The organism is Leucobacter sp. PH1c (assembly GCF_000633415.1).
Lineage (GTDB): Bacteria > Actinomycetota > Actinomycetes > Actinomycetales > Microbacteriaceae > Leucobacter.
The window spans coordinates 1-57,671 of the sequence record NZ_AYMV01000028.1 but is presented as its reverse complement, the minus strand read 5'-3'; the positions used below and the strand labels follow the sequence as shown (position 1 = coordinate 57,671).

The following is a 57,671-nucleotide window of genomic DNA, read 5'->3' as shown; positions in this document are numbered from 1 at the left end:
CGGAGCACATCGCAGAGGAGCACGAGCAGGCCGATCACGGCGGCCGCGATGCCCACGGTGCGGAGCACATCCACGGGCGAGCCCGAGTGCGGCGTGGCGATGAGCTGCGCCCAGAGCTCCGGCGCGAGCGGTGCCCCGAGCGTCGACGAGGTGACGTACTCCGCGAACTCGTCGGGGGCGACCCCCGCGAACGCCGCCAGGCCGGGCGGCAGCGTTCCCGCCGCGGTACTCGCAGCCGCGCTCGCCGCAGCGACCGCGGCGTTCGACACGAGTTGCCCGGCGACCGCAGCCACCGCCCCGGCCCCCGCGAGCAGTCCGGCGGCGCGGCCGAGCGCGCCCCGCCGTGCGGCCGCGGTGAGCAGGCGCCCGATGAGCACGCCGACGAGCAGGTAGGCGACCCAGGTGATGGCCGGGTACTCGCCCGTGAGGAGCAGCGCACCGAGCGTGCCGCCCGAGTCCTGGCCGAAGCCCTCGAACGTGATCTGGTCGCCCGGCGGCCACGGTTCCATGTCCACGCGGAGCGCCGCGTTCACGGGGCCGCCCGCGACGCCGAGCACGAGGGCGAGCGCGCCGAGCAGCCCGGAGCGCACCGCGACGAGCGGTGCGACGATCAGCATCGCCGCACCGTAGTAGGCGAGCACGATCGCGACCGGGGTCTCGATGAGCCCGAGCACCAGCCCGATCACGATGAGGAGTGCGCCCCGCACCGCGACCGCCCCGATCGCCGCGCCCGCGCGCCCCGAGCGGAGCAGCCGCCGCGTCGCGAACACGGTGCTCACCCCGCCCAGCACCGCGAAGAGCGGGGCAGCGATCCCCGCGGTCAGCGCGTCGGTGATCCTGCCGGCGCTCTCGGCGGTGCTGCCGGGCTCGGCGAGCATCCCCGCGACCGGCACGAGGTGCGCCGCGATCATCCCGACGATCGCGAGGAAGCGGGCGACGTCGACGCCGATCATGCGGGCGGCGGGCGCGGGGGCGGAGGAGCGGGGCATGGGGTCAGTATTCCGTGCGCGGCTGGGGAGTGTCCGGGGCGCGGCAGTCAGACGGCCCGGCGCGGCGGCCCGGTGGCGCGGCGGCCTGGTGGCGCGGCGGCCCGGTGGCGCGGCGACCCAGCGGCGCGGCCGCTGGTTGCTCGGCGGCCCGGTCGCCTACTCGGCCGCCGCGGCGCGGCGCACGTGGTCGCGCGCGTGCGCGAGCGCGGGATCGAGCTCGGCGAAGAGGTGCGCCGGGTGGCGCAGCGCGCCGATCACTCCGAGCCGCTCCAGGAGGCGGCGGTGCTCGGGGCGCACTCCCTTGATCAGTACGGTCGCGCCCCGCCGCTCGAGCCCCGTCACGAGCTCGGCGAGCGCGTTCGCGCCCGTCGCGTCGATGAGCTGCACATCGGACAGGCGCAGGATCACCACCTCGACGCCCGGGGTCTCCGCGATCCGGTCGATGAGGCGATCCGCCGCGCCGAAGAACAGCGAGCCGTGCAGCGTGAAGAGCGCGATCCGCTCGTCGCCGGGGGAGGCCGGGCCGGGCAGCGCCTCGCGCTCGGCGTCGCTCGCGCGGCTCAGCGTGCGGAGCGCGAAGAACGCGGCGACCGCGAGCCCGATCCCGACCGCGATCACGAGATCGAAGGCGACCGTGACGAACAGCGTGATCGCGAACACCGCGGCGCTCGAACGCCCCGCGCGGAGCACGCGCCCGATCGTCGCGGGGGAGACCATGCGCAGCGCCGTCATCATGAGCACCCCGGCGAGGGCCGCGAGGGGAATCGCGCCCACGATCTCCGCGGCGACAAGCACGACGAGGAGCAGCGCGAGCGCGTGCACCACCGCCGAGAGGCGCGTGCGCGCCCCGCTCCGCACATTGACCGCCGTGCGCGCGATCGCGCCCGTCGCCGGCATCCCGCCGAAGAAGCCCGAGGCGATCGAGGCGAGCCCCTGGCCGAAGAGCTCGCGGTCCGCGTTCACCTGGCCGGTGTCGGCGATCGTCGCCGCGACCCGCGCCGACAGCAGCGACTCGATCGCCGCGAGCGCCGCCACCGCGACTGCCGGCCCGGCCAGGGCCGAGAGCGTCGCCGGGTCGAACGCCGGAACGGTGGGCGCGGGCAGCGTGTGCGGCAGTGCGCCGATCGTCGGCAGCGGCGATCCAGCGAGCGCCGCGCAGACCGAGACCACGAGGATCGCGACGAACGAGGCGGGCACGGCGGGCGCGATCCGGCCGAGCAGCGTCATGATGAGCGCCACGCCCGCGACGGCGGCGAGCGGCAGGAGCGCGTCGGGCCAGGCCGCGTCGCGGATCACCTCGCCCGCGGCGAGCACCGCGTTCGACGAGCGGCCGGCGCCGTCGACGCCGAGCGCGGCGGGCACCTGCTGGAGGAAGATGATGATCCCGATGCCGGCGGTGAAGCCCTCGATCACGGGCCACGGGATGTAGCTGACGGCCCGGCCGAGCCGGAGCAGGCCGGCCGCGAGCACGATGAGCCCCGCGAAGATGCTCACGATCGCGACGGCCCCGACCCCGTGGACGGCGACGATCGGGGCGAGCACCACGACCATCGCGCCCGTCGGGCCCGATACCTGCACGTTCGAACCGCCGAACACGGCCGCGACGAGGCCCGCGACGATCGCGGTGATGAGCCCGGCCTCGGCCCCGACGCCCGAACTCACGCCGAAGGCGAGCGCGAGCGGCAGGGCGACGATCCCGACCGTGAGGCCCGCGACGAGGTCGGCCCGCCAGCTCGTGCGGAGCCCCCGGTAGTCCTCACGGGTGGGCAGCAGGGCACGCAGCCCCGCCACGATCGCGGCCATGGACGCCTCCTTCGCTCTCTCCGACCATCATGCCCCATCGCCCGCGGCACCTGGGCGGCGCCCGCGCGGCACCGCGCGGTGCCCGCGCGGCACCGCGCGGTGCCCGCGCGGTGCCCGCAGCTGCTGCGGGGCGCCGGGGCTCGTCGCCGCGAAAAATGTGCTGGGCTTGGACCGCGTCCAGCGCTACTCTGATCCCCAAGAGTGAACAAGGGGGAAGCTATGGACATCGTGTTGTTTGTCACGCAGCTGCTCGTCGTCCTCGGGTGCATCGTCATGGGCACACGATCGAGCGGCGTCGGCCTCGGCCTGTGGGGCGGCACGGGCGTCGCGATCCTCGTCTTCGTGTTCCGCCTCGCCCCCGGCTCACCGCCCGTCGACGCACTCCTCATCGTGCTCGCGGTCGTGCTCGCCTCCTCGATGATGCAGGCGGCCGGCGGCATCGACTGGATGGTCTCCGTCGCGGCGAAGCTCATCGCGCGCAGCCCGAAGCAGATCACGCTCGTCGCCCCGCTCGTCTCGTTCCTCTTCGCGGTCGGCGCGGGCACGTCGAACATCCTCTACCCCCTGCTCCCCGTGATCCAAGATCTCTCGTACCGCAACGGCGTGCGCCCCTCGCGCCCGCTCTCGCTCTCCGTGGTCGCGACGGGCGTCGCGCTCGCCTGCAGCCCGGTCTCCGCCGCCATGGCCGCGATGGTCACACTCACCGACACGGCGCCCTGGAACTTCGAACTCGTCGACATCCTGAAGGTCACGATCCCGGCCGCCGTGGTCGGCATCATCATCTCCGGGATCATCGTGAACCGCCTCGGCAAGGACATCGCCGACGATCCCGAGATCCAGGAGCGGATCGCCTCCGGCAAGATCCCTGCCCCGTCCGCGAACGCCGCCGAGGTGCGCGCCGAGGTCACCGTCACGGCGGCCGGCCGCAACGCGGCGACCATCTTCCTGCTCGGCGTCGCCGCGATCGTCGCTTTCGGCCTGTTCAAGGGGATCCGCCCGCTCGACGCCGCGGGGGATCCCGTCGCGATGACCCCGATCATCGAGATCGTGATGTTCGTCGTGGGTACCCTGATCCTGCTCGTCTCGCGCCCCAAGGTCGCCGAGATTCCCACCATGACCGTGTTCAAGGCCGGCATGGTCTCCGCGATCGCCCTCTTCGGTCTCGCCTGGCTCACCGACACGTTCCTGGGCGCGCACACGACCATGATCGCCGACGGCGTCGGTGGCCTCGTCACGGCGGCCCCGTGGATCTTCGCGCTCGGCGTCTTCCTCGTCTGCGTGCTCACGACGAGCCAGTCGACCGCCACCCGGACGATCGTGCCGATCGGCCTCGCCGCGGGCATCCCGCTCGGGCTGCTGTCGGGCATGTGGGCTGGCGCCTTCGCCGGCATCTACCTGCTGCCGACCAACGGTTCGCAGATCGCGGCGGCGAACTTCGACCACTCGGGGTCCACGAAGCTCGGCACGAAGCTCGTCGACCACTCGTTCTTCCTGCCCACGATCATCCTCGCGGTCACGACGATCGCCGCGGGCGCCCTGTTCGGGGTGCTCTGGGGCGGCTGACCTAGGGGGTGCACGCCAGTTGTCGGCTGGCGCTGCGTGCTGAGTCCGCGCGCCGCTTTCCCGAACCTCGCACCGCTTTCCTCACCCGCGCGCCGCTTTCCTCGGAGAAATCTCGATTCGCGGAGATTTTGCGCAGTCCTCGCTCCGAGATTCCAGATTTCTCCGAGAAATTGGAGGGAACCGCGGGCGCAGGGAAAGTAGAAACCCCGGGAGCAGGGAACGAGCGCACGAGGGAACCGCAGAAGCGCGGGGAGCGCCCCCCCGTCCGCGCTACGCGGGGGGCGCGGGGCGGAGGTAGCTCTGCACGGTCGGCGAACCGGGGATCTCGATGCGCCGCGCCGGGAGGTAGCCGAGCCGCTCGTAGCGCGCGTCGTTGCCCGGGTTTGACGACTCGAGGTACGTCTGCAGGCCGGCCGCGTCGTACCGCTCCAGCGCCGCGGCCACGAGCCGCATCCCGATCCCGAGCCCGCGCGCCTCGGGAGCGACGGCGAGCATCGAGAGGTACGCGTGCGGCTCGTCTGGGCGGGCCTCCGCGAAGAGCTCGCCCTCCGCGAGGAGCGCCTCAGCCGCCGCGTCGCCGATCGTGCCGCGCAGCAGCGCAGCGTAGGCGGGGAGGTCGGCCTCGTTGACCTCGTCCTCGCCCGGCGGGAACCAGGTCGAGACGGCGGCGATCCGGCCGTCCGGCAGCTCGGCGACGAGGGGCTCGCCGAAGCGCACCGCCTGCTCGGCCATGAAGCGCCAGTGCGCGAGTGCGTGCGCGAGCCGGTCGGGGTGCTCCGGGAACGCCGGCCCCCACACGGGGTCGTCCCAGAAGCCCGCGGCGAGGATGCGCGCGGTCTCGTCGATGTCGCTCGCGACGAGGGCGCGCACGGTGAACTCGGGGCGCGAATCCCGCGCGGTTTCGCCGCTCATCGCTGGTCCCGGAACTCGTCCCACGCGCGCTTGCAGGCGTGCGCGACGGCGTCGATGTGCTCGGGGTCCTCGCTGATCCAGTCAGTTCCGGGCTCGTGGAGTTCTGCCGCGGCCGCGGGGCCGAGCAGGTACTCCCGGAGGAACTCCGCCTGCACGGCGCCGAGGCTGAGGCCCGCGGCGGCGGCCTCCGCGCCGAGCGCACGGAACTTCGCGCCGCCCGCGCGGATCTCCTCACTGCCCAGGTAGGGCTGGTTGAGCAGCACCGCGTCGGGGTCGCTCACCTCGAAGCCGCTCCGGTGGGCCTCGGCGAGGGCGCGCAGCGCGGCCGGGTCCATCGTGGGCGGATCGGCGGGATCGCGCTCCTCGCCCGAGTGGTCGCCGCGATTCGAGAGCGCGACGACGGCGGGGAGCCGGTCAGCCTCGGCGCGGGCGACGTTCACGGTGCCGTCGCGCGTGGTCGTGGTGTTCATCGTGTCGTGGAAGGAGAGGCGCGTGAAGACGCCGCCCCGCTCGAGGCCCTGCGCGATGAACGCGTCGGTGAGCGCCTCGCGCGTGCGCTCGTAGACGCCGAGCCCGGCCTCCGCGGTCTCCGCGAACGCGTCGACGAGGCGCTGCAGCCCGGCCTCGGTGTCGGGGATCTCGAGGATCGGGAAGAACGAGAAGGTGACGGGCCGGATCGCGTCGACGCCGGTGAGGTCGACGCGCTGCCAGGCGCCCGCGGCGCGCACGCGCTCGATCGCGGCGGCGAGGTCGGCGCGCACGTCGTCGGGCTTGCGGCGGTTCGGGTCGCGGATGAGGCGCGGGTGCGGGTTGATCACCGCGACGATGCGGGGATCGATCTCGGCCCAGCGGCGCACGATCGCGGCGGTGGCCACGTCGCTGTAGTCGTACTGCAGGCGCCGGGTCAGCGCGGGGGAGAGGAACTCGGCGAGCTCCTCGGGGATCGCGGCGCCCGAGTGCGGGGTCGTGACGAGCAGGTCCGCGTCCGCGATCGCCTCCTCGAGGCTGCGGGTGTCGGGGTCGGCGTAGTGCGTGATCTCCTCGGGCGTGAAGACGGTGCCGCGAGGGATCAGATCCAGTGTGCTGGCGCTCATGGCATCAGACTAGCGAGCGCTCAGGCACCTGACCAGAGGCGAATACGGGTGTCCGGCCCGCTGCGCGCGGCAGCGGTTGCGGCGCTACGCGCGGCCGCGGTTGCGCCGCCGCACGGGGCGCGGCGGCTTGCCGCCGAGGAACGACGCGTCCGAGTCGACGATGTACCCCTGCCGGAGCGCCTCTCGCCCGATCAGGACGCGGAACAGCATCTCGTCGCGGTCGGTGAGCGTGAACTCGGCCGAGATGGTGCGGTCCACGAGCGCGACGTCGATGAGCACCACGGGGCGCTCCTGCGCGTGCCCGGATGAGCTGCGGACGGTGCGCCGATCGTGCACGGGCAATTCCACCTCGACGGCGTCCTCGTCGCTCAGCTGCCAGGGGTGCGCGGTGAAGCGGACCCACGGCGCGCCGTCGCGCTTGAACTCCTCGATTCCCGTCGCGTGGAGGGCCGAGGTCTGCGCGCCCGTGTCGATCTTGGCCTTGATCCACGGCACGCGGATTTCGGGCAGCGATACCCACTCGCGCCACCCCGTGAGAGTGCTTGAATGGTCTTGTCCGATCACGCTTCTATCTTGGCAGGAACTACGGTGAAACTCGGGATTCTCTCGCGCGCCCCGCAGGCGTACTCGACGCAGCGCCTCATGGCAGCGAGCGAGCAGCGCGGCCATAAGGCGCGCGTGCTCAACACGCTGCGCTTCGGGATCGACCTCGCCGGTGACGAACCCGACCTGCTGTACCGCGGGAAGCAGCTGAGCGACTACGACGCGATCCTGCCTCGGATCGGGAACTCGATCACGTACTTCGGCACGGCCGTGGTGCGTCAGTTCGAGCAGATGGACGTGTACACGCCGAACACGGCGAACGGGATCACGAACTCTCGCGACAAGCTGCGCGCGATCCAGATCCTCTCGCGTCACTCGATCGCGATGCCCGCGACCGCGTTCGTGCGCAACCGCGCCGATGTGCGCGCGGCGATCGAGAGCGTGGGCGGCGCTCCCGTCGTGATCAAGCTGCTCGAGGGGACGCAGGGCATCGGCGTGATCCTCGCCCCGCAGGTGAAGGTGGCCGAGGCGATCATCGAGACGCTCCACTCGACGCGGCAGAACGTGCTGATCCAGCGCTTCATCGCGGAGAGCCGGGGACGCGACGTGCGCGCGCTCGTCGTGGGCGACCGGGTTGTGGCCGCCATGCGCCGCATCGCGAGCGGCGACGAGTTCCGCTCGAACGTGCACCGCGGCGGCACGGTCGAGGCGGTGCAGCTCGATCCGGCCTACGAGCAGGCGGCTGTGCGCGCGGCCCAGATCATGGGGCTGCGGGTTGCGGGCGTCGACATGCTGGAGGGCGACGACGGCCCGCTCGTGATGGAGGTGAACTCCTCGCCCGGGCTGCAGGGGATCGAGGCCGCAACGGGGCTCGACGTGGCCGGCGCGATCATCGACTACATCGCGAATCAGGTGAACTTCCCGGAGATCGACGTGCGGCAGCGCCTCAGCGTCTCGACGGGCTACGGCGTCGCCGAGATCTCGATGCACGCGGGATCCGAGCACATCGGCAAGCCGCTCGGCGAGCTGGGACTGTGGGATCGGGACATCACGGTGCTGACCCTGCACCGCGGGGTGCAGGTGATCCCGAACCCGCGCAAGCACGTGGTGCTCGAGCCCGAGGATCGGCTGCTCTGCTTCGGCAAGCTCGAGGAGATGCGGTCGATGATCCCCGAGCGCCGGCGTCGGCGCGCCCGCGTGCGGAAGCTGCCGCCCGAGGCGCAGGAGCTCGCGGAGGGCTGAACGCCGTCGGCCGCGGCGCGCACGGGGTGCGGGCCGCGGCCGACGGGCCGGGGTGGGCGGCTAGAAGTGGGTGCCGCCGTCGATCCGCACCTCGGTGCCGGTGATGAACTTCCCGTCGTCGCTCGCGAGCATCGCGACGACGCCCGCGACGGTCTCCGGGCCGGCGAAGCCCGCGCCGAGGGCCGGCTGGAGCTTCATGAAGAGCATCATGTCGGCGTCCTCGGGGAGGCCGGGGCCCTGGCTCTGCTTGCTCTCGCCCGAGCCGTCGGTCATGCCCGAGGAGATCGAGCCGGGCTGCACCGCGGTGAAGCGGATGCCCTGCTTCGCGTACTCGGCGGCGAGGGCGTGGGTCATCGACTGCACGCCGCCCTTGGATGCCGCGTACGCCGCCATGTAGGGGTGAGCGAACATGGCCGAGGTCGAACTGAAGTTCACGACGGCGGAGCCGGTGCCCTCGAGGAGCGCGGGGATGGCCTCGCGGATCATGAGGAAGGTGCCGACGAGGTTGACGCGCAGCACGAGCTCGAAGGACTCGAGGCTCGTCTCGTGGGTGTGCGAGGAGCGCAGGATCCCGGCGGCGTTGACGAGCACGTCGAGCCCGCCGAGCCAGGCGACCGCGTCGGCGACGCCGGCGCGCACCGAGGCCTCCTCGGAGATGTTGACGGTGACGGTGTGGAGCCGATCCGCGGCGTCGCCGGCCTTCGCGACGGTGTCGGCGAGGCCGCTCGCGGAGACGTCGGCCGCGACCACGCGGCCGCCCTCGGCGAGCATGCGGAGCACGGTGGCCTGGCCGATGCCGGACCCTCCGCCGGTGACGAGTGCGCGGCGGCCTTCGTAGCGGTTCATAGTTCTCAACCCTTCGTGCTCGCGGGGAGCGGTTGTCCGAGCGCTCGCGGCGCTTCGATGCGGCAAGTGCGTACATTGCCATTGTGGCACGTTGTGCCAAAGTGTCAACATGTGCACTGTGGGCGCGGGTCGAGTACGCTCTCCCACGTGGGAACCGAGCCAGAATCTGCCGAGCCGCGGGGCGGTCAGGCCCCGAGCCTGACCGAGCGCCGTCGCGCCGCGACCCAGCTCGAGATCGCGCGCACCGCGGCGACGCTGTTCGCGGAGCGCGGGGCCGACCAGGTCACGGCCGAGTCGATCGCCTCAGCCGCGGGCGTCTCCCTGCGCACGTTCTACCGCTACTTCAGCACCAAGGAGGACGCGGTCGCGCCGCTCCTCGCCGTGGGAGCCGACGAGTGGCAGCAGGCGCTCGCCGCAGCCGCGCACGGCGATCCGCGCCGGGCGGTGCCCGAGGTAATCGACGCGCTGCTCGTGCCCACGACGGACGAGGAGCGTGAGGGGCTCCGCTGGTCGCGCGGCATCCTGCGCGCGATGGAGGACGACGCCGCGCTGCGCACCGTGTGGGCACGCGTCAACGCGGAGTCGGAGCGGCGCCTGCGCCGGATCATCGCGGAGCACGCGGGCCCGTCGCTCGCGGACCTCGGCGTTCGCCTCCTGGCTGCCGCAGCGACCGACGCGATCCGCCTCGGTCTCGAGCACTGGGCGGCGCAGGGCACGGACCCCGATGGTTCGGCCGGCACGCCGGCCCGGTTCGCGCGTGCGGCCTTCGCCCAGCTCTCGCGGGGCATCGAGGATGCGGGGGGCATCGATCAGCAGGGCGGCGCGGCCGCGGCCGCCGGTCCGGTGTCGGATGCGGTGCCGGATCAGGATCCTGCTCGACGCTAGTCGCGCGCCGCGACCAGCTGGAACTCGACCTGGCCGGTCGGCTGCACGGAGACGAAGCCGAGGCTCGGTGCCTCGACCCCGAAGTCCGCGAAGGTGATCGGCACGGTGCCCGCGATCTCGGCCTCCTCGCCGTTGCTCCGCAGCTGAACCTCGGCCGTGACGACGCGGGTCTCCCCGGCAATCGTCAGCTCGCCGACGGCCGCGGTCTGCACCGTGTCGCCCGAGCGGGGCACCTCGTCCAGGGTGACGGGCTCCGTGAGGGTGAACGTCGCCTCGGGGAACGTGTCCGTGCGGAGCGCCTGCTCGCGGAAGTACGAGTCGCGCGGGGCGCTGTCGGTGGTGATCGACGCGACATCGACCGTGAGCGTCGCCGCGGAGAGGGTGCGGCCGTCCTCGCTGATGCGGAAGGTGCCGGTGACCTTGGGGGTGCGCCCCGTCACGGTGACGTCGGTGCCGTTCAGCACCTCGTCGACGCGGTAGCCGGCCTCCGATCCGTCCGTCACCGACCAATCGCCGGCGAGCGCCGCGGGGTCGAGCTGATCGCCGCTCGGCGCACCGAGGATCTGCTCGCTCCCGGAGATCGCGGGCGCGTCGGCAGCGGGCTCCGCGATGAAGTCGCGGTACAGCATGGGGCCGGCGATCGCCGCGACCGAGGCGAGCGCGAGCACGCTCACCCCGACTCCGATCAGTACCTTCTGCGACTTCCGCACGGTGGATCCTTCCCCTCGAGGTGCTGCCCGCGGTGGGCGGCCTGCGATCCACTCTCGCAGCGCTGCCAATGAACAGGCTCCGAGCTCCTCGGGAAAACGCTGGGCGTGCGGCTCAGAGCTCGGCGAGGAGCGCCTTCCAGTGCGCGCGCCAGGCCTCGATCTGCGAGCCGTCGGCGAGGCCCTCGAGGCTCACGGCGACCGAGGAACGCGCGTCGTCCTTCGGGGTGGCCGCGACCTCGACGCGGCCCGTGCCCGGGAGGTCGAAGCGGAGGAAGCTCCGCTTCTCGGTGCGCGAGGCGCGGGCCGGGCCCGCGGGGACCCCGAGGTGCTCGGCCCGGTCGCCGTGCGCGGCCGTCCACGCGGCGATCGCGGCGTCGCGCCCGAGCGGGACCGTGCGGCTCGCGCTCACCCGGAAGGTGCCGCTCGCGGACTGGCCGGGTACGCGGAGACCCGCGTGCTGCTCGTAGGCGATGGCCACGCCCTGGGCCCACCAGTCCGGGTTCTCGAGCGCATCGGGGAGCGCGGCGCGGGCGATGCGCGCGATCTCGGCGTGGCCGAGCCCCGCGGCGCCCCGCGCCTCGAAGAGCGCGACCCACTCGGCCCAGGGGCGGCCCGAGGCCCGCTCGATCGCGGGGACCCGCCCGCCGCGCGTCCGGTTGCCCGATTCCTCCGCCGCATCGCTCACGGTGCGCCCCTCTCTCGTGTGCGCCCCAGTGTAGCCGCGGGGCCGGAACTGCTTGAATAGGGGCATGACCGAGCCCTGGGGTGCAGCGACGACCGGATCCCGCAGTGCGCGGAGGCACATCGAACACGAGTCCTCCCAGCACCGATCCGCCGGAATCCACGATGCCGACGGGCCGATCGAGGAATCTCCCGCGGCGCAGGAGTTCCGCATCGATCTCGAGCGGATCCGCTTCTCCTCGTACTTCGCCCGGCTCTCCGACGTGACGCAGGTCGTGCCGCAGTCCGGCGTGGGCCCCGTGATGCACAACCGGCTCACCCACTCCCTGAAGGTGAGCGCCGTGGCCCGGGTGATCGCGGCCCAGCTCGCCGGCCAGGCGGCCGTCCACGCGGCGTTCGAGCGCGGGGACGCCCGCGTCGACGACGCCGCGGGGGCCGTGATCGCGCGCCTGGGCGGCTGCGACACCGTCGTGGCGCAGGCCGCGGCGCACGCGCACGACCTGGGGCATCCGCCCTTCGGGCACCTGGGCGAGCGGGTGCTCGACCGGGTCGCCCGGGAGCGCTTCGGGCTGCCCGAGGGCTTCGAGGGCAACGCGCAGAGCTTCCGGATCCTCACGCAGCTCGATACGCTGGGCCGCGACTTCCCCGGGCTGAACCTCACCGCCGCCACGCGCGCCGCGACGCTCAAGTATCCGTGGACCCGGGCCGAGTGGGTCGGCGTCTCGACGGCGGAGCGGCCCGTGGCTGAGCGGCCGCGCGGTGTCGGTGCCGACGTCGCCGACGGCGCGGAGAAGTTCTCGGCGTACGCGCTCGACGCGCAGGAGATGGCCGACGCGCGCGCCGCCTACCCGAGCATCGCCGGCGGCGTGCAGACGGTCGAGTGCGCGGTGATGGATCTCGCCGACGACATCGCCTACGCCGTGCACGATCTCGACGACTTCGCTCGGGCGGGGGTGCTGCAGCAGTCGGAGGTCGCCGGTGAGCTGCGCGCCTGGCTCGCCGGCTCGCTCGCGCTCGCCGCAGCGGAGCCCGCGGAGCTGACGGACAGCTGGCGGGCCCCCGGCCACTCGCTGGAACTGCTCTGGCGGCGTCTCGCGCTGAAGGACGCCTGGATCGCGGATCGCGAGGCGTTCACCGCCGCGGTCGCGCTCGTGGCGGAGGAGGTGGGGGAGTCGCTGCTCGCGGCCCCCTACGACGGCGGGATCGAGAGCGAGCGCGCGGTCTCCGGCTTCACCCGGCGCTGGATCGAGCGCCTGCGCACCGCGATCGTCGTCGAGGAGCACCCGCACGTGCGCAGCGGCCACGTCCGGCTGAACACGCGGGCCTGGCACGAGGTGATGGTGCTGAAGTTCGTGCACGCGCACTTCGTGCTGGAGCGGCCCGAGCTCGGGCAGACGCAGCGCGGGCAGGCCAGGGTGATGGCGGATCTCGCGCTCGGCTTCGACGCCTGGCTCACCGACCCCGACGACGCAGGGCGTGCACCGCGACGGCTCCTCGAGTGGGTGGACGAGGCGACCGCGGGATACTTCGCGCTCCGCCGCGAGCGACCCGAGCTGCTCACGGGGGAGACGAGCGACTCGGGGCTGCGGCGGCAGGGGCGGGCACGCGCCGTGCTCGACTACGTGGCGGCGCTCAGCGATCAGCAGGCCCGGATCACGCACGGCGAGCTCACGCGGGGCTAGCGGGGCCCGGCGCGACTCCCGCGCAGCGCGCCCGGCGTGCACGGGGCGCGCGGCGGCATACGGGGTGCGGGATACTGGTGGGCGGCCCATTTCCGGGCCGCGATCTCTGGGAGGGCACACACATGGAGCAGCCGGCGGCACGCGATTCGATCCTGAACCGCTACGGCTCCTTGGACGAGGCCCTCGTCCACCGCAAGGCGAGCATCGCGAACCGCGTCTTCCTGCGCCGCCTCCTCAGCCGGATGCCGGTCGAGCGCTTCATGCGCGCGGCCGACGGCATCACGGTGGAGCGCTCGGACGGAGCGCCCGCCGTGCACGTGCACCGAGGGTACACGGTCGGCTTCCAGACCGAGGAGGAGATCATCGCGGTCGTGGGCGAGTCCGCTCCGCGCTGGCGCAGCGTGCGTCGTCCCGGCATGTGGGCGGTCGACCACCCCGACCACGGGCGCGGCCCCGCCGCTGAGACCGAGGAGCTCGTTGCGCCGGAGCCCGCACGGAAATCCGCGCGCTCCGGAACGCGTCGCGCGGCGGCGAAGCCGAAGGCCGAGGCGAAGGCGAAGCCCGCGGCGGCCCCCGAGCGCGTGCAGCCCGTCTGCCCGAACTGCTTCATGCTCATGGCGCTCTCCGGCGTCTGCGGGAACTGCGCCTAGGCCCTCCCCGCGGCCGCGACCCGCGAAGCGCGCGCCCGATCCCCAGAATTGTCTGGGGATCGGGCGCTTTTGCGTTCCGGGGAGGGCCCGAGGCACCCGTGCCCCGCGGGGTAGGGTTCCGTGCGTTCTGGGGTAGGGTTCCTCGAATTCCCTATCTGAGTCCTATGTTCGATTGTTAGCGTTGCGGCAGGTGGAACCCACCTGAGTGCTGTGCGCTGCTCGACCGCGCACCGCGCTCGCTCAGGAAGTCCAGGTGTCGACCCTCGTGGGGAGGGCGTCGACCCGGCTCGCAACTCCTGGGCCCGCCGAGCGCCAGGAGGATCTGCGCGCGGACGGCGGAGCAGCGCGCCCTGGGGGGCGCGCTGACCGAGCGTGCCCGGAATCAGGGGATTCCGCGGTGCGCGCCGGACGATCCAGGGATTCCGCGGGCTGCCGCGGTGGGGGAAGAATGCAGAAACGATCGAAGCAGGGGCGCGTGCCGCACTGGATGACGCGCCGCGTCACCGCCGCGCTCGCCACCGCGGCGGTGCTCGCGGGCGCCGTCGCGCCGCTCGGCATCGTCGCGCCCGCGCGCGCCGAGGAGCCCGTGCCGCTCGCCGCGCCGAGCTCGGCAACCGCGTGCGTGCCGACGGGCGGCGTCGGATCGGTCGACCCCGCGAACCCGAGCAAGCCCCTCCCCGCTGATCAGAACGCCAGCGTCTACGTCGGCGGGAACTTCACGCGGAGCGCCGGAGCCGAGCTCGAGGGCCAGCTCGTCGTGCGCGGAGACGCGCGCTTCGCCAGCGGCACGAAGTTCAACCTCGGCTGGGTGGGAGCGGGCTCCGGGCTCATCCCCGCCGCCGACGGCTCGGTGCTGCGGGTCGGCGGAAACCTCACGATCGACCGCAACGTCGAGGTGCTCACGGGCACCGTCGACGGCGCGAGCACGGCGCCGCTGCCCGTGCACGCCAGGATCGGCGGGACGCTCGGCGGAGCGGGGACGCTCGCCATGCAGCACGCCGGCAGCACGACGACGACCGAGCTCGGCCGCGATATCGCGCTCGGCAGCCCCGCCTTCAGCCAGTGGGCCGAGGGCAACCATCAGGCGCTCCGCGACACGATCGACCGCAACCGCGCGAACGGCACGGCGGGAACCGTGCAGGTCGAGGCGGGCGGCTTCCTCACGCTCACGGGCGCCCCCGGAGCGACGCGGCACCTCTTCGAGGTCGACGCGTCCCTCCTCGGCCGCCAGGCCTGGTCGCTCAACCTCGGCGAGAACATCGAGCCGAGCCACCCGATCATCATCACGGTCACCGGCGACCGCCCGACGGTGAACATCGCGGGCGTGTGGGCGAAGAAGCAGCAGATCAATATGGGCGACGCCCGCTTCGGACAGCTCGCATCGCAGATCATGTGGGCCTTCCCCGCGGCGACCGCCGTGACGATCGCCGGCGCGCAGGTGCCCGGTTCGGTCGTCGTCGCGAACCCCGGCTCGGCGACGACCGTGACCGCCGTGGGCGCGAACGGCCGCTACTGGGTCGCGGGTAATCTCACGCAGAACGGCGCCGGCGCCGAGTTCCACAACTTCCCGTTCATCGGCGACGAGACGACGGACTGCCGCAACCCCGTCGATCCGGATCCCGAGCCCGAGCCGCTCGGCACCTGCGAGGCGAACACCTTCTACGCGCTCAACCGCGACGACGTGTCCGGCGGCCGAGCCTCCTTCCTCCGGTACGAGGTTGACGGCCGCAACCGCGTGGCCAAGAACGCCGAGGTCATCGCCGCGCAGCACGCCGTGCTGCAGGGCTGGAGCGTCAACGCGCTCGGCATGACCCGTTCGGGCGACTTCCTCTTCACGGGCCAGTCGGGTGTGAACGCGCAGGTGTTCCGCGCGAGCCGCGGCCTCGACGGCCGCACCCGGGTGGTGAAGGTCGGCGAGCCGATCTCGATGGGCACGGGCGCGGGGACGATCGTCGCCGGCGCCGTAGACCCCGGGACCGAGGACTTCTACTTCGGCTACTACGCGCTGAAGAGCTCCTCGATCGAGATGCAGGTGTTCCGCTCAGCGGCGGGCGCCGAGACCCCGAAGAAGCTCCTCACCGCGTCGATCCCCGACGCGAAGCGCGTACAGGGCAGCAACGGCGATTTCGCCTTCGACGCGAGCGGCAACCTCCACTTCGTCGCGAGCTCGAACGGCTCGGGCAGCGGCTGGAGCGCGACCCCGGGCTCCGCGCTCACGGGGCTCGTGAGCCAGGCGCAGATCGCGGCCGCGGTGGCCGCGGCGCGGCCCCCGCAGATCGATGCGAAGGTCAACGTCGCCAAGGTCCAGAACCCGCTCACCGGCAGCGGCTTCAACGGGATCGCCTTCACGGGCAGCGGCAAGCTCGTCGCCGAGCAGGGACAGACGCAGGTCGTGGCCGATCCGGGCACCTTCACCCGCCTGGCCGACGGTTTTACCAACTCCGGGACCACGCTCGTCGACCTCGCCTCGTGCGCGACGCCGCCCACGCTCACCGTGCAGAAGAACGTGAACGACCGGGTCGAGGACACGGACCAGTTCCGGCTCGAGCTCGCGCAGGGGAGCACGCTCCTCTCCGAGACGGTGACGAGCGGCTCCGCCACGGGCATCCAGGACGCGAAGATCGGCCCCGTTCCGGTCTCGGCCGGAACGACCTACCAGGTGCGCGAGGCATTCCCGGTCGCGGGGAACGACAAGATGTACGAGAGCTCCGTCGCCTGCGTGCGCGACATGAACGGGCAGCAGGAGCCGGTCGAGACGGTCGGCGTGCGGGCCCACGCCTGGGATCTCACGATCCCCGCGGGCTCCGACGGCGCGAGCTTCATCTGCACGATCACGAACGATGGGCTGCACCCGAACCTCGTCGTGTCGAAGGCCTCGAACCCGGAGAGCGGCTCCGCCGTGCGCGCCGGGCAGCGAGTGACCTACACGGTCACGTTCGCGAACACCGGCGCGGGCCGGGCGAAGGTCGCCCACGTGGATCACCTGGGCGACGTGCTCGACGACGCCGAATTCGATCCCGCGAGCCTCCGCTACGGGACGGGTTCCGGCGCGGGCGGGAAGACCCCCGTGACCCCCGTGGGGATCACGGGCGAGTTCAACGCCAAGAACGGCACGCTCGCCATCTCGGGCGCCGTGCCGCCCGGCGAGCAGCGCACCATCTCCTACACGGTGCAGGTGCGGCCGGACGCCGAGCGCGCCGAGCAGCGCCAGAGCGCGCCCGAGGCGGGGGAGCCCCGCGGCTACCTGCTGCGCAACTTCGTCACGAAGGCCGGGAAGACCCCGCCGAGCGAGTGCACGCCCGTCGCGGGCGAGCCCGTGACGTGCACCGAGCACCCGATCCCCGCGTGGGACGTGCGCAAGACGGCGCAGCCGCCGAACAAGGCGACCCTGCACACGGGCGGCAATGTCTACTACACCGTCGCGCTCCGCAACTTCTCGGGCGCCCCGCTCACGGGGGTGACGCTCGAGGACGACATCACTGAGGTGATGCGCGTCGCCACCTGGGATCCGGGTGCCCCCCGCGTCGTCCCGAAGGTGCAGGGCGTGCGCTTCCTGAACGCCGCGGGCCAGCAGGTCGACCAGAACGGCGCCGTGATGCCCGAGACGCTCGCCGAGGGCAAGGCCGACGCCCCCGACTCGCTGCCGTACGCCGTCGTCACGCCGCCCGTGCACAACGCAAGCGGAGCCCGCGCGGCCGGGGACGACCCGCGCCGCGGCACGTGGACGCTCGACACGAAGTCGTTTGACGTGCCGAAGGGCGTCGTGCGCATCGAGGTGAGCTACGCCGTCAAGGTGGGCGCACCCGCCGACCCGGCGGATCCGACGCGCGCCTGGCACCGCGACGGCGCCCCCGTCGCGGCCGAGCCGCTTGCCGTGTTCGACAACTTCGTCTCAGGTACCTCGACGACGGTGCCGCCGCTCACCTGCGCGACGGGCACCGATGTGACCCAGGATCCGACGTGCCAGACCCGCCACCAGCTGGGCGACGGCTACTTCCACATCCAGAAGAACTCGACCGCGCCGAACCCGGACAAGCCGGGCTCCGTGCAGTGGAACCTGCAGGACGTGGAGTTCGAGATCCGCGATACGCCGAATGGTGGCCCGTCGCGGGCGCTGTGCGACGCCGGGACGGACCCCTCCTGCGCCGAGTTCTTCCGCCACACCGACGACTCCGACGGGCAGGCGGTGGGATCGTGGCACGCGAGCAACCTCCCCGAGGGTGACTACTACCTCGTCGAGACGAAGGCCGCCGAGGGGCACCAGCTGCTCGCCGAGCCGATCCGGTTCCACGTGGGGCCGGCTGATCCCGCGCTCCCGCTCGGCCAGGGCCAGCTCGGCGTCTACCGCCCCGGGATCGCGGCGGACCGCTCGTTCAACGCCGCGACCGACCGCCCGGGCGATTTCTTCCTCGACCGCTGCGACGCCCCCACACAGCTCCCGAGCTCGGGCGGACCGGTCTGCGTGATGCCGACCGGGTGGCTCATGCAGGTCTACGACCCGAAGCTGCTCCCGCTGCCCATGTCGGGCGGGGCCCCGCCGTTCACGCTCTACGCGGGCGGCGCGGTGATCGCCCTCGGCGCGGCCCTGTGGCTGCGGCGCTCGCTGCGTCAGCGCCGGCTGGCGGCGCACGCCCGCTAGCCCGCACGCTCCCCAGATTTTTCACACGTTCACGAAAGGAACCCCCATGAAACGACAGCGAGGACTTCTCGCCGGCATCGGAGCCGCAGCCACGGCGCTGCTGCTCGCGCTCGGCGGCGCGACCGCCGCGCAGGCTGCGCCCTCCACGATCCCGGAATCCGGGCTCACGGGCAGCATCAACATCCACAAGTTCGAGCAGCCCGACGCCGCGACCGAGGCCGCGGACGGCCTCCGCCGCGACACCGCGGGCCTCACGCCGATCTCGGGCGTGACGTTCTCGGTGCGCCAGGTGCAGGGGCTCGACCTCAGCAAGAACGCGGGCTGGATCGCCGCGACGAAGTACTCCGTCGACGCGGCGACCGGCCGCGTCGCGGGCCCCGGCGGCGCAGCCGTCACGCTCGGCGCCGCGCAGACGCAGGTGACCGACGCCGCGGGAGACGCGGTCTTCGGCGGGCTCCCGATCGGCCTGTACCTCGTGCAGGAGACCCAGGCCCCCGCGGGCGTCACGAAGGCGGCCCCCTTCCTCGTGACCGTTCCCCTCACCGACCCGGTGAACCGCGGCAGCTGGATCACCGACATCCACGTCTACCCGAAGAACTCGAGCGTCACCGCCGAGAAGACGGTGCAGGACGCGGACGCGACGAAGGTCGGCGACACCGTGAACTGGACCATCACGGGGCAGCTGCCCCGCACGGCGAACGCGGACGGCACCTTCGCGGCCCCCTCGGGCTACCGCGTGGTGGATCAGCTCGACGCGCGCCTCGCCCTCGCCGAGGCCCGGGTCTCGCTGCTGAACGGCCCCGCGATCACCGCGGGCACCGACTACGTCGTGAGCACCGTGGACAACACCGTCACGGTCGACTTCACCCCCGCCGGCCTCGCGAAGCTCGGCGCCGCCGCGCAGAACCCCGAGGCCCGCGTCCAGGTCGTGCTCTCCACCACGGTCGTCTCGCTCGGCGACGGCACGGTCGGTGACGGCGTGATCAAGAACCAGGCCGTCGTGTTCCCGAACAAGGAGTCCTTCGAGTCGAAGCCCGGCGATCCCGACGGGCCCGTCACCACCCCCGTGGTCGAGAGCCGCTGGGGCGACATCGTCATCTCCAAGGTCTCCTCGAAGGACGCCGCGAAGAAGCTCGCAGGCGCGCAGTTCCAGGTGTTCGCATCCGAGGACGCCGCCCGCCAGGCCGGCACGGCCGCGGCGCAGCCCATCGCGATCAACGGCGAGGACACCTTCACGACCGATGCGGACGGGCTCGTGCGCATCTCGGGGCTCCACGTCAGCGACTTCGTCGACGGCAAGGCGATCGGCGACGCGAAGGACTTCCGCACCTACTGGGTCGTCGAGGTTGTCGCGCCCGAGGGCTTCGAGCTCCTCGCCGCACCGATCGAGTTCACGGTCACGGCCGGCGGCACCGCCGCTGAGGTCGTCACGGTCGAGAACGCTCCCCACAACGCCGGCTTCGAGCTGCCCCTCACGGGCGCCGCTGGCACGTGGATGTTCACCATCGGCGGTCTCCTCGTGATCGGCGGCGGTGTCGCGCTGATGCTCCGCCGGAAGCGCGCGGACCGCGCCGCCTAGGCGTCCGCCGATCGGAGCGCACGTGCCGCACGCCGCACCCGAGACCGCGCCGCCCGCCGCCCCCACCCGGGGCCGCGGGCGGCGCGGCCGCAGCGATGCCCCGCTCGTGCTGCTCATCATCACGGTCGGGCTGGCGATCCTGCTCTACCCCGTCGCCGCGGACTGGTTCTCTTCGCGGAACCACAACTCCGAGATCACGGGGTACCGCGCCGACGTCGAGGGGATCGCCCCGGCCGAGCGCGCCGCAGAGCTCCAGCTCGCCGACGCCTACAACGCCCACATGCCCCAGGGCCTCCTGCGCGACCCCTACTCGAGCGCTCCCGTCACCGACGCGGAGCAGGACGAGGCCTACGAGTCCTACGAGCGGATCCTCCAGGTGAGCGACCGCGGCGTGATCGGCGCCGTGCGCTACCCAGCGCTCGGGATCTCCCTGCCCCTCTCGCACGGCACCTCCGACGAGGTGATCTCGCGCGGCGCGGGTCACCTGTACGGCTCCTCGCTGCCCGTGGGCGGGCCGTCGACGCACTCGGTGCTCACGGCGCACTCGGGGCTCGCCCATGCCCGCCTCTTCACTCCGCTCGTGGACGGGGCGAAGGTCGGCCAGGTCTTCTCCGTCGAGGTGCTCGGAGAGAAGCACTTCTACGAGGTGCGCGCGGTGGACACCGTGCTGCCCTCGGACACCCAGTCGCTCAAGATCGAGGCGGATCGCGACCTCGTCACGCTGATCACCTGCGCGCCCATCGGGGTGAACAGCCATCGCCTGCTCGTGCGCGGCGAGCGGATCCCGGCGCCGGAGGGCGCCGCGGGCGCGCTCGACGGCGACGACGCCGGCGCGGGCTTCCCGTGGTGGGCCGTCGGCCTGCTCGGCGGAGCCGGGCTCACCGCGGGCGCCCTGCTCTGGCAGCGGAAGCGGCGGGATGCGTCTCGGGATGCGGATCCCGAGATGCCGCGTCCGGCGGACGGGCTTCAGGGGGAACGCTGAGCAGGCATTCAGGAGCCCCGAAGGTGCCGCGTTAGTCTGGATTGCGTATTCAGGGAGAGAGCACATGCAGGATCGATTCCTCTGCGGCCGTCCGGCCGCTCCGGGACGTCAGGCGCGCCTCCGGCAGACGAGACGCGCCCCGAGAGCGCGGGCCGCGCATGCACACTCCTGAGAATCTCGGCATCGGGATCCCCGGTGCGGCCATTCCCCAGCAGCGCTTCACCGCCCTCGACCGGCCGCGGCTCTTCCCCCCGGAGCTCCCCGGCGGCGGGATCGCGCCCATCACGCTCTTCGCGGCGCCGGCCGGTATGGGCAAGACCGTGCTCGCGAGCCAGTGGGTGCGCAGCCGGGCGCTCGCGGGGATGCGGGTGCGCTGGGTGCGCGCCTCCGAGTCGGGCAGCGGACCGGGCGAGCTCTGGCGGGCGATCCGCGAGGCACTCGCGGGCGCCGAGGTGTGCGACGAGCACGCCGTGTCCGGCGCGGGCCGACTCATCGTCGCCCAGGAGCGCGCCGCCGCGCAGCGCGAAGCGGCGGCGCTCACGGCGCCCACCATGCTCGTGATCGACGACTTCCAGCGGCTCACCCGGCCGCAGCTCGACGTCGAGCTCTCGGAGCTCCCCGAACTCAGCAGCATGCTGTTCCTCACGGTGCTCTCGCGCCGCTTCACTGCGCTCGACGGTCCGCTCGTCGCGGCCCGCAGCACCGTCGCGCTGCTGAGCGGCGACTACTTCGCCTTCTCCCGCGAGGAGGTGCGCGAGCTCGCCGAGCGGCTCGGGATCACGGGCGGGCGGCTCATCGACGACATGCACGAGGACGCCGCGGGTTGGCCGTACGCCGTGCGCCTCATGCTCCACGCCATCGGGAGCGGCGCGACCCAGACCGATCTCCGCGCGCTCATGGACCGCTTTGCCTTCGACTACGCGGAGCGCGCCCTCACCCCGCTCGGCCTCCGCGCCCTCTACGCCGCTGCGCTCTGCGAGCTCATCAGCGTCGAGCTCTTGAGCGAGACGATCGGGCTGCCCTACGCGGAGACCGCCGCGATCGTGGACAGCATGACCGAGCTCGGCCTCGTCGTGCGGCAGTGGTATCCGGGCGGCGCGCGCATCCGCTGCCACCCGGGCTTCGCCCAGTCGCTCGAGTGGCGCGCGCGGCGCGAGTTCGAGTCGCACGAGATCCGCGCGCTGCGGCACCAGCACGCGATCGAGGTGAGCCACGACGAGCCCGCCTTCGGCATCCGCTCGCTCATCGCGCTCCGCGCCTTCGAGGACGCGAGCCACGCGCTCGTGGCCGTCTTCCCGGAGGAGCTCGGCCCCGACTGCGAGGCGATCGAGCCGCTCCACCGCGTGCCGCTCGAAGAGCTCCACCGCTTCCCGATCCTGCTCGGCGCCCACCTGCTCGCCGAGAACCACCGTGGCAACGTCACCGCGGAGGAGGCGGCGGCCCTGCGCACGGCGCTCCGCGCCGCCGTCGGGGACGGCCCCGAGGAGAGCGATCCGCAGCGCTTCTACCCGGCGCAGGCGATGCTGCTCGCTGCCGAGTGCCTGGAGGGTCACCCCGAGCTGCTGCCGCACGCCCGGGATCTCGCGCACCGGCTCGAGGTCGAGTACGCGGCGGTCGGCGGCGGCGCGAGGCACGAGACGCAGCTGCACCGGGCGCTCCCGTTCATCCACTCGACGGTCGCCGCGGCGGCGCTCACGGCGGGCGATCTGGATCTCGCGGGCCGGGCCTTCCACCAGGCGCTCGAGTGGGCCGAGCTGCTCGGGATCCCGGCGAAGCAGCACCACGCGCAGACGGGTCTCGCCGCCGTCGCCGCGATCAACGGCGAGACGCGTCGCGCCCGCGGCCACCTCCGCGCGGCGGAAGAGCTCGCGCTGCTCGTGCCCGCCGAGCAGACCGCCGTCGGCTCGCTCAACGAGCAGGTCGCCCGCGCCCTCATCGCCGCGGAGCAGCGCGACACGAGCGGCCTCGAACGGCTCCTCGACGGCCTCGACCCGATGCGCGGCCACATCCTCGAGTGGCCCTATCTCGCGCTCGCGGAGGCGGAGATCACGCGCGGCCGCGCGGGCAACCTCGCCGCGGTCGCGGGCGTCGACGCCCGCATCCGCGAGTCCGAGACCTTCTTCCCCCGCGCGGGAAGCACGAGAGTGGTGCTCGAGGCCTACGCCGCGCAGACGATGGCGACGGTCGGGAACTACCGCGACGCTGCCGCGCGGCTCGACGCGCTCCCCGCGGAGCAGCCCGACGTGCGGCTCGGCCGCGCCCGGCTCGCACTGCTCGCGGGCGACCCCGAGCGTGCGGAGGAGATCACGACGGCCCTGCTCGAGACGCGGCTCACGGTCTGGGTGCGGCTCGCCGTGCGCCTGGTGCGCGCCGCAGCGCTCGAAGCGCTCGGCGATCCCGAGGCAGCCGATGCCGACTTCGCGACGGCGGCCGAGGCGATCCGGAAGCAGGAGACCTACAGCGCGCTCGAACTCATCCCCTTTGAGATGCTCGAAGCGTTCGCGCGCAGGGGCCTGCACCCCGCCGTGCGCGAGCTCGCCCCCGTCATCGCGGCGCTTCCGGAGGAGGTGCGCTGCGCCCCGCACGAGCCCCTCACCGAGGCCGAGCAGCGCATGCTTGAGGCGGTCGCGGCGACCGACGCCCCGCTGCCCGCGGTGGCCGAAGCCCTGTTCGTCACGCCGCACACCGTGAAGTTCCACCTCCGCGGCGTGTACCGCAAACTCGGCGTCTCGGGCCGCGAGGCCGCGGTGCTCCGCGCGCGCGAGGTCGGGCTGCTGCCCGAGGCGTGAGCCTCAGCCGCGCACGGGGAACTCGCGCGCGGGGTCCCAGGGCCCGGCCCAGCCGAGCTCGTCGAAGAGCGAGGCGAGGAGCATGCCGGTGAAGCCCCACACGACGCGCCCGCCGAGCCGCTCGCTCAGGCGGAACGCCGCGCCGCGGTGCGTGAGCCCCGGGCGTGCGAGCACCGAGGTGCCACGGGCCGCCGGGTCGAGCAGCTCGGCGACGGGTGCGCGGAACACCTCGACCGACTCGGAGTGATCCGCTGCGACCGCGCTCGGCAGCCGCCACCAACCGACCACCGGGGTGACGAGGTTGTTACTCACCGGGATGTGCACGGCGGGGAGGGCGCCCAGGACATCGACGCCCGCGGGGTCGAGCCCCGTCTCCTCGTGCGCCTCGCGCAGCGCCGTCGCGGCGGCGTCCGCGTCGCCCGGCTCGGCGCCGCCGCCCGGGAACGCGATCTGGCCGGCGTGGTGGCGCATGCCGTCGGCGCGCCGGGTGAGCAGCACATCGAGCTCGGCGGGCACGCAGCTCGGGCCCGCCGCCGCGGGCGTGCGATCGAGCGCGCCGAACAGGATCAGCACCGCGGAGCGGCGGAGCGGGGCGTCCGCGAGCGCCCCCTGCGGGGTGAAGGCGAGCGAGACCTCGCGCGTCATGAGCGCGCGGAGCTCGCCCTCGACATCGGCGACGGAACGTTCCATTCCGCCAGCCTAGTGCGGCCGGGGGGCGATCCTCCCGGGCTCGGGTGCGCCTAGCCCTCGGCGAGCAGCTCGGAGATGCCCTCGGGCACGCGCTGGGAGCGGGCCCACGGCTCGCGGTCCCGCCGCGCCACGCGCTTCACACGCTGCGTCTCCTCCGTGCGCACCTGCGTGAGCACGGCGATGACCGCCGCGCGCTCCGCGGGGCTCACCGAGCGGGTCACGAACGCGATGTCCGCGCCCGAGATGGCGTCGTCCTGGGGGCCGAGCTCCTCGCGCTTGGCCGCGTCGCGAGCCGCCGCGTCGGGCGGCAGCTGCGCGTCCGCGGCGGGCGCGCCCATCGTCTGCACGTCGCTCACAGCGGGATGTTGCCGTGCTTCTTGGCGGGCTGCTCGGTGCGCTTGCCGCGCAGGCCGCGGAGCGACTTGATGACGGCCAGGCGCGTGCCGGCGGGCTCGAGCACGTTGTCGAGCTCGCCGCGCTCGGCGGCCAGGAACGGGCTCGTCACCTCGGCGGTGTACTTCGCCGTCAGCTCGGCGCGCAGCGCCTCGACGTCCTCGCCGCGCTCGGCGGCCGCGGCCAGCTCCTTGCGGTAGAGGATGTTCACGGCGCCGGAGCCGCCCATGACGGCGATCTCGGCGGTGGGCCACGCGATGTTGAAGTCGGCGCCCATCTGCTTCGAGCCCATCACGATGTACGCGCCGCCGTAGGCCTTGCGCGTGATGATCGTGACGAGCGGCACGGTCGCCTCGGCGTACGCGTAGAGGAGCTTCGCGCCGCGGCGGATCACGCCCTGCAGCTCCTGGTCGGTGCCGGGCAGGTAGCCGGGCACGTCGACGAGGGTGAGGATCGGGATCGAGAACGAGTCGCAGAACCGCACGAAGCGCGCGGCCTTCTCGCTCGCGTCGATGTTCAGCGTGCCGGCCATCTGCGCGGGCTGGTTCGCGACGATGCCGACGGTGCGGCCCTCGACGCGGCCGAAGCCGATGAGCATGTTCGGCGCGAACAGCGGCTGCACCTCGAGGAAGTCGCCGCCGTCGAGGATCGCCTCGATCACGGTCTTCATGTCGTAGGGCTGGTTCGGGCTGTCCGGGATGAGCGAGTTGAGCTTCCGGTCGGCGTCCGTGATCTCGAGCGCGGTGTCGCTGTCGTAGACGGGAGCCTCGGCCAGATTGTTGTCCGGCAGGTAGCTGATGAGCGCCCGCGCGTAGTCGAGCGCGTCGAGCTCGTCGCTCGCGAGGTAGTGGGAGACGCCGCTCGTCTTGTTGTGGGTGAGCGCGCCGCCGAGCTCCTCGAAGCCGACCTCCTCGCCCGTGACCGTCTTGATGACGTCGGGGCCCGTGACGAACATGTGGCTCGTCTTGTCGACCATGATCACGAAGTCGGTGAGCGCGGGGGAGTACACGGCGCCGCCGGCCGAGGGGCCCATGACGATCGAGATCTGCGGGATGACGCCCGAGCACATGGTGTTCAGGCGGAAGATGCTCGCGTACTTCGAGAGGGCGACGACGCCCTCCTGGATGCGCGCCCCGCCGGAGTCGAGGATGCCGAGCACGGGTGCGCCCGTCTTCAGCGCGAACTCCATCGCCTTCACGATCTTCTCGCCGGCGACCTCGCCGAGCGAGCCGCCGAAGGTGGTGAAGTCCTGCGAGTACACGACGACCTGGCGGCCGTGGATCGTGCCGGCGCCCGTGACGACGGAATCGCCGAACGGGTGGCTCTTCTCCATGCCGAAGCCCTGGCTGCGGTGCTTCACGTACTTGTCGAACTCGACGAACGAGCCCGCGTCGAGGAGGGCGGCGATGCGCTCGCGGGCGGTCATCTTGCCGCGCGGGTGCTGCTTCGCTGCGGCTGCGGCGTCGCGGTCGCCCACGGCCTCCTGGTACTTGCGGCGGTGGTCGGCGATGCGGCCCGCGGTGGTGGCGGGTCCGGGGGTCGCTGAGGTGGCGTTCTCTGCAGTCACGGAAGCCAGCCTAGCGCGGCACCCATGCCCGCAGCCTCCGAACCTCTCCAACGGAATCGATAAACCTTGGTCGGATCCCACCAAACCCGTGCCGCTCGCGCTCCTTCCCCGCACTCCCTCCCTCCCTCCGGGATCGGGGTCGCTCCGGCAGGAAGGGGCGGGGAGTGCGGGCGGGGAGCGGGGCGGGGCGGGTAGCGTGGGGGCATGGACCTGACGCGCACCTCCGCACTGCTGCCCCGGGTGATCTGGCGCGAGAGCTCGCCCTCCACGAACGCCGAGCTGCGCGATCTCGCGCGCGAGCACGACGCCGCGGGCGATCCGCTGCCCGACGGCACGCTGCTCCTCACCGCCGACCAGACGGCCGGGCGCGGGCGCCTCGACCGGGGCTGGGTGACCCCGCCCGGCCAGTCGATCGCCGCGTCCCTGCTCGTGCGCGGCGCGGGGCACGGCCTCGCGCTCAGCTGGCTGCCCCTCCTCGTCGGCGCGGCGATGAGCGCGGCGCTGCAGCCGCGCTTCGGCGACGGCATGCGGGTGGGCGTGAAGTGGCCGAACGACGTGCACGTCCGCGACGAGGACGACGCGATGGCGGGCCGCCCGGGGCTCAAGCTGTGCGGGATCCTGTGCGAGCTGCTGCCCGACGGCTCGGTGATCGCGGGGACGGGGCTCAACCTGCTCATCCCGGAGCACGAGCTGCCGACCGGGCGGGCGAGCTCGCTGCTCGCCGCAGGGGCCGACGTGGGCGGTGCGACGACCGTGTTCGACCCCGCGGGCACCGCGCTCGTCGACGGCGTCATCGCCGAGTACGCCGCGGCGCTCCGGCAGTTGCTCGCGCTCGCGGCGACGAACCCCGCTGCGGCGCGGGCCCGGGTGCTGCGCTCCTCGCTCACCCTGGGGACGGAGGTGCGCGTCCACCTGCCGGGCGACGAGATCGTCGATGGGCGCGCGCGCGAGCTCGCGGCCGACGGTTCACTCGTGGTCGATCTGCCGACGGGCGGCCGGCTCACGGTGTCCGCGGGCGATGTGGAGCACCTCCGCTGACGGGCGACCCCGGAGACGCAGCGGAGCCCGCCACCCCGATCCGATGATCGCGGTGGCGGGCTCCGTCGCGAGCGCCCCGCGGCGCCCCTCGGTGGACGCCTAGCGGGCGCCCTCCAGCGGGTACTCCTCGCCGAGCGCGTCGATCTGCTCGGTCGTGGGGTCGCCCTCCGAGAAGTCCATCTTCGGCACGGGCGCACGGAAGCCCTTCGTGACGATCGCGATGATGACGACGCCGACGACGATCCAGATCGCCCCGACGAGCCAGGTGAGCGCCTCGAGGGACGTCCACAGCCAGATCGTGAGCGCGAAGCCGATGAGCGGCGCGACGGCGTACTTCAGCACCCGCGAGAAGGTGAGCGGCTCGCGCCGGCCGCCCTTCGGGAACAGGTAAGTGCGGATCACCGAGAGGTTCACCATCGCGAACGCGGCGAGCGCGCCGAAGCTGATCATGAAGGCCACCGTGTCGAGCGAGAGGAACAGGCTCGACAGCGCGAACACGGAGACCGTCACGGCGGCGACGATCGGGGTGCCGAAGCGCTGGTGCAGGCGCGAGAGCGGCTTCGGGAGCATGCCGTCGCGGCCCATCGCGTAGAGGATGCGCGAGACCGACACCTGGCCGGTCATGCCCGAGCCGAAGGCGCCGACCACGTAGACCGCGACGAAGAAGGCGGTGAACGCCTCGCCGCCGATGTTGTTCATCACCGTGACGCCGGCCGCGTCGATCTCGGTCGAGCTGAGCGACGCCCAGTCGGGCTGGTAGGCGACCGCGCCGGCCCAGGAGACGAGGATGAAGAAGAGGCCGCCGATGAGGGTCGAGAGCACGATCGCGCGGGGGATGTCCTTGCGGGGGCGCTTCGCCTCCTCGGAGAGCGTCGACACGGCGTCGAAGCCCAGGAAGGACAGCGCGAGGATCGCGGCGCCCGACGCGATCGCGCCGATCCCGCCCTCACCGAAGGTGAATGGCTCGATGAGGCTGATCTCGGTGTTGCCGCCGAGCGCGTGCTTGAAGGCGAGCACCATGAAGAGCACCACGAGCACGACGGACAGCGCGATGATCGCGAAGTTCACCTTGTTGACGAGGTTGATGCCGAGGATGTTGAACAGGAGCACGAGCAGCAGCGCGCCGAGGGTGAACACCCACACGGGGACCGCGGGGAACTGCGTGTTCAGGTAGATCCCGATCAGCATGAAGTTGATCATGGGGATGAAGAGGTAGTCGAGCAGCATCACCCAGCCGGTGAGGAAGCCCGCGGCCCCGCCGAAGGACTGCTGCGTGTAGGTGTACGCAGATCCCGCGACGGGGTAGCGGCGCACCATGGCGCCGTAGCTCGCGGCCGTGAACAGCATCGCGACCACCGCGATCACGTACGCTGCCGGGAGGTGCCCGTCGGTGACCTGGTTGACGATGCCGTACGTGGTGAAGACGGTGATCACCGTCATGTACGTCACCCCGAAGAGGGTGAGTCCGACCAAGCCGAGTGATCGCTTCAGCTGGGGTTGATTCGATGCGCTCACGATGTCTCCTTTGAATCGAGTAAGCGGTCTTACTTGTGGATTATGGGGTGAAAGTGCGCTCCCCGGCGAGCCAGGTCCCGAGAACCGGCAGCTCGGCGATCGCTTCCGCCGCGATTTCGAGCGGATTCTCGGCGAGCCACACGGCGTCGGCCGTTCGGCCCACCGCGAGCGTTCCGCGCGTGTCGGCCGCGAGCGCCTGGCGCGCGATGCCGCGCGTGTAGGCCGCGTACGCGGTGGCCGCGTCGACGCGCTCCTCCGGGAGCCACGCGTCTGCGCCGGGCTCCTCGTGGCTGTGGCGCGTGATCGCGGTCGAGACGGCGGGCCGCCAGTCGATCGTGGTGACGGGCCAGTCGCTGCCGAAGGAGATCGTTGCGCCGCTCCGCGACACCGAGCCGATCAGGTACTGCCACTCCTCGCGCGGGTGGCCGAGGTGCGGGATCGTGAGATCGCGCATCACCGCGTCGCACTGCGCCCAGTAGGGCTCGAAGTTCGCGATGACGTCGAGCTCCGCGAAGCGGGCGACATCGGCGGGATCGAGCAGGGCGACGTGCGCGATCACGTGGTCGCGCTGGCGCGCGGGGTTCGCGGCGAGGGCCGCCTCGATCGCGTCGAGCGCGCTGCGGTTCGCCGCGTCGCCGATCGCGTGGAGGTGAAGCTGGAAGCCGGCGGCATCGAAGGCCGTCGCGGCGGCCGAGAGCTCGGCGGCGTCCCAGTTGGGGAGCCCGGTCTCGCTCGGGAGGTCGGCGTACGGGGCGAGGAGCGCCGCCGTGTGGCTCTCGATGACGCCGTCGACGAAGAACTTGATCGTCTCGCCGCTCAGCCGCTCGGCGCCGAGGGAGCGCACGCGCGCGCGGCTCGAGGTGAACTCGGCGAGCTGCTCGCGCCAGCGGGCGGGGTCGGCGCGGAATGCGAGGTTGATGCGGGTGTGGAGGCGCCCCTGCTCGGCAGCCGCGAGGTAGACGGGCAGGTCGCCGGGCTCGACCCAGGCGTCCTGCACCCAGGTCATGCCGAGCGCCGCGTAGGCGCGCGTCGCCCGTTCGATGGCCTCGAGCCGCTGCTCGAGCGGGAACGCGGGCACCACGTCCGCGAGGAAGTTGTTGGCCGCGGCCTCCTGCAGCGTGCCGAGCGGGGAGCCGTCGGCGCGGCGCACGATGCGCCCGAGTTCGGGATCGGGGGTGTCCGCCGTGATCCCGCCCGCGGCGAGGGCCGCGGAGTTCACCCACGCGGTGTGGTAATCCCAGGCGCGCAGGATCGTGGGGGTGTCGCCCGTGACCTCGTCGAGCCAGCGCGCGTCGAACAGGCCGCCCTCGGAGAACGTCGCGTCGTAGCTGCCGCCGACGATCCACTCGGCCTCGGGGTGCTCGGCCTTCCACGCGGCGACCGCGTCGATGATGCCCTGCTTGTCGGCCGCCGCACGGATTGCGGGGCCGAGCGCCTCGACGCCGCCGAGCATGGGGTGCGCGTGGCCGTCGCCCGGAGCGGGAGCGAGCGTGCCGCCCGCGAGGTCGATCACCGTGGCGTCCGCGGTCTCGGCGAGCGCCGTCGCCTCGGCGCCGAGCGCGACGACCGTGCCGCCGTCGAACGCGATCGCGTCGCTCGTGCGGGGCGCACCCTCGTGCGTCGGGTCGATGAGGATGGTGCCGCCGGTGAAAACGGTGGTGCTCATGGGTGATCGCGTCCTTGCTGCTCGGAGCCGCCCGCGGAGCGGGCCGCGGTGCCGTGCTGGTGGGGTGTGGCGCCGCGCGGGCGCCGGGGGAGGGGCGAGCTGCGGCGGGCCGATGACCCGCCGCGCTCAGATTACTTGAAGGGGACGGCCTCGCCCATGGCGTCGACCACGGAGGTCTCGGGGCCCTCGGAGAAGTCCATCCGCGGGACGGGCTTCCGGAAGAAGTTCGTCTTCGCGATGAGGATGATGAGGCCGATCGCGAACCAGATGCCGCCGACGATCCAGGTCATCGACTCGAGCGAGGTCCAGAGCCAGATCGTGAGCGCGAAGCCGATCAGCGGGAAGACGCCGCGCAGGAGCACGTCCTTGCCGGAGCGCTGCGCTCGCTCGCCGCCCTTCGGGAAGAGGTAGACACGGATCACCGAGAGGTTCACCATGGCGAACGCGGCGAGCGCGCCGAAGCTGATCATGAAGGCGGCCTGCTCGAGGGTGAGGAACAGGCTCGCGAGCGCGAAGACCGACACGGTCGCGGCGGCGACCACGGGGGTGCCGAAGCGCTTCCAGAGGATCCCGAGCGGCTTCGGCAGTGTGCCGTCGCGGCCCATCGAGTAGAGGATGCGCGCCACCGAGACCTGGCCGGCGAGGCCCGAGCCGAAGCAGCCGGCGACCGTGAACACGACGAAGAGGATGCCGAGCCACTCGCCCGCGACGTGGTGGGCGAGCACGACACCCGCGGCGTCGAGGAGCTCGCGCGGCGCCTGGGTCCAGTCGTCGAGGTGGTAGGCGCGTGCGCCGACCCAGCTCACGAAGATGAAGAGCGCGCCGCCGATGAGCGCGGTGAGGATGATCGCGCGCGGGATGTCGCGGCGGGGGTGCTTCGCCTCCTCGGAGAGCGTGGAGACGGCGTCGAAGCCGAGGAACGACAGGGCGAGGATGCCGGCGCCCGTGAAGATCGGGCTGAAGCCCTCGGCGCCCGGGATGAAGGGGTCGATGATGCCGGGGGCCGAGGGATCCGCGATCGCGGTCTTGATGGCGAAGACGGCGAAGAGGATGATCGCGGCGGCCGAGATGCTCACGATGACGATGTTCAGCTTGTTCACGAGGGTGATGCCGAGCACGTTGAATACGAAGACCGCGATCAGGGTGATGAGCGAGACGAGCCAGGCGGGAACGCTCGGGAACTGCGTGCTCACGTAGAGGCCGAGGATCATGAAGTTGATCATCGGGATGAAGAGGTAGTCGAGGAGGAGCACCCAGCCGGTGAGGAAGCCGGCGCCGCCGCCGAAGGCCTGCTGCGTGTAGGTGTAGGCCGAGCCGGCGACGGGGTACTTCCGCACCATCGCCGCGTAGCTGTTCGCGGTGAACAGCATGGTGAGCAGGGCGACGACGTACGCGAGGGGCAGCTTCCCCTCGGTGATCTGGTTCACGATGCCGTAGGTGGTGAATACGGTCGCGACCGCCATGTACGCGAGGCCGAAGAGCACGAGGCCTCCGAGGCCGAGTTCTCGTTTCAGGCCGTTTCGTGCGGCGGGTTCACTCACTGGATCTCCTTTGATGCGGTACTCACGGACTCGTAAATGAACAGGGTTCTTTTACGGTCGGGATGAGACTAGTACGAAACGCGCCCGAGCGCGACTCCGGAGTCGCGGAAGCGCGGGATCGTGTCATGCTGGTCGCGGAGGAACACATGTCGACACCGGCGAAGACGCCAGCGCCCGGGCCGGAGACGGCCGAGCGAACCGGCCAGCACGCGCCGCCCGTCCCCGCGCCGAAGCGCCGCGTGGGGCGACCCACGAAGCGGGTGCTCTCGCGGCGGCTCATCCTCGAGACGGGGCTGCGCCTCATCGACGAGCGTGGGGCGCACGGCGTCGGCATGCGCGCGATCGCGAGCGAGCTCGGCGTGCGCCCGTCCGCGCTCTACAACCACGTCGCCGGGCAGGCCGAGCTGATCGCGGGCGTCCGCGAGCTCATCAGCGACCGCATCGCGACCGACATGTTCGCGAGCGAGCCCTGGGACGCCGCGCTCGCCGGCTGGGCCACGCACTACCGCAACACCTTCGCCGCGCACCCGCCCACGATCGCGCTCCTCGCGACGCTGCCGCTCGCCGAGGAATCGGTCACCTCGCAGATGTACGAGACGGTCATCGACGCGCTCGTGCGCGCCGGCTGGCCGGGGGAGCGCGCGCTCACGCTCATGGTGGCGCTCGAGTCGTTCATCCTCGGCTCCGCGCTCGATCTCGCGGCCGACGACGGCATGCTGGATCCGGGGCCGCGGCGCGACGTCCCCGCGTTCTCCGCGGCGTACGCCGAGCGCGCCGGGGTACTCGCCGCGAGCGGGGGCCGCGCGGCCGACGCCGCGTTCGAGCTCGGGCTGCGCGCACTGCTCACGGGGTTCCGTGCGGAGTACGCGGCGCTCGGGCTGCGGCCGCGCGAGCGGTAGCGCCCCGCCCGCGCTGGCAGGGGCCCGCCCGCGCGAACGGGGCTCCCCGCGCGCGAACGGGCCCCGCCCGCTACTTCACGTCGCCCGCGGCGGAGGCCTTCTGCGAGAAGTAGACCGGGATGAGGGAGAGCAGGATCATGATCGTCGCCACGACGTTCACCTGGTTCACCTCGTTCGGGCGGGCCATCTGGTTCATGATCCAGAGCGGCAGCGTCTCGACGCCGGGCGGCGCCGTGAAGATCGTCACCACGATCTCGTCGAAGGAGAGCGCGAAGGCGAGCAGGCCGCCCGCGATGAACGAGCTGCGGAACTGCGGGAAGGTGACGAGCCGGAACGTCTGCCCGATGCCCGCGCCGAGGTCCATCGACGCTTCCTCGAGGTTCGGGTTCATGCGGCGGAGCCGGGCGATCACGTTGTTGAACACCATGACCACGCAGAACGTGGCGTGCGCGATGATCATGCCCCAGTAGCCCACGTGGATGCCCATGGGCTTCAGCACCTGGTGGAACGTGTTCGAGAGCGCCACACCCGTGACGATGCCCGGGAGCGTGATCGGCAGCACGATCAGGAGGTTGACGGTCTGCTGGCCGAAGAACCTGAAGCGCTGCAGCGCGAACGCGGCGAGCGTGCCGAGCACGAGGGCGATCGCGGTGGCGATGAGCGCCACGACGACGGAGTTCAGGAGGGCCGCGTGCACGGCCGGGTTGACGAGCGCCTTCTCCCACCACTCGAGCGAGAACCCGGGGATGGGCCAGCCCGCGACGCGGCCGGAGTTGAAGGAGTTCATCACGATGACGAACAGGGGGATGTACATGAAGCCCAGCGCGATGAGCGTGACGAGGGCGAGCGCGATCTTGGTGCCGCGATTCAGTCGAAGCATGGGGGTCTCCTAGCGAAGCCGGCTCGGGCTACAGGTTGTTCAGCGCGCCCGTGCGGCGCACGGCGGTGAGGTAGATGACGACGAGGAGGATCGGCACGACCGAGAACGCGGCCGCGAGCGGCGGGTTCAGGTTGATGTTCTGCGCGATGATGCTGCCGATCATCTGGGTGGAGCCGCCGACGTACATCGCGGAGATGTAGTCGCCGAGGCTCAGCGAGAACGTGAAGATCGATCCGGCGATGAGCGAGGGCAGTAGCAGCGGGGCGACGACCGTGCGAATGGTGCGCGCGCCGCTCGCGCCGAGGTCGGAGGACGCGTCGAAGAGGTTCGCGGGGATCTGGGAGACCGCGGCGTACACCGGGATCGCCATGTAGGGGAACCAGAGGTACACGAGCGTGAGGATCACGGTGAGGACGCCGAAGCCGGGGCCCTCGATGCCGAGCGGCGAGAGCGCCCAGTTGAAGAAGCCCGAGTCGGTCCACACGAGGCGCATCGCGATGATCTTGACGAGGTAACCGGCCCACAGGGGCAGCGTGATCAGCACCGCGAGCGCGGCGCGCAGCTTCGGCCCGGCCACCTTGGCCATGAAAACGGCGAGCGGGATCGAGACGAGCGCGCAGATGGCGGTCACGGCGAGCGCGATGCCGAGCGTGCGCAGCGCCGTCGACAGGTAGGCGGGCACCGTGACGATCTGCTGGAAGTTGTCGAGCGTGAAGCCCGGCTTCACGCGGGAGGTGAAGGGATCCGTCGTCCAGAACGCCGTGATGAGCAGCAGCGCGAGGGACAGGATGTAGACGCCCACGAGCCAGGTCATCGGCAGCGCGAGGAGCGATGCGAGTCGCGCGCGCGGGTGCCGGGCGAGCGCGGTGGAGAGGGGCTTGGGGCGGCGTTCGAGAACGGTCTGGGTGCTCACGGTGCTTCCTCGCTGCGAGAGACGGTCGGGGAGGGGTGCGCGGCGGTGCGCGGGGTGCGCGGTGACGCGCGGGAGGGGCGATGGTGCGGGGCCCGCGGGCCCCGCACCATCGCGGATCGGGGTGCTAGCCCTTCACCGTGGCCCAGGCGTTCGTCCAGTCCTGGTAGTTCGTGCACTGCACGTCGGTGCGGCCGTCGAGGCACTGGTCGATCGGGGTGGTCCAGAACCACACCTGCTTGTAGTAGTCCTCATCGGTGGCGTTGAAGTAGTCGCAGTGCGCCTTCGCCTCGTCGTTCAGCTCGCAGAACGCGCCGTTCGCGGGGCCCATGCCGAAGTTCATGGCGATCGCGCCGTTCACCTCGGGAGCGGACGTGTAATCCATCCACGCGTACGCGCAGTTCGGGTTCTTCGCCTCGGTGGCGAGCATCCACGCGTCCGACCAGCCGGTCGCGCCCTCCTGCGGGAGCACGCTCTTGAACTTGTCGTCCTGGGTGGCCTTGCGCAGCACCTCCCACGAGGTACCGACGACCGAGTTGCCGCCCGTGAACGAGGTCACGTTCGTCGCGGGGGACCAGTACTCGGAGACCATCGCGTTCTGCTGCTTGAGCAGATCGGTCGCCGCGGCGAGCTGCTCGTCGTCGAGGGCGTAGGGGTTCGTGATCCCGAGATCCGGCTGGTGCTCCATGAGGTAGATCGCGGCGTCGGCGATGTAGATCGGGCTGTCGTAGGCGGCGATCTTGCCGGCGTAGGGGCTGTCCTTCTCCCACACGACGTCCCAGCTGTCGGGGGCCTCGGTGACGACCTCGCTGTTGTACTCGAGGATGTTCGCGCCGCGGCCGATCGGGATGCCGTAGACGTTGCCGTTCAGCGTGTCGTACAGCTGCCCCTTCATGCCCTCGACGATGTCGTCGCCGAAGTTGGGGATCAGCTCCGTGTTGAGCGGCTGCACGTTGCCGTCGACGATGAGGCGGAGGCTCGCGTCGCCCGATGCGGAGACGAGGTCGTACTCGCCCGTGCGCATGAGCTGCACCATCTCGTCGCTCGTCGCGGCCACCTTGCGGTTCACCACGCAGCCGGTGTCGGCGGTGAACTGATCGGCCCACGCGGGCTCGACGAAGCCGGACCAGGCGACGATGTTCACCTCCTTCTCCGTGCTGCCGAGCTTGTCCATCGCGGGGATCTCGGGGACGTCGATCGAGATCTCGCCGGGGGTGGCGTCGCCGCCGCTCGTCGACGAGCAGCCGGCCAGGGCCAGGCCGACCGCGGCGACGAGCGCCGCGGGTGCGAGCAGTTTCTTGTTCATCGGAACTCCTTTGTTGTGCGATTCGGTGGAAGGGGCCGGGCGCCGCAGGGCCTGGGCCGCGGGGCGCCCGGGGGTCAGGCTGCCGCGGGCGCCGCGACGCGTGCGCTCGGCACGGGCACGGCGTGGTCGCGCTGGAAGCGGAGGCTCACGGCGTCGCCGCGGACGATGCTCGGGGTGAGGTGCGGGGTCTGCGAGTTCTGCTTCTCGGCGATGAAGCGCAGGCCGCCTGCGGTCTCGACGAGGTAGCGGGTGTGCGCGCCCGCGTAGACGGCCTCGACCACGCTGCCGGGCAGCGCGATCGCGCCGGCCTCGACGGGGGCGGTCGGATCGGCGAGCTGCACCCGCTCGGGGCGCACGCTGTGCGCATCGGCGCTGCCGAGGATGCGCTGCGCGTCGGCGCCGCTCAGGAAGTTCGTGATCCCGAGGAAGCGCGCCACGAACTCGGTCTGCGGGAACTCGTAGACCTCGCGCGGGCTGCCGACCTGCTCGATCTTGCCGCCGTTGAACACCGCGACGCGGTCGGAGAGCGTGAGCGCCTCCTCCTGGTCGTGGGTGACGAACACGAAGGTGATGCCGACCTCGCGCTGGATCTGCTTCAGCTCGAACTGCATCTGCTCGCGCAGCTGCTTGTCGAGCGCGCCGAGCGGCTCGTCGAGGAGCAGCACCTTCGGGCGCAGGATCAGCGCCCGCGCGAGGGCGATGCGCTGGCGCTGACCGCCCGAGAGCTGCGAGGGGCGGCGCTCGGCGAGGTGGCTGAGCTGCACCTGCTCGAGCGCCTCGCCCACGCGGGCGGTCCGCTCGGCCTTCGCGACGCCGCGGACTTTCAGCCCGTAGGCGACGTTCTCGGCGATCGTCAGGTGGGGGAAGAGCGCGTAGTCCTGGAAGACGGTGTTGACCTCGCGGTCGAACGGCGCCGACTTCGTGACGTCTGCGCCGTGGAGCAGGATCCGGCCGGCCGAGGGTTCCTCGAAGCCCGCGATCATCCGGAGCACGGTCGTCTTGCCCGAGCCCGAGGGGCCGAGCATCGAGAAGAACTCGCCCGCGCGGATGTCGATGTCGAGCTCGTTCACCGCGACGAGATCGCCGAACTGCTTGCGCACGCCCTGGACGGATACCGCGATGTCTGCGCCGTCGGCGTGGGGGGTGGGGTGGGGCATGGTGCGCTGCTCCTCAACGTCGTTGTCGAACCAATGCCATGAACCATAACATATGGGTTTATAGGTTAAAAACATCCGGCGAACGCGGAAGATCACGATTCGATGACGGAGCGGCACAGGCATTCCTCACAATCCGCGTGACAGACTCGACGGAAGCCCGACCCCGACCGATGGAGGAGACACGTGAGCGGACCGCTGGTGGACTCGCCGCCGAGTCGCCTCCGCACCGCGGCGTTCGCTCCGATCGGCGAGGAGGGGCGCACCGAGCTCGTCGAGTCGCGCATCGTCCAGGCCATCTCCGTCGGCGCCTTCACCGAGGGGGAGCGGCTGCCGAGCGAGACCGAGCTGTCGGCCCTCCTCGGCGTCGCCGTCGTGACCGTGCGCGAGGCGCTCGGCACGCTGCGGCACCGCGGGCTCATCGAGACGCGGCGCGGCCGCAACGGCGGCAGCTTCGTGCGGCCCAGCCACCGCGCGGTCGAAGAGGTGAACGCGCACGCGCTCATGGCGCTCCCGCGCGTCGCCCTCGCCGACCTCGGCGTCCACTACGAGGTCATCGCGGCGGCCTGCGCCGAGTACGCCTGCCAGCGCGCCACCGCGGAGGAGCTCGGCGTCGTCGCGCGGATCCTCGACGACGCGCGCGAGCTCGACCGCGCGGCGTGGCGGCGGCGCATCACCGAGGCCCAGCTCGAACTCGCGGCGCTCAGCCAGTCCGTGCGGCTCACCAACGAGCACGTGCGCGTGCAGACCGAGTTCACCCCGCTGCTCGCGCTCCAGGACCTCGATCACGACGCGCGCATGGCGACGCACGACGGGCTCGTCGCGCAGATCGTTGCGACCCAGGCGGGCGACGTCGCGGCGGCCCGCGGCGCCGTGCGCGACGCCGTGCGCGCCTCGGTGCGCTGGCTCGTGTCCTTCCGCGCGGATCTCCTCGCGCGTCCCCGCACCGACGAGGTTCATGACACACTAGAAGCTCGCAGCCGCGGGGAGTGACATCGCGGAGGCCTCATCGGAGAGGGGGACGACGTGCATCAGCGGGTGGCACACGAGTTGGATCGGGCGCTCGCGCGCGTTGAGGAGTTCTTCGACGGGGTGTTCGCGCCGCTCGAAGCCTGGCTCCCGCGTCTCCACGCGCAGCTCGAGGCGCAGCTCGGCACGGGCCGGCTCACGGGCGCGCAGCTCGCCGCGCTCGTCGAGGCCGACGCGCACGCCGTGCTCGACTCCGCCGACCGGCCCGTCTACGGCGCCGGCTACTGCGCGAGCGACGCCGTCGTCTCCGAGGGCAACCCCCTCGCCTGGTGGCAGGGCGCTGACCGCGGCCTGCTCGCCTCATCCACCTTCGGCCCCGGCCAGGCGGCGATCGACCTCGTGCGCCTCGAGTGGTACCGCGTGCCCGAGGCGACGGGCGACCGGCACATCGCCGGCCCGTTCGTCGACTACCTCTGCTCGAACGAGATCACCGTCACCTCGGCGCTCCCCGTCGTCGTGAACGCCGAGTTCGTCGGTGTGATCTGCGCGGACGTGCTCGTCTCGGCGCTCGAGGACGCGCTCCACGCAGAGCTCGACTGCGGGGTCACCCTCGTGAACGCGAGCGGGCGCGTGATCCTCTCGAGCGAGTCCGAGTGGGAGACGGGCGACCGCTACCCGGGCGTGGATCCCGAGCGCGGCGTTGCGGGTCTCGCCGCGGGGGCGCAGCTCGCCGGTTCGTCGCGCTACCCCTTCGCGCTCGTCGCGGCCCCGTAGGCGGGTCCCGGCCCGGGGGCGGGCCGCCGGCGCCGTCGGCTAGAGCAGGTGCCCGCCGCCCGAGACCTTCATGCGGTTGACCAGGTTCTTCACGTCCTGAGCCCGGCGCTTCGATGTAACGAGCAGCACATCGGCGGTGTCGACCACGACCACGTCCTCCACGCCCACGAGGGCGACGAGCCGATCGCTCTCGGACACCACGATCCCGCTCGACGCGTCGGAGAGCACCTGCGCGCCGTCGCCGAGCACGGCGAGGTCGCTGCCCCGCCCGCGGGTGAGGAGGTTCGCGACGGAGGCGAAGTCGCCCACGTCGTCCCAGTCGAAGTGCGCGGCGACGCACACCATCTTCCCGGCGGCGGCCGCGGGCTCGGCGACCGTGTAGTCGATCGCGATCTTGGGCAGCGACGGCCACAGGCGCTCGCGCGCGGCCGCGCCCTGCTCGGTGTCCCAGCTCGCGGCCATCTCCCGCAGCGCGCGCACGAGCTCGGGCTCGGCGAGCGCCATCTGGTCGAGCAGCACCGAGGCGCGCGCGATGAACATGCCGGCGTTCCAGAGGTAGCCGCCGTGGGCGAGGTACTCCTCGGCCTTCGCCGCGTCGGGCTTCTCGACGAACTCGGTCACCCCGTAGACGTCGAAGGGCGCGAGGTCGCCGCGCGCCGCGCCGCAGGAGATGTAGCCGAAGCCCGTCGCCGGGTGCGAGGGGTGGATGCCGATCGTGGCGATGTAGCCCTGGTCGGCGGCCTGCACCGCCGTCGTCACGGCGCGCTGGAAGAGCACGTCGCCGCGGATCACGTGGTCGGCGGCGAAGGAGCCGAGGATCGCATCGGGATCGCGCAGCTCGAGGAGCGCCGCGGCGAGGCCGATCGCCGCGGACGAGTCCTTCGGCTCGCTCTCCGTCACGAGGTTCTCGGCGAGCAGCTCGGGCAGCTGCTCCATCACGGACTCGCGGTGGGAGTTGCCCGTGACGACCATCACGCGCTCCGGGGGAGCGATCGGCGCGAGGCGGTCCCAGGTAGCTCGCAGGAGCGAATCGCCCGAACCTGTGAGATCGAGGAGGAACTTCGGGGCGTTCGCGCGCGAGAGCGGCCAGAGCCGGGATCCCACGCCACCAGCGGGAATCACGCAGGTGAGCCGGTCGATGGCGGGGCGGGGCGCGGGTGCGTCGGTCATGGCCTCCAGACTACCCGGGCGGGCTGAGCCGGGTCTCGGGGGCCGATGCCGAGCCGGGCCGCGAATGGTGTCATAATGGGGACGCAGTGGATTCTCAGCCGTGCACGCTTCCGGGAGCGCCTGGAATGCGATATTCGAGCTCGAGACCGCACCGTCAGCTGCCGGGGAATACCCGACAAAGCAGGACCAAGGAGGAAGCCCGTGTCAGCCCAAACGGCAGAGGCCGCGCCCGCGGTAAAGCAGAAGAGCCGCCCGGGCGGCACGCTCTACCGCGGCAATGAGGGAATGTGGTCGTGGGTGCTGCACCGCATCACCGGTGTCGCCATCTTCTTCTTCCTGCTGGTGCACGTGCTCGACACGGCACTCATCCGCGTGAGCCCCGAGGCGTACAACGCCGTCATGGGCACCTACAAGACCCCGATCATGGGGCTCGGCGAGGCCGCGCTCGTCGCCGCCATCGTCTTCCACGCGTACAACGGCATTCGCATCATCCTCGTCGACTACTGGCGCAAGGGCGCGCAGTACCAGCGCGTGATGTTCTGGATCGTCATCGGCCTCTGGGCCGTGACGATGGCAGGCTTCCTGCCTCGCCACCTGATGAACGTTTTCGGTCACTAAGCGAGGAGTAGAGACATGACGATGACGATTGATGCTCCGCGCTCGCAGGCCCCCGCGAAGAAGCGCACCAACTGGGAGAAGTGGGGCTGGATCTACATGCGCGTCTCCGGCGTGCTGCTCCTCGTGCTCGTGTTCGGCCACCTGGCCTCGAACCTCCTCCTCACCGAGGGCGGCGTGCACGCCATCAACTTCGGGTTCGTCGCGGGCAAGCTCGCGAGCCCGTTCTGGCAGATCTGGGACACGCTGCTGCTGTGGCTCGCGCTCATCCACGGCGCGAACGGCATGCGCACCATCGTGAACGACTACGTGACCCGCCCCGGGCTCGCGAAGGCGTTCAAGGTCGCCCTCTTCCTGTCGGCCGCGCTGCTCATCCTGCTCGGCACCTTCGTGATCTACACGCTCGATCCCTGCCCCGCGGGCGCGGATCCGGCGCTGGTCGCGTCCTTCTGCAAGGCATAACCGGGTCTCCGGCACAGGTTTTCTGAAACGAGAATAGGAATCACGTGACTACAGATACCCACCAGGGCGAAGAAGTTACCGTCAAGGACGGCGTCACCTACCACCAGTTCGACGTCGTCATCGTCGGCGCCGGTGGCGCGGGCATGCGCGCCGCGATCGAGGCGGGTCCGAAGGCCAAGACCGCGGTCATCACGAAGCTGTACCCCACCCGTTCGCACACCGGTGCGGCGCAGGGCGGCATGGCCGCGGCGCTCGCCAACGTCGAGGACGACAACTGGGAGTGGCACACCTTCGACACCGTCAAGGGCGGCGACTACCTCGTCGACCAGGACGCGGCTGAGATCCTCGCGAAGGAGGCCATCGACGCGGTCATCGACCTCGAGAACATGGGCCTCCCCTTCAACCGCACGCCCGAGGGCAAGATCGATCAGCGCCGCTTCGGCGGGCACACGCGCGATCACGGCAAGGCCGCGGTGCGCCGCGCCTGCTACGCGGCCGACCGCACGGGCCACATGATCCTGCAGACGCTGTTCCAGAACTGCGTGAAGCTCGGCGTCAACTTCTTCAACGAGTACTACGTGCTCGACCTCGTCATGACCGAGGTCGACGGCGTGAAGAAGCCCTCCGGCGTCGTGGCGTACGAGCTCGCGACGGGCGCGCTCCACGTCTTCCAGGCGAAGTCGATCGTCTTCGCGACGGGCGGCTTCGGCAAGGTCTTCAAGACCACGTCGAACGCGCACACCCTCACGGGCGACGGCGTCGGCATCGTCTGGCGCAAGGGCCTGCCGCTCGAGGACATCGAGTTCTACCAGTTCCACCCGACCGGCCTCGCCGGCCTCGGCATCCTCCTCACCGAGGGTGCGCGCGGTGAGGGCGCGATCCTCCGCAACGCCTCGGGCGAGCGCTTCATGGAGCGCTACGCGCCCACGATCAAGGACCTCGCGCCCCGCGACATCGTCGCCCGCTCGATGGTGCAGGAGGTGCTCGACGGCCGCGGCGCCGGCCCGCACAAGGACTACGTCTACCTCGACTGCACCCACCTGGGCGCCGAGGTGCTCGAGACGAAGCTTCCCGACATCACCGAGTTCGCGCGCACGTACCTCGGCGTCGACCCGGTGACCGAGCCCGTGCCGGTGTTCCCCACCGCGCACTACGCGATGGGCGGCATCCCGACGAACAACGACGCGCAGGTCCTCTCGGACAACACCACCGTCGTTCCCGGCCTCTACGCCGCCGGCGAGTGCGCCTGCGTCTCGGTGCACGGCTCGAACCGCCTCGGCACCAACTCGCTGCTCGACATCAACGTGTTCGGCAAGCGCTCGGGCAACCACGCAGCCGACTACGCGCAGACGGTGGACTTCACCCCGCTGCCCGAGGATCCCGCCGCCTTCGTGCGCGACATGGTCGAGGGCTTCCGGAACGGCACGGGCACCGAGCGCGTCGCGGACATCCGCAAGGAGCTCCAGGAGGCCATGGACCGCGGCGCCCAGGTGTTCCGCACCGAGGAGTCGCTCACCGAGGTGCTCGGCGTGATCCACGGGCTGCGCCTGCGCTACCAGAACGTCGGCGTGCAGGATCGCGGCCAGCGCTACAACACGGACCTGCTCGAGGCCATCGAGCTCGGCTTCCTGCTCGACCTCGCCGAGGTGCTCGTCTTCGCCGCGCGCAACCGCAAGGAGAGCCGTGGCGGCCACATGCGCGACGACTACCCGAAGCGCGACGATGAGAACTACATGCAGCACACGATGGCGTACCTCACGGGCGACCCGCACTCGGCGAACCCCGAGGACCACATCCGCCTGGATTGGAAGCCCGTCGTCATGACGAAGAACGAGCAGGGCGAACTGCGGTACCCGCCGCTGGAGAGGAAGTACTAGGCCATGAGCACCGTTACCACCGAGGCTCCCGCACAGGTCGAGGAAGCCCCCAAGCCGTTCACCGTCACCCTGCTGGTGCGCCGCTACCTGCCCGAGTCCGGGCGCGAGGCGTACTGGGAGGACTTCGACGTCGAGATGTACCCGACGGATCGAATCCTCGACGCGCTGCACCGCATCAAGTGGGATCAGGACGGCTCGCTGTCCTTCCGCCGCTCGTGCGCGCACGGCATCTGCGGTTCGGATGCGATGCGCATCAACGGCCGCAACCGCCTCGCCTGCAAGACGCTGATCAAGGACCTCGACATCTCGAAGCCGATCTACGTCGAGGCGATCAAGGGCCTGCCGCTCGAGAAGGACCTCATCGTCGACATGGAGCCGTTCTTCGCGGCCTACCGGGAGGTGCAGCCCTTCCTCGTGTCGAGCTCGGCCCCCGAGGGCGGCAAGGAGCGCATCCAGTCGATCGAGGACCGCGAGCGCTTCGACGACACCACCAAGTGCATCCTGTGCGCGGCCTGCACCACCTCGTGCCCCGTGTTCTGGACCGACGGTCAGTACTTCGGCCCGGCGGCCATCGTCAACGCGCACCGCTTCATCTTCGACTCGCGCGATGACAACGCCCAGGTCCGCCTTGACGTGCTGAACGACACCGAGGGCGTGTGGCGCTGCCGCACCACCTTCAACTGCACCGACGCCTGCCCCCGCGGCATCCAGGTGACCAAGGCCATCGCCGAGGTCAAGGCCGCGATCCGCACCGGCAAGACCTCCTAGCGACCCGGGGGCTCCGCCCCCGCTAGCATGGCTTCATGACGACGCCCCGTGACGCTTCCCCGGCACCCGCCGCGGAGACGTCCGGGGCGTCGCGCGTCTCCGCGGTCGTGCAGCAAGGCATGACCCTGTGGCAGCGTGCGCAGCGGCTCCGCCCCGTGCGCACCTTCTCGCACTTCACGAACGTGGGCGGCAGCGTGCTCTCGGGCGGCATGAGCTACCAGGCGCTCTTCGCGGTCTTCGCGGGGCTGTGGCTCGGCTTCGGCATCTTCGGCATCATGCTCGGCTCACGCCCCGAGCTCGTCGAGACGCTCGTCGCGCAGCTCAACGTCTTCGTTCCTGGCCTCGTGGGCTACGGCTCCGGCTATGCCGTGAACGTCTCCACGCTGCTCGCGAGCCGCACCTTCAACTGGGGGAGCATCGTTGCCGGTGCGGCGCTCGTCTGGGTCGCGCTCAACTGGTTCACGGGGACGCGGCGCTCGATCCGGATCATCTTCGGGCTCGAGGTCAAGGAGTACCGGAACGCGTTGCTGCTCAAGCTGCGCGACTTCGCGCTCGCGGTCGGCTTCTTCCTCGCGATCCTCGTCTCGGCGGGCCTCACGCTGCTGAGCTCGGGGATCGCCGACTGGCTCGTCGGCCTGCTGAGCGCGGACGCCGACGGCTGGTTCTTCGGCTGGGTGGGCACGGTCGTCCGCTACGGCGCCATGTTCGTGTTCGACGTGCTCGTGCTCATCGCCATGCACCGGCTGCTCGCCGAGGTGCGCGTGCCCCGCTGGGCGCTTATCTCGGGGTGCGCGCTCGGCGGGGCCGCCCTGCTCGGGCTGAAGATCCTCGGCTCCGCCGCGCTCGGCGGCGCGACGAGCAACCCGCTCCTCGCGACCTTCGCGGTGTTCGTGGGTCTGCTGCTCTGGTTCAACTTCATCTGCCGCGCGCTCCTTCTCACCTCGGCGTGGATCGCGACGGGGCAGGATCCCGAGCTCGGCCTCCCCGAGGCTCCGGCGCCGCACGAGGCCTGAGCGGCGGATCCGCCGCCCCGCCCCTTCTCCCCGAAATGTTGGGGGCGCGGGGAGGGCTCGGCGTGGCGCGGCGCGGAGGGGCCTAGGCTGGCGGCATGGATGCGCAGCGCACGCCCGAGCCCTACGACGTCGTCGATCTGATCGGCACCAAGCGGCACGCGGGCGCGCTCGCGCCCGGCGAGATCGCGTGGGTGGTCGACGCGTTCACGCGCGGCGTCGTCGCCCCGGAGCAGATGAGCGCGCTCCTGATGGCGATCGTGATCCAGGGCATGGAGCGGCGCGAGATCCGGGATCTCACCGCGGCGATGATCGCGAGCGGGGAGCGGCTCTCCTTCTCCGGCCTTGGCCGCCCGGCGATCGACAAGCACTCGACGGGCGGGGTCGGCGACAAGATCACGCTGCCGCTCGTGCCCCTCCTCGCCTCGCTCGGCGTCGCGGTGCCGCAGCTCTCGGGGCGCGGGCTCGGGCACACGGGCGGCACGCTCGACAAGCTCGAGTCGATCCCCGGGTGGCGTGCGGCGCTTTCGAACGAGGAGATGTACGCCGTCCTGGCGGAGACGGGCGGGGTGATCTGCGCTGCGGGATCCGGCCTCGCGCCCGCGGATCGCGCGATGTACGCGCTGCGCGACGTGACCGGAACAGTGGCCGCCGTGCCGCTCATCGCGTCGTCGATCATGAGCAAGAAGATCGCGGAGGGGGCCGACGGGCTCGTGCTCGACGTGAAGTTCGGCTCCGGCGCGTTCCTCCCCGAGCTCGCCGATGCCCAGGAGCTCGCGCGCACGATGGTGGAGCTCGGTGCCGACTCGGGACTCCGCACGGTCGCGCTGCTCACCGATATGGACGCGCCCCTCGGCCGCGCGGTCGGCAACGCGAACGAGGTGCGCGAGTCGGTCGAGGTGCTCGCGGGCGGCGGACCGGCGGAGGTCGTGGAGCTCACGCTCGCCCTCGCGCGGGAGATGCTCGACCTGGCAGGGCGCCCCGATGTGGACCCGGCCCCGGCGCTCGCCGATGGCCGCGCGATGGACGCGTGGCGCCGCCTCATCGCGGCGCAGGGCGGAGACCCCGATGCGCCGCTCGTGGTTGCACGTGAAACGGAGATCGTGCGGGCGCAGGCGGATGGCATCGTGCAGCGCGTCGACGCGCGCGCCGTCGGGGTGGGGGCATGGCGCCTTGGGGCGGGCCGCGCTCGCCCCGGCGACCCCGTGGATCACGCTGCGGGCGTCGAGGTGCTCGTGCGGCCCGGCGATGCCGTGCGCGCGGGCGACGCGCTCTTCGAGGTGCGCTGCGATCAGGCCGGTCGCCTCGCCCGCGGCCTCGAATCGCTCGCGGGCGCCGTCGAACTCGGCGCTGCGCCTCCCGCGCCCCGCCCGCTCGTCGCGGGCCGCGTCGCGGCCTGAGCCGCCCGGAGGGCCGCGCGGGCTCAGGCGCGGGGCGCGAGCTCCGCGAAGGCGTCGCCCAGGGCGCGGGCCACGTCGCCCGCGGTGATCGGGCGCTCCGCGGGACCGGACGCGAGCCGCGCCGCGCGGTCGTGGAGGTGGGCCGCCGCGATCCCGAGCTCGGCGAGCAGGGCGGGATCGGCCCGCACCTCCGCGGCGTGACCGGCGAGCAGCGCGCCGAGCGCGCCCGCGAGCACGTCGCCGGTGCCCGCGGTGGCGAGCCAGGGGGTGGCGCGCGCCGAGACGAGGGGCGCGCCGCCGGGGGCCGCCGCGATCGTGCGGGAGCCCTTCAGGAGCACGGTGGCATCGAGCGCTTCGGCGAGCCGGAGCGTCGCCGCGGCGCGGGCGTCGATCGCGTCCGGGTCCGCGAGCGCGGCGGGCGGCTCGCCGAGCTCGCAGGCCCGCCAGAGCCGGGCGAACTCGCCCGCGTGCGGCGTGAGGATGCGGGGTGCCGCGGCGGCGGGCTGGCCGGGCGCGGTCGTGCAGCGCCTCGTCGCCGCGAGGGCGAGTGCGCCCGCATCGACCACCACGGGGGCGTCGCCCGCGAGGAGCGCGCGGAGCGCGTCGGTCTCGGCGGGGGAGCGCGTTCCGGGGTCGGTGCCGGAGCCGATCAGCCAGGCGTCGCAGGCGCGCGCGGACCCGGCCTCGCCGAACACCGTCTCGGGTGCTGCCGCGAGCACCGCCGCGGCGGGCGAGGGGAGGCCGGCGGGAGCGGGTGCGTTGTCGATCGTCGGAACGTAGCGCAGCAGGCCGACGCCGCTGCGCCACGCGGCGAGCACGCCGAGTACCGCGGCGCCCGGGAACTGCGCGGAGCCCGTGCGCACGCCGAGCACGCCGCGCCGATACTTGTCATCGCGCGCCCCCGGGCGGCGCAGCCAGCGGGCCGCGTCGGCGGGGGAGCGCTCGACGATCACGGTGCGGGCTGCTCCGTCGATCCGGCGGTGTCGCCGGATCCGTCCGCGTCCGCCTGCAGCGCGGCGAGCGTCGTGCGGAGCGCCGCCGCGAGCTCGTCAAGCGCCTGCTCGGCGGAGGCGCGGCGCTCGGCCGCCGATCCCGCGTCCGAGAACGTGTCGAGGTAGACCTTCAGCTTGGGCTCGGTGCCGCTCGGGCGGATCATCACGCGCGAGCCGTCGGCGAGATCGAAGCGCAGCACGTCCGCGGGCACCTCTGCGCGCCCCGGCTCGAGGAGATCCTGCCGCTCGGCGACCGCGACGCCGCCGAACTCGGTGGGCGGCTCCTGCCGGATCCGGGCGGAGAGCGCCGAGGCGGCGGCCATCGAGTCGAGCCGCAGGGTGATCTGCGCGCTCGCGAAGTGGCCGAAGCGCTCGCCGGCGTCGTCGAGCAGATCCCACACGGTGCGCCCCTCGGCGGCCAGCTCGCGCACCATGGCGATCGCGTCGGCGCTCGCGGAGATGCCGTCCTTGTCGCGCACGGTGTCGGGGTGGGTGAGGTAGCCGAGCGCCTCCTCGAAGCCGAAGATGAGGCGGGGCACGCGCGAGACCCACTTGAAGCCGGACAGGGTCTCGGCGTAGTCGAGGCCGTACTCGGCCGCGACGGCGCGCAGCGCGGGGGAGGAGACGATCGTGCAGGCGAGCGCGCCGCCCGGCTCGGTGCCGCTCTGCTCGGCTCGGTTCCACTCGCGCTCGGCGGCGCGCCAGCCGAGGAGGAGGCCCAGCTCGTTGCCGGTGAGGCGGCGGTAGCCGTCGGCCGCAGCGGGATCCGGGAGCGCGATCGCGAGGCGGTCGGCGTCCGGGTCGTGCGCCACGATGAGCTCGGCGTCGACGCTGCGGGCCACGCGGAAGGCGAGGTCGAGGGCGCCCGGCTCCTCGGGGTTCGGGAAGGCGACCGTGGGGAACGCGCCGTCGGGGCGATCCTGCTCCGGGACGGGCGTGACCGAGGGCAGGCCTGCGGAGACGAACACGCGCCGGGCGAGGTCGGAGCCGACGCCGTGCATCGCCGTATAGACGATGCGCAGCTCCGTTCGGGATCCCGCGGGCCCGTCGTTCTCGGGGTCGCGCGGGAAGCCCGCGAGGAGCGCCGCGGCGGTGTCCGAGACGTAGGCGTCGGCCACCTCCGAGCCGAGCACCGTGTAGTCGGAGCTGCGGGGCAGCTCCGCGAGCGGCCGCCGGGCGATCTCGACGATGCGCTCGGCGATCTGGCCGTCGACAGGCGGCACGATCTGGGATCCGGCATCGGCGTCGCCGAGGTAGACCTTGTAGCCGTTGTCGCGCGGCGGGTTGTGGCTCGCGGTCACCATCACGCCGGCGGACACCCCGAGGTGGCGCACGGCGAAGGCCGTGAGCGGGGTGGGGCCCGGCTCGGGGAAGAGGAAGACGCGCACGCCGGCGCCGGCGAGGACCTCGGCGGCGTCGCGAGCGAAGACATCGGAGTTCACGCGGCCGTCGTAGCCGATCACGATCGAGGGGGGCGCGCTCGTCTCGCCGCGTGCGGCCCGGTCGAGGAGGAACGCGGCGAAGCCCGCGCTCGTCTGGGAGACGACGACGCGGTTCATGCGGAGGGGGCCAGCGCCCAGCGCACCGCGGAGCCCCGCGGTGCCGAAGGCGAGGCGGCCGTCGAACGCCGAGGCGAGCTCGTCGAGCGCCGCGGCCTCGCCGGAGCGGGCGCGCTCGAGCAGCGCGAGCGTCTCGCCGCGGGTCTCGGGATCGGGATCCTGCGCGGCCCACGCCGCTGCACTCTCGATCAGCGGATCCGGAGTGGTCCCCGAGGTCTCCGACGTACGCATTCCCATCGCGTGCTCTCCCTCCCCGGCAGGCGCCGAAGTAGTTTCAAGCTATCACCCCGCGGGTCGACTCCCGGGGAGCGGGGGTAGGCTGGCCGAGGGTGTCGCGCCCGGCACCCGATCCCGTCGAGAGAGGACCGCACGTGTGCGCTTCCGTGCGCTGCGATGAGTGCAGCAAGATGACCTGGGCCGGCTGCGGCGAGCACGTCGAGGAGGCCCTCGCGGGTGTCCCCGCTGCGGAGCGGTGCGTCTGCCCGCGCTGAGCCCCGGCTGAGTCGTGCGCTGCGGCGGTCGCCCCTCGGGGCGGCCGCCGCAGCCGTGTCGGGGGTCGGTGCGACACTGGCCCCATGATCACCACCTTCGCTGTCGCGGGCTACCGATCCCTCGTCGATCTCGTGGTGCCGCTCGCCCCGCTCACGGTCGTGTCGGGGGCGAACGGCACGGGGAAGACGAGCCTCTACCGCGCGCTGCGGCTGCTCGCCGCGGCCGGGGCGGGTGAGCTCGTCGGCGCGGTCGCGCGCGAGGGCGGGCTGGCCAGCGCGCTGTGGGCGGGCCCGGAACGGACGGCGGGTCCCGGCGCCCAGGGCACCGTGCGCTCCCGGCCCGTCTCGCTCCGCCTCGGCGTGGGGTCGGCGGAGTACGGCTACCTCGTCGAGCTGGGTCAGCCGCAGGTCGACCCGGCGCGCAGCTTCTTCCTGCACGATCCGGAGATCAAGCGGGAGCAGGTGTTCATGGGCGCGGCACCGCGGCCGAGCGCCGTCTTCATCGACCGCACTCGCGGTGCCGCTCGGGTGCGCGATGCGGGGTGGCGCGCCGTACCGCAGGCGCTCGGGCCGGGGCAGAGCGTGCTCCGCGACCTCGACGACGCGGGCACGCTCGCGGACACGCTGCGGCTGCGCACGCGGATGGCGGAGTGGCGCTGCTACGACCACTTCCGCACGGATCGGGCGGCGCCGGCCCGGCAGGCCCAGGTGGGCACGCGCACGCGCTGGCTGAGCGACGACGGCGCCGACCTCGCCGCGGTGTGGGCCACCGCGATCGAGCGCGGACAGGACGGTCCGCTCGCGGGGGCCGTCGCCGAGGCGTTCCCGGGCTCGCGCGTGGAGATCACGGTGACGCACGGGGTGTTCGAACTGCTGCTGCACCAGCCCGGGCTCCTGCGGCCGTTCAGCGCGGCCGAGCTGTCCGACGGCACGCTGCGCTATCTCCTGCTCTGCGCCGCGCTGCTTCCCGCCGAGCCGCCGCCGCTCATCGTGCTCAACGAGCCGGAGGGCTCCCTCCACGCGGAGCTGCTGGCCCCGCTCGGGGCGCTCATCCGGCGCGCGGCGGAGCGCACGCAGGTGCTCGTGGTGACGCACGCGCCGACGCTGCGCGCGGCGCTCACGGGGGCGGCAGCCGGGGCGGGAGCCGCGGGCTCCGCGGCGCCCGGCGCCGAGATCGAGCTCGAGTCGACCGGGTGGGGCACCCGCGTGCGCGGGCAGGGCCCGCTCGACGGGCCGCCGTGGAACTGGCCGGCCCGCTAGCGCGGCGGCGGCCCGCACGTCCTTCGCGGCAGCCGGAGCGCGCCGGCTCAGCCCAGCTGGGGCCCGCGCCCGGGGCTCGGCGCGCCGCCGGCCCGGGGCTCGGCGTCGCCCTCGGGCGCCGGGTCGCTCGGCGCCAGGTCTCCGCTGCGGATCGCGGCCTGCACGGCGAGCCAGCACTCCGCCGTGTCCTCCATCGACGAGAGGTCACGGCCGATGATCTTCTCGATCCGGGAGATCCGGGCGATGAGCGTCTGCCGGTGCACGAAGAGCCGCTCCGAGGCTCGCACCCAGCTGCGGTTCTCCTCCAGGAAGACCCGCAGGGTGTGCGTGAGCGAGGTGCCGCGCTGCTCGTCGTAGGTGCGCAGCGGGCCGAGCACCTGGCGGGCGATCTCGCGGAGCTGATCCGGATCCGCGGGGAGGAACAGCGAGGTGTTCGCCTGCTCCTCGAAGCGGAGGAGGCGCCCGGACTGGTGCGCGCGGATGAGCGCGCTGCGCGCCTGCCGCAGCGCCGTGGGCAGCGCGGCGAGATCGGAGAAGCCCGCGCTCACCCCGAGCCCCGCGTGGCTGCTCGCGAGCGCCTCGAAGAGCGGTTCGACGGCGTCGCCCAGGGAGGCGAGCACGAGCACCTGGCTGTCCTTCACGGTGGCGAGCGCGGGCACCTGCGCCGTGCCGAACGAGGCGTGCACCTCGTCGAGCGTGGCGCGCGCGTCCGGCCGCTGCGAGACGGCGAGCTGAAAGGGCGGTTCGACGCCGTACGCGGCGACGAGGTGGTCGGCCGGGGCCGAGGCGACCGCGTCGTCGCAGAGATCGGTGAGCAGCAGGGAGCCGTGGAGCCAGTCGCTCCGCCGCGCCGCGACCTTCACCGCGAGCGCGTTGTCGACGATGCCCGCAGCGTGCCGCAGCTGAGCGCGGTCGAGCGGCCCGGATGGCGTGACCCGCAGCTCCAGCTCGCCGGGCGAGAGGAGCGGCACGGACCAGGATCCCGCCGGGAGCTGCTGGAGGGCGCCCGGCCCCGCCGGCTCGCTGCGGGGGAGAAGAACGAGGGCAGCGCGCAGGATCCGGCCGAGCTCGTCGAGGAGCGCGTCGATCCCATCGTCCACCGCGTGCTCGGCGAGCGCCGCGTACATCCGCTCCGTCTGCTGCACCCGCTCGGCGCGCTCCCGCTGCACCGCGTTCGCCACCGTCATCGCGAGCGAGACGAAGCGCACCTCGTGCGCGGTCTCGAGCACGGGGAACCCCGCGCGGGCGGCGTGGGCGAGTGCCGCGGGCGTGAATGGGTGCTCCGGCATCTCCGCGTCAATCGCGACGGCAGCGATGCCGGCACGGTGCATGCCGTCGAGGTACGCGATCTGCTCATCGGTCCCCGCGGGGACTCCGATCCCCGTGGTCATCACGAGCGCATCCTGCCCGAGCCACTGCCACGGCTCGGGCAGCTCGCAGACGTGCGCCCAGACGATCGGGCGCTCCTCACCGACGCCGGGGGTGAGCGAGCGGGTGCCCGCGGCGGGGATGCTGAGGAGGGAGCGGACCGTGAAACTCATGGCTCCTGCGGACTTCGACTCGAGTGCATTAGCGCTCCAGGGCGCGGAGGGCGGCGGCGGCGCGCACCCCGGACGCGACGGCGCCCGAGAGCGACTGCGCGAGCCCCGTGTGCTCGCCCGCGAGGGCGACGCGGCCCGCCGCGCGGTCGAACGCGCCGGCGTCCTCCGCGCTCCACGCGAGGCCGGGCGCGGAGTAGGAGCCGCGCGCCCACGGGTCGTCCGCCCAGGTGGTGAGGAGCACGTCGCCGTCGATCTCGAGCTCGGGTCGCATGGCGCGAAGCGCGGCCACCCAGCCGTCCGGGCCCTGCTCCACCCCGAGCGCGTCGAGCGCGAAGGGCCCGCCCGCGAAGGAGGAGAGCGCGTCGATCCGGCTCACGCCGTCGATGCTCAGCGAGCGCCAGGACCACCAGGTGTGGTCGGGGTTCTGCAGCGCGATGTCCGCGTCGACGCGCGTGAGGGGGACGCCGAGCTTGGCGGCGACGCCCATGAAGCGGTGGTCGAGCGCGCGCTGCTGCGCCTCGGGGAGCGCGAAGCCGAGCTCGAGCTCGCGGAGGAGCGGGAGCGGGGTGGTGATCACGGCCGCGTCGGCGTCGAGCCGGGTGCCGTCGCGGAGGATCACCTGCACGCCCGAGGCGCTCTGGTCGACGCCCGCGACGGGGTGCTCGAGCCGGATCCGCGAGCCGAGCCGCCGGGCGAGCTCGATCGAGAGCGCCTGATTGCCGCCGACGAAGCGGCCACCGTCCTCGATGTAGCCGTCGACGGTCGAGGACTCGTGGAGCAGCACCGCCTCGGCGCTCACGAGCGCGGGGTCGGCCGCGGCCGAGGTCGTGGTGCGCCGGTAGACCGGGTCGAGGCGGTAGTCGGCGCCGAGCGCCTCGGCGAACGCGCGCTCGAGGGAGACCCCGGTCTCGCCGTCGGCGAGCATGCGCGCGAGGGTGTCGCGCACCCGGGCGCTCGTCTCCGTCAGCTCGGCGAAGGAGATCACCCGCCCGGCGACCGTGCGGCGGCCGTAGCGCACGTTGTGCGACATGATCGGCACACCCACCTCGGCGGCGAGGCGGCGGATCGCGAACTCGGTGGGGAAGATGTACTCCCCGCCCCGCTCGGTGACCTCGCCGTTGCCGAGGCGCTCGGACCAGGTGCGCCCGCCGACGCGATCGCGCGCTTCGAGCACGGTGCAGCGGTGCCCGGCCTGCTCGAGCTCCCAGGCAGCGGTGAGCCCGGCGAGCCCGGCTCCGACGACCAAGACGTCCATGCGTGTTCCTCCTTGAACAGCTTTGCGTGTGGCTCCCATCGTAGGGACCGGCCGCCGCCGCCGCGCGCCGCGATCCCGTTCACAAACGGTATTGCTTATGTTCGTACACCCCGCGTGCACCGCGGTGTACGAATCTATGAAAGCTGCGCGCTGGGGTAACGAACCGGTAACAGCGCGGGGTGCTGGCCGCGCGAACGCTGCTAGCTTCGGGACCTGCCGGGGATCCCTGGCCCCGCCAGATCGGGGCAGGCGCCCCCGGCGGATCACGACCATGAGGACCACGATCACGACGAAGTGAGGAACACATGTCCACTCCGAGAACTCTGCTGGGGCGCCGTCGCCCCGCAGCCCGCCGAGCCGTCGCGCTCGCCGCGGGCACTGCCGCGCTCGCGCTGACGCTCGTCGGCTGCAGCGGCGGCGCCGAGCCCGAGGCCGCCCCCGAGCGCGACCTCGGCACCCCCGTCGCCGGTGAGATCAAGGCCGGCGCGCTCGAGGGCACGACCCTCACCTTCGCCGGCTCCGGCGGCGTCTTCCAAGACGGCCAGAAGGCGGCGCTCTGGGATCCCTTCGCGGAGGCCTCCGGCGCCACCGTGAACCAGGACGCCTTCGATGCGGGCAAGCTCAAGGCCATGGTCGACAGCGGCAACGTCAGCTGGGACATCGTCAACACGACGCAGTTCGATACGGCCCGCGGCTGCGGCACGCTCTACGAGGAGTACGACTACTCGCAGATCGACACGTCGAAGATCCCTGAGGGCACGATCACCGACAAGTGCATGGTGCCGCAGATCCTCTACGGCCTGGTCGTGGTCTACAACACCGACAAGTTCGGCGACAACCCGCCCACGAGCGCGGCCGACTTCTTCGACACCGAGAAGTTCCCCGGCAAGCGCACCGTGAGCCAGTCGACCTACGTCGACCCGCAGACCGTCGAGTTCGCGCTCACCGCGCAGGGCAAGGACGTCAAGAACCTGAAGCCCGAGGACATCGAGGGCGCGTTTGACATGTACAAGGGCCTCGGCGACAACGTCATCGGCTGGACCACGGGCGCGGCCGCGCAGCAGCAGCTCGAGTCCGGCGAGGCCGTGATGGGGCTCGTCTGGTCGGGCCGCGGCTACGGCGCCGCCTCGGCCGGCGCCCCCGTCGCCCCCATGTGGGACCAGTGGATGATCATGGTCGACTCGAACGGCATCCCCAAGGGCGTCAAGGACAAGCAGGCCGCCTTCGCCGCGGTCAACTACTCGATCGGCGCGGAGCAGCAGGCGAAGATGACCGAGGAGACCTCGTACGGCGGCGTGAACATCGATGCGAAGCCGCAGATGGACGAGCTGCTCACCACCTGGATGACGACCGAGCACCTCGACACCGGCATCGCGCCGAACGTCGACTTCTGGGTCGAGAACTACGACGCCCTCGCCGCAGCGTGGGCCGGCTGGGCGACCGGTAACTGATCGCCATGACTGACCACACCGTCACCGAGGGCGATACGTCGACACGTGCGATCGCCCTCGGTGCGGACCCCGGGGCCGCGAAGAAGCGGGGGCCGAAGAACTGGCGCCCGCTCCTCCTCCTCGTCCCGGCGTTCGTGATCGTTTCCCTGTTCTTCCTGGCGCCGCTGATCGACGTGTTCATCCGCTCGATCACCGACCCCCAGCCGGGCATGCAGAACTACGTCTGGCTCTTCACGACCGAGGCGAACCTCAACGTCGTGCTGCGCACCTTCGGCACGGCCATCATCGTGACGATCGTCTGCCTCGTGCTCGCCTACCCGTACGCGTACCTCATGACCATCGTCTCGGATCGCACGCGCAATCTGATGCAGCTGTTCATCATGATGCCGCTGTGGACGTCGATCCTCGTGCGGACCCTCGCGTGGATGGTGCTGCTGCAGGACACGGGCCCGATCAACGGTCTGCTCGCGGCGTGGTTCGGGATCGGCCCGATCCCGCTCATTCGCACCACCTTCGGCGTCGCGCTCGGCATGAGCCAGGTGCTGCTGCCGTTCATGGTGCTGCCGCTCTACTCGTCCATGTCGAAGATCGACAAGCGGCTGCTGCCCGCGGCGTCGAACCTCGGCGCGAACCCGGTCACGGCCTTCTTCACGGTCTACCTGCCCCTGTCGAAGCCCGGGATCTTCTCCGGCGGCGTCACGGTCTTCATCCTCGGCCTCGGCTTCTACATCATCCCCGCCCTGCTCGGCTCCTCGAAGGAGATCATGATCTCCGCGATGATCCAGCAGCAGATCAGCGTGTTCCTCATGTGGGGCCAGGGCACCGCGCTCGGCATCTTCCTGCTCGTGTGCACGATCCTCATCCTCGTCGTGGTCTCGCGGCTCAACAAGGGCGGCAGCCTCTTCCCGGGGGTGAACCGCTGATGACCTTCAAACGCGTGCTCGGCGTCTTCGCCGTCCTGATCGTGCTCTGGCTGATCCTCCCGACGCTCGTGATCGTGCCGATGTCGTTCAACGAGGCCCCCTCGTTCAACTTCCCGCCGAAGGGCTTCTCGACGCGCTGGTACGAGAACTTCTTTACCGACCCGAGCTGGCTGAAGGCGCTCTGGTCCTCGCTGCAGGTGGCGCTCCTCACGATGCTCGTGGCCACGGCGGTCGGCGTGCTCGCGGCGCTCGGCCTCTCGAAGGTGAAGTTCCGCGGCAAGGGGCTCCTCGAGGGCTACTTCCTGCTCCCGCTCATCGTGCCGGGCATCGTGCTCGCGGTCGGCCTGTACTCGCTGTTCCTCCGGATGAACCTGCTGGGCACCCTGCCCGGCTTCATCCTGGCCCACACGATCGTCGCCATGCCGCTCGTCATCACGAACGTGATGGCCTCGCTGCAGGGCCTCGATCCGCGGCTCGAGCAGGCGTCCGCGTCGCTCGGCGCCGGGCGGGTGCGCACCTTCTTCAGCATCACCCTGCCGCTCATCGCCCCCGGTGTGACGGCGGGAGCGCTGTTCGCCTTCGTCACCTCGTTCGACGAGGTGATCCTGTCGCTGTTCATCCAGAGCCCCTCACTGCAGACCCTGCCGGTGAAGATCTTCAACAGCGTCACCCAGACCAATGACCCCACGGTGGCCGCCGTCGCGGTGATCACGATGCTGACCTCGGTCGTCGTGATGCTCATCGCCCAGTTCGCCACGCGGAAGAGAAAGCGACCGGTAGCGTGAACGCTATGACTCACAACGACATCCCGGTGCCCGACGGGCACGAGGAGGAGCTGCGCTCCGAGGGACTCAACACCCAGGCGATCCACGCGATCGGCGAGGCGGGCATCAGCCTGAGCCAGGTGACGAAGCGATACGGCGACAAGGCCGTGGTCGACGAGATCGATCTCGTGATCGAGCCCGGCGAGTTCATGACCTTCCTCGGCCCCTCCGGCTCGGGCAAGACGACGACCCTGAACATGATCGCCGGCTTCACGGGCGTCACCGAGGGGCACCTGCACATCTACGGTAAGCCCGTGGCGAAGCTCCCGCCGCACAAGCGCGACATCGGCATGGTGTTCCAGAACTACGCGCTCTTCCCGCACAAGACGGTTGCGGAGAACATCGCGTACCCGCTGCAGCGCCGCAAGCTGAGCAAGGCCGAGCAGCAGGAGAAGGTCGCCGCGGCGCTCGCGATGGTGCGGATGGGCGAGTACGGGGACCGCTACCCGTCCGAGCTCTCCGGCGGCCAGCAGCAGCGCGTCGCGCTCGCCCGCGCGCTCGTCTACGAGCCCCGCGTGCTGCTCATGGACGAGCCGCTCGGCGCGCTCGACAAGAAGCTGCGCGAGTGGCTGCAGACCGAGATCAAGCGCATCCACCGCGAGGTGGGCTCCACGTTCGTCTACGTGACCCACGATCAGGAGGAAGCGCTGTCGATGTCGGACCGCATCGCGGTCTTCAACAACGGCAAGATCGAGCAGGTCGGCACCGCCGAAGACCTCTATGAGGCGCCCCAGACGCTCTTCGTCGGCCGCTTCCTCGGGGAGTCGACCGTGCTGCTCGGAACGGGCACCGCGGTGGGAGAGCGGCAGACCGCTATCGACGTCGCCGGGCACCGCGTGCTCGCCGACGGGCAGTCGATCCACTCGGAGCTCGCGATCCTGATCCGGCCCGAGAACCTGCGGCTTGAGCCCGCGGGGACGACGCCCACCGAGACGCAGAACTCGATCCCCGTCACGATCCTCGACGTGACGTACCTCGGCGCGTCCCGGCGCTACACGGTGCGCCTGCCCGATGGCTCCGAGGGCGCCGTGCGCCTCGGCCAGGAGGCCCGCATCCACAACCGCGGTGACGACGTCGCGATGATGTGGGACATCGCCTCGGGCGTGCTGCTCGTCGACACCGGTGAGGCCGGCGAATCGGCGACCTGAGCGGCGCGATCACGGCAGCGGCCGCAGCACCCCG

At 72.0% G+C, this 57,671-nt stretch carries 47 protein-coding genes (1 of these 47 running past the window's edge); 24 read left to right on the top strand and 23 right to left on the bottom strand.

The window, feature by feature from the left end; genetic code table 11:
• Together U874_RS0109965 and U874_RS0109960 are read right to left on the bottom strand one after the other, a co-directional pair.
• Positions 1–989, bottom strand: partial view of a heparan-alpha-glucosaminide N-acetyltransferase domain-containing protein gene (locus U874_RS0109965; protein ID WP_025134397.1) — the 5' portion only. Its footprint begins 343 nt before the window's first position; the window shows 989 of its 1,332 coding nt (coding positions 1–989); it begins with the start codon at positions 987–989; its stop codon lies beyond the left edge, outside the window.
• 156 nt (positions 990–1,145) lie between these two features.
• Entirely contained in the window at positions 1,146–2,792 is a 1,647-nt protein-coding gene (locus U874_RS0109960) for a SulP family inorganic anion transporter (RefSeq protein ID WP_029988173.1), read from the bottom strand.
• Positions 2,793–3,011: 219 nt separating this feature from the next.
• Here U874_RS0109960 and U874_RS0109955 point away from each other — a divergent pair, with 219 nt between their 5' ends.
• Positions 3,012–4,355, top strand: a complete 1,344-nt coding sequence (locus U874_RS0109955) for an anaerobic C4-dicarboxylate transporter (protein WP_025134395.1) — start codon at positions 3,012–3,014, stop codon at positions 4,353–4,355.
• 270 nt (positions 4,356–4,625) lie between these two features.
• Here U874_RS0109955 and U874_RS14810 read toward each other — a convergent pair whose 3' ends face one another.
• The 3 genes from U874_RS14810 to U874_RS0109940 all read right to left on the bottom strand — a co-directional run bounded on the left by U874_RS14810 (position 4,626) and on the right by U874_RS0109940 (position 6,925).
• The gene (locus U874_RS14810; protein WP_025134394.1) at positions 4,626–5,267 is read right to left on the bottom strand and encodes a GNAT family N-acetyltransferase; all 642 of its coding nucleotides are present in this window, start codon (positions 5,265–5,267) and stop codon (positions 4,626–4,628) included.
• Entirely contained in the window at positions 5,264–6,361 is a 1,098-nt protein-coding gene (locus tag U874_RS0109945) for an N-formylglutamate amidohydrolase (protein WP_025134393.1), read from the bottom strand. Before U874_RS0109945 ends, U874_RS14810 begins: the two co-directional genes overlap by 4 nt.
• Before the next feature lie 84 nt (positions 6,362–6,445).
• A complete protein-coding gene (locus tag U874_RS0109940) occupies positions 6,446–6,925 on the bottom strand; it encodes an ATP-dependent zinc protease (RefSeq protein WP_232755908.1) in 480 nt (159 codons plus the stop codon).
• Positions 6,926–6,949: 24 nt separating this feature from the next.
• Between U874_RS0109940 and U874_RS0109935 the strand changes: the two genes are divergently transcribed.
• A complete protein-coding gene (locus tag U874_RS0109935; protein WP_025134391.1) occupies positions 6,950–8,146 on the top strand; it encodes a RimK family alpha-L-glutamate ligase in 1,197 nt (398 codons plus the stop codon).
• Between the two features lie 60 nt (positions 8,147–8,206).
• On the opposite strand, the gene U874_RS0109930 is transcribed toward U874_RS0109935, so the two are convergent.
• The gene (locus U874_RS0109930) at positions 8,207–8,992 is read right to left on the bottom strand and encodes an SDR family NAD(P)-dependent oxidoreductase (RefSeq protein ID WP_025134390.1); all 786 of its coding nucleotides are present in this window, start codon (positions 8,990–8,992) and stop codon (positions 8,207–8,209) included.
• 147 nt (positions 8,993–9,139) lie between these two features.
• Between U874_RS0109930 and U874_RS0109925 the strand changes: the two genes are divergently transcribed.
• The gene (locus U874_RS0109925) at positions 9,140–9,877 is read left to right on the top strand and encodes a TetR/AcrR family transcriptional regulator (protein WP_025134389.1); all 738 of its coding nucleotides are present in this window, start codon (positions 9,140–9,142) and stop codon (positions 9,875–9,877) included.
• Here the strand turns inward: U874_RS0109925 and U874_RS0109920 are convergent.
• A complete protein-coding gene (locus U874_RS0109920) occupies positions 9,874–10,587 on the bottom strand; it encodes a YceI family protein (protein ID WP_025134388.1) in 714 nt (237 codons plus the stop codon). The genes U874_RS0109925 and U874_RS0109920 overlap by 4 nt on opposite strands.
• Positions 10,588–10,699: 112 nt before the next feature.
• Positions 10,700–11,272 (bottom strand): hypothetical protein, encoded by a 573-nt coding sequence (locus U874_RS0109915; RefSeq protein ID WP_025134387.1) that lies wholly within the window; start codon positions 11,270–11,272, stop codon positions 10,700–10,702.
• 64 nt (positions 11,273–11,336) lie between these two features.
• Between U874_RS0109915 and U874_RS0109910 the strand changes: the two genes are divergently transcribed.
• From U874_RS0109910 to U874_RS0109885, 6 genes are all read left to right on the top strand, one after another.
• Positions 11,337–12,950 (top strand): deoxyguanosinetriphosphate triphosphohydrolase family protein, encoded by a 1,614-nt coding sequence (locus U874_RS0109910; protein ID WP_029988166.1) that lies wholly within the window; start codon positions 11,337–11,339, stop codon positions 12,948–12,950.
• A gap of 122 nt (positions 12,951–13,072) precedes the next feature.
• The gene (locus tag U874_RS0109905) at positions 13,073–13,600 is read left to right on the top strand and encodes a hypothetical protein (protein ID WP_025134385.1); all 528 of its coding nucleotides are present in this window, start codon (positions 13,073–13,075) and stop codon (positions 13,598–13,600) included.
• A gap of 448 nt (positions 13,601–14,048) precedes the next feature.
• A complete protein-coding gene (locus U874_RS0109900) occupies positions 14,049–18,239 on the top strand; it encodes a choice-of-anchor A family protein (RefSeq protein ID WP_025134384.1) in 4,191 nt (1,396 codons plus the stop codon).
• Positions 18,240–18,285: 46 nt separating this feature from the next.
• Positions 18,286–19,818, top strand: coding sequence for a SpaH/EbpB family LPXTG-anchored major pilin (locus tag U874_RS0109895; RefSeq protein ID WP_025134383.1), 1,533 nt, complete (start codon positions 18,286–18,288; stop codon positions 19,816–19,818).
• A gap of 22 nt (positions 19,819–19,840) precedes the next feature.
• Positions 19,841–20,800, top strand: coding sequence for a class C sortase (locus U874_RS0109890; RefSeq protein WP_025134382.1), 960 nt, complete (start codon positions 19,841–19,843; stop codon positions 20,798–20,800).
• A gap of 158 nt (positions 20,801–20,958) precedes the next feature.
• Positions 20,959–23,589 carry a LuxR C-terminal-related transcriptional regulator gene (locus U874_RS0109885; RefSeq protein ID WP_025134381.1) on the top strand — a complete coding sequence of 877 codons (2,631 nt, stop codon included), beginning with the start codon at positions 20,959–20,961 and terminating at the stop codon, positions 23,587–23,589.
• 3 nt (positions 23,590–23,592) lie between these two features.
• On the opposite strand, the gene U874_RS0109880 is transcribed toward U874_RS0109885, so the two are convergent.
• The 3 genes from U874_RS0109880 to U874_RS0109870 are packed head-to-tail and all read right to left on the bottom strand — an operon-like array spanning position 23,593 to position 26,239.
• A complete protein-coding gene (locus U874_RS0109880; protein ID WP_025134380.1) occupies positions 23,593–24,279 on the bottom strand; it encodes a CoA pyrophosphatase in 687 nt (228 codons plus the stop codon).
• Between the two features lie 50 nt (positions 24,280–24,329).
• Positions 24,330–24,635, bottom strand: coding sequence for a hypothetical protein (locus U874_RS0109875; RefSeq protein ID WP_025134379.1), 306 nt, complete (start codon positions 24,633–24,635; stop codon positions 24,330–24,332).
• Complete coding sequence (locus U874_RS0109870) at positions 24,632–26,239, bottom strand: acyl-CoA carboxylase subunit beta (RefSeq protein WP_025134378.1); 1,608 nt, start codon at positions 26,237–26,239, stop codon at positions 24,632–24,634. The genes U874_RS0109875 and U874_RS0109870 overlap by 4 nt, the downstream gene beginning before the upstream one ends.
• Before the next feature lie 204 nt (positions 26,240–26,443).
• On the opposite strand from U874_RS0109870, the gene U874_RS0109865 reads away from it, so the two are divergent.
• Positions 26,444–27,277, top strand: a complete 834-nt coding sequence (locus tag U874_RS0109865; RefSeq protein WP_025134377.1) for a biotin--[acetyl-CoA-carboxylase] ligase — start codon at positions 26,444–26,446, stop codon at positions 27,275–27,277.
• Positions 27,278–27,376: 99 nt separating this feature from the next.
• On the opposite strand, the gene U874_RS0109860 is transcribed toward U874_RS0109865, so the two are convergent.
• The 3 genes from U874_RS0109860 to U874_RS0109850 form a co-directional block, all read right to left on the bottom strand.
• On the bottom strand, positions 27,377–28,792 hold the full coding sequence (locus U874_RS0109860; protein WP_025134376.1) for an APC family permease: 1,416 nt from the start codon (positions 28,790–28,792) through the stop codon (positions 27,377–27,379).
• 40 nt (positions 28,793–28,832) lie between these two features.
• A complete protein-coding gene (locus U874_RS0109855) occupies positions 28,833–30,458 on the bottom strand; it encodes an amidohydrolase (protein WP_025134375.1) in 1,626 nt (541 codons plus the stop codon).
• Positions 30,459–30,589: 131 nt separating this feature from the next.
• Positions 30,590–31,999, bottom strand: a complete 1,410-nt coding sequence (locus U874_RS0109850) for an APC family permease (RefSeq protein WP_025134374.1) — start codon at positions 31,997–31,999, stop codon at positions 30,590–30,592.
• A 146-nt stretch (positions 32,000–32,145) separates the two neighbouring features.
• Between U874_RS0109850 and U874_RS0109845 the strand changes: the two genes are divergently transcribed.
• On the top strand, positions 32,146–32,898 hold the full coding sequence (locus tag U874_RS0109845) for a TetR/AcrR family transcriptional regulator (protein ID WP_081809973.1): 753 nt from the start codon (positions 32,146–32,148) through the stop codon (positions 32,896–32,898).
• A 70-nt stretch (positions 32,899–32,968) separates the two neighbouring features.
• Here the strand turns inward: U874_RS0109845 and U874_RS0109840 are convergent, their stop codons facing one another.
• From U874_RS0109840 to U874_RS0109825, 4 genes are all read right to left on the bottom strand, one after another.
• Positions 32,969–33,778 (bottom strand): ABC transporter permease, encoded by an 810-nt coding sequence (locus U874_RS0109840; RefSeq protein WP_025134372.1) that lies wholly within the window; start codon positions 33,776–33,778, stop codon positions 32,969–32,971.
• Positions 33,779–33,806: 28 nt separating this feature from the next.
• Entirely contained in the window at positions 33,807–34,691 is an 885-nt protein-coding gene (locus U874_RS0109835) for an ABC transporter permease (protein WP_025134371.1), read from the bottom strand.
• Between the two features lie 124 nt (positions 34,692–34,815).
• Positions 34,816–35,994, bottom strand: a complete 1,179-nt coding sequence (locus tag U874_RS0109830) for an ABC transporter substrate-binding protein (protein ID WP_025134370.1) — start codon at positions 35,992–35,994, stop codon at positions 34,816–34,818.
• A gap of 74 nt (positions 35,995–36,068) precedes the next feature.
• Positions 36,069–37,151 carry an ABC transporter ATP-binding protein gene (locus U874_RS0109825; RefSeq protein WP_025134369.1) on the bottom strand — a complete coding sequence of 361 codons (1,083 nt, stop codon included), beginning with the start codon at positions 37,149–37,151 and terminating at the stop codon, positions 36,069–36,071.
• Positions 37,152–37,334: 183 nt separating this feature from the next.
• Between U874_RS0109825 and U874_RS0109820 the strand changes: the two genes are divergently transcribed.
• Complete coding sequence (locus U874_RS0109820; RefSeq protein WP_025134368.1) at positions 37,335–38,141, top strand: FadR/GntR family transcriptional regulator; 807 nt, start codon at positions 37,335–37,337, stop codon at positions 38,139–38,141.
• 33 nt (positions 38,142–38,174) lie between these two features.
• Positions 38,175–38,891 carry a hypothetical protein gene (locus U874_RS0109815; protein WP_232755907.1) on the top strand — a complete coding sequence of 239 codons (717 nt, stop codon included), beginning with the start codon at positions 38,175–38,177 and terminating at the stop codon, positions 38,889–38,891.
• 39 nt (positions 38,892–38,930) lie between these two features.
• On the opposite strand, the gene U874_RS0109810 is transcribed toward U874_RS0109815, so the two are convergent.
• On the bottom strand, positions 38,931–40,061 hold the full coding sequence (locus U874_RS0109810) for a mannose-1-phosphate guanylyltransferase (protein ID WP_025134366.1): 1,131 nt from the start codon (positions 40,059–40,061) through the stop codon (positions 38,931–38,933).
• Between the two features lie 201 nt (positions 40,062–40,262).
• Between U874_RS0109810 and sdhC the strand changes: the two genes are divergently transcribed.
• The 6 genes from sdhC to U874_RS0109780 all read left to right on the top strand — a co-directional run bounded on the left by sdhC (position 40,263) and on the right by U874_RS0109780 (position 46,193).
• Positions 40,263–40,679 carry a succinate dehydrogenase, cytochrome b556 subunit gene (sdhC, locus tag U874_RS0109805; protein WP_081809964.1) on the top strand — a complete coding sequence of 139 codons (417 nt, stop codon included), beginning with the start codon at positions 40,263–40,265 and terminating at the stop codon, positions 40,677–40,679.
• 15 nt (positions 40,680–40,694) lie between these two features.
• Positions 40,695–41,138, top strand: coding sequence for a succinate dehydrogenase hydrophobic membrane anchor subunit (locus U874_RS0109800; RefSeq protein ID WP_025134364.1), 444 nt, complete (start codon positions 40,695–40,697; stop codon positions 41,136–41,138).
• Between the two features lie 44 nt (positions 41,139–41,182).
• Entirely contained in the window at positions 41,183–43,015 is a 1,833-nt protein-coding gene (gene sdhA, locus U874_RS0109795; RefSeq protein WP_025134363.1) for a succinate dehydrogenase flavoprotein subunit, read from the top strand.
• A gap of 3 nt (positions 43,016–43,018) precedes the next feature.
• Positions 43,019–43,783 (top strand): succinate dehydrogenase iron-sulfur subunit, encoded by a 765-nt coding sequence (locus U874_RS0109790; protein WP_025134362.1) that lies wholly within the window; start codon positions 43,019–43,021, stop codon positions 43,781–43,783.
• A gap of 35 nt (positions 43,784–43,818) precedes the next feature.
• Positions 43,819–44,796, top strand: coding sequence for a YihY/virulence factor BrkB family protein (locus U874_RS0109785; RefSeq protein ID WP_025134361.1), 978 nt, complete (start codon positions 43,819–43,821; stop codon positions 44,794–44,796).
• Between the two features lie 95 nt (positions 44,797–44,891).
• Entirely contained in the window at positions 44,892–46,193 is a 1,302-nt protein-coding gene (locus tag U874_RS0109780) for a thymidine phosphorylase (protein WP_025134360.1), read from the top strand.
• A gap of 23 nt (positions 46,194–46,216) precedes the next feature.
• On the opposite strand, the gene U874_RS0109775 is transcribed toward U874_RS0109780, so the two are convergent.
• Both U874_RS0109775 and U874_RS0109770 read right to left on the bottom strand, forming a co-directional pair.
• Positions 46,217–47,146, bottom strand: coding sequence for an ADP/ATP-dependent (S)-NAD(P)H-hydrate dehydratase (locus tag U874_RS0109775; RefSeq protein WP_025134359.1), 930 nt, complete (start codon positions 47,144–47,146; stop codon positions 46,217–46,219).
• On the bottom strand, positions 47,143–48,981 hold the full coding sequence (locus U874_RS0109770) for a phospho-sugar mutase (protein ID WP_025134358.1): 1,839 nt from the start codon (positions 48,979–48,981) through the stop codon (positions 47,143–47,145). Before U874_RS0109770 ends, U874_RS0109775 begins: the two co-directional genes overlap by 4 nt.
• Positions 48,982–49,319: 338 nt before the next feature.
• On the opposite strand from U874_RS0109770, the gene U874_RS0109765 reads away from it, so the two are divergent.
• Positions 49,320–50,495: an AAA family ATPase gene (locus U874_RS0109765; protein ID WP_025134357.1), complete on the top strand. Its 1,176-nt coding sequence runs from the start codon at positions 49,320–49,322 to the stop codon at positions 50,493–50,495.
• Positions 50,496–50,542: 47 nt separating this feature from the next.
• Here the strand turns inward: U874_RS0109765 and U874_RS0109760 are convergent, their stop codons facing one another.
• Both U874_RS0109760 and U874_RS0109755 read right to left on the bottom strand, forming a co-directional pair.
• The gene (locus tag U874_RS0109760; protein WP_025134356.1) at positions 50,543–52,036 is read right to left on the bottom strand and encodes a helix-turn-helix domain-containing protein; all 1,494 of its coding nucleotides are present in this window, start codon (positions 52,034–52,036) and stop codon (positions 50,543–50,545) included.
• 28 nt (positions 52,037–52,064) lie between these two features.
• Positions 52,065–53,291, bottom strand: a complete 1,227-nt coding sequence (locus U874_RS0109755; protein ID WP_025134355.1) for an NAD(P)/FAD-dependent oxidoreductase — start codon at positions 53,289–53,291, stop codon at positions 52,065–52,067.
• Between the two features lie 305 nt (positions 53,292–53,596).
• On the opposite strand from U874_RS0109755, the gene U874_RS0109750 reads away from it, so the two are divergent.
• From U874_RS0109750 to U874_RS0109735, 4 genes are read left to right on the top strand one after another with little or no spacing between them, the layout of a single operon-like run.
• Positions 53,597–54,742, top strand: coding sequence for an extracellular solute-binding protein (locus tag U874_RS0109750; RefSeq protein ID WP_025134354.1), 1,146 nt, complete (start codon positions 53,597–53,599; stop codon positions 54,740–54,742).
• 5 nt (positions 54,743–54,747) lie between these two features.
• Positions 54,748–55,665, top strand: coding sequence for an ABC transporter permease (locus tag U874_RS0109745; RefSeq protein ID WP_025134353.1), 918 nt, complete (start codon positions 54,748–54,750; stop codon positions 55,663–55,665).
• A complete protein-coding gene (locus U874_RS0109740) occupies positions 55,665–56,450 on the top strand; it encodes an ABC transporter permease (protein WP_025134352.1) in 786 nt (261 codons plus the stop codon). The genes U874_RS0109745 and U874_RS0109740 overlap by 1 nt, the downstream gene beginning before the upstream one ends.
• A 5-nt stretch (positions 56,451–56,455) precedes the next feature.
• The gene (locus tag U874_RS0109735) at positions 56,456–57,637 is read left to right on the top strand and encodes an ABC transporter ATP-binding protein (RefSeq protein ID WP_025134351.1); all 1,182 of its coding nucleotides are present in this window, start codon (positions 56,456–56,458) and stop codon (positions 57,635–57,637) included.
• Positions 57,638–57,671 lie beyond the last annotated feature (34 nt).

Coding starts and splice junctions, on each gene's coding strand:
- U874_RS0109960 (WP_029988173.1), bottom strand. CDS start 2,792: ATGGCCGCGATCGTGGCGGGGCTGCGTGCCCTGCTGCCCACCCGTGAG.
- U874_RS0109955 (WP_025134395.1), top strand. CDS start 3,012: ATGGACATCGTGTTGTTTGTCACGCAGCTGCTCGTCGTCCTCGGGTGC.
- U874_RS14810 (WP_025134394.1), bottom strand. CDS start 5,267: ATGAGCGGCGAAACCGCGCGGGATTCGCGCCCCGAGTTCACCGTGCGC.
- U874_RS0109945 (WP_025134393.1), bottom strand. CDS start 6,361: ATGAGCGCCAGCACACTGGATCTGATCCCTCGCGGCACCGTCTTCACG.
- U874_RS0109930 (WP_025134390.1), bottom strand. CDS start 8,992: ATGAACCGCTACGAAGGCCGCCGCGCACTCGTCACCGGCGGAGGGTCC.
- U874_RS0109910 (WP_029988166.1), top strand. CDS start 11,337: ATGACCGAGCCCTGGGGTGCAGCGACGACCGGATCCCGCAGTGCGCGG.
- U874_RS0109905 (WP_025134385.1), top strand. CDS start 13,073: ATGGAGCAGCCGGCGGCACGCGATTCGATCCTGAACCGCTACGGCTCC.
- U874_RS0109900 (WP_025134384.1), top strand. CDS start 14,049: ATGCAGAAACGATCGAAGCAGGGGCGCGTGCCGCACTGGATGACGCGC.
- U874_RS0109895 (WP_025134383.1), top strand. CDS start 18,286: ATGAAACGACAGCGAGGACTTCTCGCCGGCATCGGAGCCGCAGCCACG.
- U874_RS0109885 (WP_025134381.1), top strand. CDS start 20,959: ATGCACACTCCTGAGAATCTCGGCATCGGGATCCCCGGTGCGGCCATT.
- U874_RS0109880 (WP_025134380.1), bottom strand. CDS start 24,279: ATGGAACGTTCCGTCGCCGATGTCGAGGGCGAGCTCCGCGCGCTCATG.
- U874_RS0109865 (WP_025134377.1), top strand. CDS start 26,444: ATGGACCTGACGCGCACCTCCGCACTGCTGCCCCGGGTGATCTGGCGC.
- U874_RS0109855 (WP_025134375.1), bottom strand. CDS start 30,458: ATGAGCACCACCGTTTTCACCGGCGGCACCATCCTCATCGACCCGACG.
- U874_RS0109845 (WP_081809973.1), top strand. CDS start 32,146: ATGTCGACACCGGCGAAGACGCCAGCGCCCGGGCCGGAGACGGCCGAG.
- U874_RS0109840 (WP_025134372.1), bottom strand. CDS start 33,778: ATGCTTCGACTGAATCGCGGCACCAAGATCGCGCTCGCCCTCGTCACG.
- U874_RS0109830 (WP_025134370.1), bottom strand. CDS start 35,994: ATGAACAAGAAACTGCTCGCACCCGCGGCGCTCGTCGCCGCGGTCGGC.
- U874_RS0109825 (WP_025134369.1), bottom strand. CDS start 37,151: ATGCCCCACCCCACCCCCCACGCCGACGGCGCAGACATCGCGGTATCC.
- U874_RS0109810 (WP_025134366.1), bottom strand. CDS start 40,061: ATGACCGACGCACCCGCGCCCCGCCCCGCCATCGACCGGCTCACCTGC.
- U874_RS0109800 (WP_025134364.1), top strand. CDS start 40,695: ATGACGATGACGATTGATGCTCCGCGCTCGCAGGCCCCCGCGAAGAAG.
- U874_RS0109790 (WP_025134362.1), top strand. CDS start 43,019: ATGAGCACCGTTACCACCGAGGCTCCCGCACAGGTCGAGGAAGCCCCC.
- U874_RS0109785 (WP_025134361.1), top strand. CDS start 43,819: ATGACGACGCCCCGTGACGCTTCCCCGGCACCCGCCGCGGAGACGTCC.
- U874_RS0109780 (WP_025134360.1), top strand. CDS start 44,892: ATGGATGCGCAGCGCACGCCCGAGCCCTACGACGTCGTCGATCTGATC.
- U874_RS0109770 (WP_025134358.1), bottom strand. CDS start 48,981: ATGGGAATGCGTACGTCGGAGACCTCGGGGACCACTCCGGATCCGCTG.
- U874_RS0109765 (WP_025134357.1), top strand. CDS start 49,320: ATGATCACCACCTTCGCTGTCGCGGGCTACCGATCCCTCGTCGATCTC.
- U874_RS0109760 (WP_025134356.1), bottom strand. CDS start 52,036: ATGAGTTTCACGGTCCGCTCCCTCCTCAGCATCCCCGCCGCGGGCACC.
- U874_RS0109755 (WP_025134355.1), bottom strand. CDS start 53,291: ATGGACGTCTTGGTCGTCGGAGCCGGGCTCGCCGGGCTCACCGCTGCC.
- U874_RS0109750 (WP_025134354.1), top strand. CDS start 53,597: ATGTCCACTCCGAGAACTCTGCTGGGGCGCCGTCGCCCCGCAGCCCGC.
- U874_RS0109745 (WP_025134353.1), top strand. CDS start 54,748: ATGACTGACCACACCGTCACCGAGGGCGATACGTCGACACGTGCGATC.
- U874_RS0109740 (WP_025134352.1), top strand. CDS start 55,665: ATGACCTTCAAACGCGTGCTCGGCGTCTTCGCCGTCCTGATCGTGCTC.
- U874_RS0109735 (WP_025134351.1), top strand. CDS start 56,456: ATGACTCACAACGACATCCCGGTGCCCGACGGGCACGAGGAGGAGCTG.